The following is a 57671-nucleotide window of genomic DNA, read 5'->3' on the forward strand; positions in this document are numbered from 1 at the left end:
ATCCCTATCAAATTCAACTTTGACAAATGATAGCAACTGACGATGGTCTTTCAGCATTTCTTCATAACTATTTTTCATTGGCAGCCAAGACCCCTTGTGCAAATGGATTTTCGATGGTCGTATAGACGGATTGGGTTTCCAGTGAACCCACCAGCTCGTCCAAGTCATGAAAACGTGTCAGTAAATTCGCTTTACATGGTAGTTTTCGTTCTTGAAGCAGCCTGGAAACAACTCGATTCAACCCTTCATCATCACTCATGGCATTGATCGATTCCAATTGTTCCTGGACGATTTGCAGTAATGCCTGTTCCGAAGCCAGTCCCTCTGTACCGAAATTGTTGATCACTCCCAATATGTGATTGAAGAAAAAGTAGTATTGCAGCCTTTCTTCTGCAACTTCATCGGAACATATGGTAAAGCTTTTTTTGCTAAGCTCGGGAAGGATGCTATACAAGCGGTCCACCTTGGATTGGCAATAGTAATATCCTTGGTTATCACGGTAATGGAATATGGAAGGATACCCATTTTGAAGCTGGATGATGGAATTTTGCTGATGGGCCTCCAGAACGATTCCATACTTTTCAAATAACCAAAGCATTGGCTTCACTGTCATCGACAGATAGCTAGTGAACCAATCGATGCTCACATCTTCTGTCGTTCGGTTTTCATCAACGGACAATTGGCGGATGATCGCTGCCAGCCTGGAAGGTGCTCCAAAGGCATTATCCTGGCAAAGGCCGGCTATCAGACTGGTATGTTTATCGTCTTCAAAGAAAGGATTTTCCCTTATATCTACATCAAAGCCTGAGTCATGTTCTGTTGTTTTAATCGTTAAGTACGCAGGGTCCTTTATGACACGGAAGGCAGGATGGTGTTTTTTGAGGTCATCACCTAATTTCGAATCCAATAATCTCGCAATTTCCACACCGCGATCTAGTTCTTTTTGCAGATTCGCACGTAATGAATTCGTGATTTTGACCGGCACCGAAAACTTATACATATACCGGGATGAAGCACTATAGACCGTCCGGAATGAAGAAGTTGCCGTAAACTTTTTCCCTAGCGGACCTGCATGGATAAGCTGTCCTGACTCGATTAACCCCTTCACTTCATCTTTTTCGACAAGATCCTTTGCCTGAAGCGGATGTGCCGGAATAATGATATATTGGCTATCTTCATGGCAATACTTGTCACGGAATTCATTCGAAATTTCAGTGTCTGCCATTAATTCCGTTTTGATGATTTCACTTGCAGACAATGCTTCACTGGAGTCCTGGATGACGATTGCCGGCTCGGCCAAAAAGTAATGCAGCTGGAACTCGCCTTTTAATTCAGGTGAATAAATCGATTCATCCCGTTCCGAAATGCCTTGCTTACTTTTTGGAGTAGGATGGAGCAGATGACCAAGCAAGAGGGACTGTTCGGCCTCGATATATGTAAAGTCGCTGCTTTGAAGGGCGTCATAGTCTTCAAACCTGGCTTCAACATAGCGTTGGATATTTTGGCTGCTGAGGATGACGCGCAGCATCAGCTCCTCTTCGCTATCTGTTCTGCCATGCTCATTCAATAATTCCTTGGATATCGCGGAAACCATTGTCACGTAGTCCAATTCGCATACCTGCTTGGACGATGTTCGGTAATAGGCCGGGAAAGCGAAAATATGACGCCCTGTTTTCGACCAATACTTAAGTGGAACAAGCAAGGTAATATTTTGGGATGGGAGATTGCAAACGATTAAAGAATCCGGAACTGCCCCCTCCAATTCAGGCCAGTTCTTCGATTCTCCCAATCTGCCATTCCCGGTTTCCCTGAAATAACAATTCAGAAAGCTTTGCATCGTCGCCCTTTGGGCTATTTGCTTACTATTCATCTTCATTCCTCCATCATATTGAACATTTCACCTAGGATGCGAATCTCGTCTAGTATTTCTTTTATATCCTCAAGCGTTGTCATCGGATTCAGTAGGGTCATTTTTAAATAAACCTCTCCATTGAAACGGGTTTTCGCTAAAAATGCCCGTCCATTGTTCAATAGTTCCTGTTGGATCTGTTTATTTAACTGATCTGTTAACTGAGCACTTACTCCCTCTGGATCATAACGGAATACGACAGCATTCAATTCAGGATGCCTGTTCAATACACGGAATCCGGCCTCATCATCAATCATTGCCGCTGCGTCACGCGCAAGATGGCATGTATAGTCAATCATCTCACCAAAGGTATCCAGACCAACCACCTTTAATGACAGCCAAAGCTTCAAAGCGTCGAATCTTCTCGTCGTTTGAATCGATTTATTGACTAAGTGGACCATTCCTTCCGCTTCATCTTCCTCGGGATTCAAGTAATCGGCATGATGCTGGATATATTTAAAGTGGTCACGATCCGAGACAAGGAAGGCACCACAGCTTATTGGTTGATAGAATAGTTTATGAAAATCGACTGTAATGGAATCAGCTGCTTCCATTCCCTTTATCGATGCTTTGAAATCATGACTTAACATCATTGCGCCACCATATGCGGCATCCACATGCAGCCAGATCCCGTTCAACTTTGCAATTTCAGCCAATTCGGCCAATGGATCGATGGAACCGAAATCCGTTGTTCCGCACGTTGCAACAATGGCAAATGGAAGTAAATCCTGCTCCTTCAGCTTCTTCAGCTGATGGTTGATTTCATCGATGGATAGACGGTGTTTTGAATCCGTTTTAATCGTAATTACCGCCTGCTCACCAAGCCCCAGCTGTGCCGCCGATTTACGAACCGTAAAATGGGCGGCCTCCGAACATAAAATCCTTAGTTTTTTTGAATCGGCTGGCAGTCCTTGCTGTTGGACATCGACATTCCAGATACGCTTACAATAAGCGTCCCTGGCCAGCAACAGGCCCATATAATTGGATTGTGTACCTCCGCTTGTAAAAACCCCATCTGCTTGTTCCGGTAATCCTGCCTGATTGCACAGCCAATCGATTATTCGCTCTTCAACAAATGTTGCAGTCGAGCTTTGATCCCATGAATCCATCGATTGATTCAACGTACTGATGATCAACTCGGCAGCAACGGCAGGTATTAACGTCGGGCAATGCAGATGCCCGATACAGGTTGGGCTGTGTACATTCATGCTGTCATTGATCACAAATTCAGCTAGCTCGGCCGCGACCGACTCAAAGGTCTCCCCTTTTTGGGAAGTTATGGACAACTCATTTATCCTAGCTTCCAAATCGTGCGGTTTTTTACCAGAGTATGGTGAATTGTTCCCGTCTAAAAAGTGAATTAACGTGTTCTCCATGATTTTTAAAGACTGCGTGTAATTACGGATGCCTTCCTCGTTATTCAAGAAAAATGGAGCATAAGCAAAATCGGCTCTCTTTAATGTTTCAATCATCGCTTCAGCCCCTTGCTACCGCTGCATGGACAGCTTGTTCAAAGATTTCAGTAGCTTCTTGCAGCTGTTCTTCCGTCACGATCAATGGCGGTAAGAACCTCACTACACTTCCGTGTCTGCCTCCGACTTCTAAAATCAAACCTCTTTGGAAGCACTCCTGTTGAATCGCACTGGCAAGTTCGGAATTGGCTGGATGACTCCCATTTTGATTTTGCGCTTTTTGATGATCGACCATTTCAACACCAACCATTAGGCCGCGACCTCTGACATCGCCAATCTGTGGAAAATCCTTTTGCAAATCTTTGAGGATATCCTGTAACTTTTCACCCATCTTAGCTGCATGCTCAATAAGGTTGGCCTGTTTCATGAACTTTAAACTTGCAGTGCCTGCTGCCATAGCCAATTGGTTTCCGCGGAACGTACCAATATGTGCACCTGGAGTCCAGACATCCAAATCTTTATGATAGATCACGACAGATAACGGCAGGCTTCCGCCGATTGCTTTAGATAGGACAAGAACATCCGGTATGATCCCTGCATGTTCAAAGGCAAACATTTTGCCTGTGCGTCCTATACCTGATTGAACTTCATCAATGATAAGCGGGATGCCCTTCTCTTTTGTTATCCTTCTGATTTCCTTAAGCCAAGGGATCGGCGCAGGTATGGAACCTCCCTCCCCTTGCACGGCCTCTAAAATCATTCCCGCAGGAGCCAATAATCCGGATTCGGGATCATTCAGCAAATTTTCGATATATTGGCTGCTGATTTTATGACTATCCTCGCCGCCAATTCCGAAAGGACAGCGATATTGATATGGATATGGCAGGAATTGTACATCTGGCATCAACCCTTGCACCTTTTCCTTCGGTTTTGTATTTCCGCTGATTGACATCGTCGCGTGCGTTGCCCCGTGATAGGCACCTTGGAATGATAAAATGCCTCTGTTGCCTGTAGCGGTTTTAACTAACTTAAGTGCGGCCTCAATGGCATCGCCTCCAGTAGGGCCACAAAACTGGATTTTTGCATTTTTTCGGAATTCTTCAGGCAGCCATTCAAAAATTTCATCAATGAACTGCTCTTTTATCGGTGTAGTAAAGTCCAAAGTATGCAAGGGACTTTTATTTTTAAGAACTTTTTCCATTTCTTCAAGGACAGCCGGGTGATTGTGTCCAAGCGCTAATGTTCCGGCTCCGGCAAGAAAATCTATATATTTTTTCCCATCCATGTCTGTAAGGTAAATGCCTTCCGCTTTTTCGATGGCCATGGGTAATCTTCTAGGATATGAACGAGCGTTTGATTCCCTTGTGTTTTGCTGTTCCAGCAATTGATCATTTTTAGTAGTTGTGATAGTTGCCATAATGAGCCTCCTAGTATATTAACTGATAATAATTATCATTTTCAATTACACAATCTTCATTTTAATGACAATGATTATTATTCTCAATGAGTTAATTCACCCATTTTTCTTCTAATAAATACCAATAAAATTAAGAATAGGTTAAAAATGGGACATATTCTCCATGCATTTTTAAACATAAACACGCTCTTAAGGTTTTATTAAGATTGAGTTTATAAGCTGAAGGCTGACAATAATCATGAAAAAGGAGGAACGGCAATGAATGGTTTAAAGGGCAGGCGGGAGCTCAAACATGCAATCACCAAAGCGGATTGTCATTTATTAAGAAATAGCCTGCAAAACTTCATGACGCTCGATCCCCATGGGCAGGATGGGAGGTATTTAATTCGAAGTGTCTATTTCGATAACTTCGACAACAAAATCCTTCGGCAAAAAACAGAGGGATTCTATCATAGGGATAAGTTCAGGGCCAGGCTTTACGATCATAATACCGATTTCATCAATCTGGAAAAAAAGAGTAAACGGAATAACCTTACCTACAAACAGAAGTGCAGGCTTTCTGCCGCAGAATACGAACGGATCCGTTCAGGTGATATTGATTGGATGTCCAGCGATTCAAGATGTATCCTCAGGGACTTATACGTACAAATGACCCTCTTCCAAATCAAGCCTACAACCGTCGTTGACTATGAAAGGGAGGTTTTCATTTATGAGTACGGAAATGTGAGGGTCACCTTTGACAGTCACGTAAAAACGAGTTATCGGGATACGGACTTCCTCAATCCCGAATTAATCGTGGTCGATGCCATGGAACCGGATGTTATCATCCTGGAAATAAAGTTTGACGAATTTCTTCCGGATATCATCAAACAATTGTTATCCATCATCGATACTAGAAAAACAGCTTTTTCAAAATATCAGCTAAGCCGAAGATACGGCTGATAAGCAAAACATACGATTTGGAGGAACAGCAAATGGACACGACGACAACGAGCACCACGTTTAATGATATTTTCAAATCGAGCTTTTTGGACAAGACCGAGAGCTTTTCAATCATTGACTCCCTGATTGGATTACTGTTGGCATTTGCCATCGGATTGTTCATTTACGTCATATATAAAAAGACTTTTTCTGGTGTGATGTACTCACACAATTTCAACATTTCCCTCATCATCATGACAATGGCCACGGCTTTGATCATCATGGGCATATCAACTAATATCGTTATCTCCCTGGGCATGGTCGGTGCACTATCCATCGTGCGATTCAGAACACCGATCAAAGATCCCATGGACTTGGTCTTCTTATTCTGGGCAGCGGCCTCCGGTATTTTATGCGGCGCAGGATTAATTCCTCTCGTCATCATCGGTGCCATTTTGATAGGCATCGTCATGCTTATATTTGCCAATCGGATCACTATTGAAAATCCTTTTTTATTAATCGTTAAATATTCAGATGCTTCAATAGAAAAAAACTTGGAAGAAATGATATCCAGCAAGGTGAAAAAGCATTCGGTCAAATCGAAATCAGTCATGGCGGATAATAACCTCGAAGTGACATATGAAATCCGATTGAAAGATAATAATGCGGATTTCATTAATCAAGTAAAGGACATGAACAGCGTTCACTCTGCCATCATGTTGAGTTATGATGGCAACTTCACAGCTTGACGCATATGAAGGACGGCAGGAGGAAGGAGCCTAGGCATGTTAAAATCAAGATATGTTGCAGCGGCGATTGGATTATTGATCATGATTTTCATAGCAGTGATGTTCTTCCTTCCCCAACTTCAAGTTGAAAAAGCCACCAAAGGGAATACCTATACAGAATCTGTATTTGACCAAAGTAAGGTGACGAAGGTTGACATCACAGTAGCTGATGATGATTTGGATACCATCCTGGATAACCCATCTGAAAAGGAAATCGTTAACGCCGATGTAACGATAGATGGGGAGACGGTGAAAAATGTAGGTTTTCGCACCAAAGGAAATCTCTCCTTGAATTCCGTTGTTCAAATGGGCGATTCAGACCGTTATAGCTGGAAGATAGATTTCGATCATTATCAGGAAGATCAAGATTTACACGGCCTGAAAAAGTTGGCACTAAACAATAATTACAGCGATCCCACTTATATGAGAGAATACCTTTCCTATGAGTTAATGGAAAAGATGGGCATCGCGACACCAGGACATTCTTATATGTACGTGACCATCAACGGGAAGGAATGGGGCCTTTACTTAGGTGTGGAAGCAATAGAGGAAACCTTCCTAAATACCAACTTCGCTGATGGTACAGGCGATCTCTATTATCCTGATGGTACTGGAAGCGATTTAAAATGGATCAGCGAAGACATTGATGCTTACACAGGATTGAATCTGAAAACAAACGATCATTCGGACCAATCCGCCATGATCAACATGCTCGATGCCATCAATAATGAAGGCAATCTGGAGGAAGTACTGGATGTTGATGAAATGCTGCGCTACTTCGCAGCCAACACTGCCCTTGTCAATCTTGATCACTATCAAGGAGATAAAAAGCACAATTACTACCTATATGAAGAGAACGGGATCTTTTCGATACTGCCTTGGGACTATAATATGTCATTTGGCGGTTATTCCGGAGGCGGAGGGAGACAGGGAGGAGACACCAATCTAGAAAATCGAAATGAAGTGACTGCCAAGGACAATGATGCTGAGCAGGATGACACGAAGCTTCCTGAAGAAGCACCGAATATGAACGGTGGCAGAATGATGGATATGAGCTCCAATTTCATGAATGAGAATAACATCAACTTCAGCATCACAGAGCCTGTTTCAGGCACGTCCCTTGATGAACGCCCTTTATTGAAGGCCCTTCTTTCTAACGATGAATACCGTGAAAAATATTATGATTATCTAGACAGCATTGCCACAGATTTTTTCTCTAAAGAAAAAATGACAGCAATGACCTCCGAAATTACAACATTGATCACGCCATATGTGAAAAGTGATCCAACCAAGTTTTATACAATGAACGAGTTCATAGAAGCAACATCCGGTGAGGAAACCCTTGTTGAGTTCGCTTCTCAACGTGCTGAATCCATCTTGGCACAGCTTTCTGGAGACCTTGTTATCGAAGCTGAGGCAGAGAGCAGCATGGGCGTCAAGGCTCCTAATATGGGTGCTGAAGAACCTGGAGGCCTGCAAGCACCAAACATGGGCGGCGGCGGGGATATGCCCGCCATGCATCCCCCTGACATGAATCCCGGCGGGAATGGTTCACCACCTGATGTAAATGGGATGATGAACCAAAAGGGGCCGGGAAACAGCAGCTATTCCAAAGAAACGGTCATTCTATCTCTTGTGCTCCTAATCTTATTATTGGGCGCATTGGCTTTCGCCCAATTCTTTAGACGAAGGGGCAAAACTGGATAAGGACCACCCCCCCACATGAACAAGGCATCCCAAAGTATTCGGGATGCCTTGTTCATGTCGGCAAAATAGCTTCAACAAACGTTCATGACTTTGTAGATCGGAACGGAGGAGGCAAGAATCGCCCGCGGATAGGGAGTGCCTGCAGGGGTGACGGACGTAGTTCAAATCCTTCAAAACCACGGGCGCTAAATCAGCGGGACTCTTTTAATTTCTTAGTTTTATAAACAAGGAAAATTAATGCACATACAACATATATCCCAACATATACAGCAGGTGACTCTTCCGAAATTAACCAATAAGTACAAAAGGCAATTAATATAAGATACATTATTAAATCAACCATTTTAGATTTCACTGTTTTGCTCCTATTATAAAGTTTTTATTAACAAATTATAAAAAATATACAAATATATGTATTATAAAGGTCCTTATAAGTATATTCAATAGTATGTATAAAAAAACCATGGGCAATGATTACAAATGAAATCTCCTAATATCGGGAAGAAGGATAATACCTTCGATTTATGTCGCAACTCCTTGAATATTCGACAATTTTTTATATGAATGGCCGGCCATTAAAATATTTTTAACCGCCGCTCAATATAATTTACCCTTATTTGGTATAAAATAGTAAAATATAAAGACAAATGAACCTCCAGAGGATTATCTACTTGTTTACCATTTGAATATAAAGGGTAAAGATTTCCATTATTAGTTTATCCGATCGTTAAGTATTAATGCCAAAACGCGTCGGTGTCAGGGGGGGAACGGATGAAAAGAAATCATACGATGATGCAATTTTTCGAGTGGCATCTTGAGGCAGATGGTTCACATTGGGACAGATTGAAATATGCGGCCTCCAAGTTGAAGGATACAGGTATTGATTGTGTTTGGCTTCCGCCCGTTACCAAAGGGCAGTCCATTGGTGATAATGGTTATGGAATATATGACGGGTACGATTTAGGCGAGTTTGACCAAAAAGGAACGATCCGTACCAAATATGGGACAAAAGAAGAACTGCACCAAGCAATCGCCACCTGTCATAATTACGGACTTTGCGTCTACATCGATTTAGTCATGAATCACAAAGCTGGCGCTGATGGAACCGAGAAATTCGAAGTCATTGAGGTCAATCCGGAAAACCGCATGGAAGATATATCAGAGCCATTCGAAATCGAAGGCTGGACGACATTCGACTTTCCGGGACGTAATAACCAATACTCTGATTTCAAGTGGAACCATGAACATTTCAACGGGACTGACTATGATGCCGAAAACGACAAAATGGGTGTCTACCGGATAACAGGGGAAAACAAACACTGGAACAAGCACGTCATTGATGAATTCGGCAACTACGATTATTTAATGTTCGCGAATATCGATTACAGCCTGCCGGAAGTCCGCCAGGAAATGATTACTTGGGGAAAGTGGATGGTTGATACATTAAAATGTGATGGCTTCCGCTTGGATGCAGTGAAGCATATTGATTATGAATTCATTAATGACTTTTTACAAGAACTCATTCCTTATACAAACGAACATTTTTTCATGGTCGGCGAGTTTTGGAAGGCCGATGTTAAAGCTTGTCAAAATTATTTGGAGCAAACCAATCATGACCTCAATTTGTTCGATGTTTCCCTGCATTATAAATTTCACGAGGCCTCAAACGCAGGATCTGACTTCGATCTCTCAACCATCTTTGATGATACCCTCGTTAAAACCAATCCGGAACAGGCTGTCACCTTTGTCGACAACCATGACTCCCAGCCTCATGAATCACTGGAATCGTGGGTGAAGGATTGGTTTAAACCATCTGCATATGCCTTAATCCTGCTTAGGCTTTGCGGATATCCCTGTGTCTTCTATGGGGACTATTACGGAATTGGCGGCCCTTCTCCGGTCCCAGGCAAAAAGGATATATTGGATCGCCTTTTGCATGCCAGGTATGAAAAAGCGTATGGGGAACAGAAGGACTATTTTGATGACCCAAATACAGTAGGCTGGGTCCGTTTAGGGGTCGACGAGCTGCAAGGCTCGGGGTGTGCCATCATTGTCAGCAATGCAGATAACAACAGCGAAAAAAGAATGTTCGTGGGTGAACACCGTGCTGGCGAAATCTGGACTGATTTAACTTTTCACCGAGATGATCACATCACCATTGAAGAAGACGGCTACGCGACCTTTCCCGTACATGGAAAGAGCGTATCTGTTTGGGCCTTGAATGATACGCCGCTTGGAGCGGCACAAAGCTGACATTCCGATATAGACAAGAACAGCATGCCGGTACCTGCATGCTGTTTTCGTGCTGAAAAATCTAAATTTTCCCACGCTTCCCGCATCCAACTACTGTTAGCCACACAACCATCCGTGGTAAGATAAGGTAAAAAGGAGCTGATGGGCAAATGAAGAATGATATCATAGATAGATTTACTTCTTATGTGAAGGTGGATACACAATCCAATGAGGAAAATCCCTCATGCCCCTCTACACCTGGGCAACTGACCTTGGCAAATATCTTGGTGAAAGAACTGCAATCGATAGGTATGGAGGAAGTGACGATTGATGGTAATGGCTATGTGATGGCGACACTTCCATCCAATACGGATAAAAAGGTCCCAACGATTGGATTTTTGGCCCATATCGATACAGCAACGGATTTTACAGGGAAAAACGTGAAACCACAGCTCGTTGAAAATTACGATGGCCGCGATCTTACCTTACATGAAGAATTGGAAATCATCCTTTCTCCGAATGAATTCCCTTCACTTATGAATTATGAAGGGCATACGTTGATCACGACCGATGGGACAACCTTGCTGGGCGCAGATAATAAGGCCGGCATTGCAGAAATCATGACGGCCATGAATCATTTGATTCAGCATCAGGAAATCAAGCATGGGAAAATCCGTGTCGCCTTTACACCTGATGAGGAAATCGGCAGAGGTCCCCATAAGTTTGACGTCGACGCTTTTGGTGCCCAATTTGCCTATACGGTCGACGGGGGCCCTCTTGGCGAACTTGAATATGAAAGTTTCAATGCGGCATCGGCCAAAATCAAAATCAAAGGCACGAACATTCACCCTGGTACCGCCAAAGGGAAGATGGTCAATGCGGCCAAAATCGCCATGGAATTTCATAATTTGCTACCAGCGGCAGAAGCACCGGAACATACGGAGGGCTACGAAGGTTTTTACCATCTGCTATCCTTTCACGGTGATGTCGAAGAGACCAAGCTTTCCTACATCATCAGGGATTTCGAACGCCAAAAATTCAATGATCGCAAGGAATATATCACGCACCTCATCGAAGAGTTAAAAGAAAAGTATGGACAAAAAAGCATCGAGCTTGAATTGCAGGACCAATACTTCAATATGAAGGAAAAAATTGAGCCAGTCAAAGAAATCGTGGACATAGCCCATGAGGCAATGGAAAAACTCGGTATACAACCTAAAATCTCACCCATACGCGGTGGTACGGATGGTTCCCAATTATCATATATGGGCCTTCCGACACCCAATATATTTACCGGCGGCGAGAATTTTCATGGCAAATATGAATTCATTTCCGTCGATAATATGATGCTGGCGACAAAGGTGATCGTTGGAATTGCTTCCCTTTTTGAAGAAAAAGCGAAGTAGCTTGATGGAAATATAAGAAAACCCCAAACCTAAGCGGTCTGGGGTTCTTTCATCATGCCCGTATCCAGTGACGATGCTTGGCAATGGCTTCGATAAAGGCAGTGCCGCTCTTTTCATCTGCGATGGCCACAACGCCTGCATTGGGATCAAAGGAACCTATGCCTGCCTTCGTCAATATCTCGGCTCCTTCTTTTCCTGCACCGATTGCCTTGAAATGATTGTAGGCTTCATTCACAAAGAAAATGGAGTTCTTCGTTGCTTTTAGAGCATCAACACTTTCCTGACCTCCTGCTACATATACGGCATCGTACAGTACCGAGTCGGCTGTCAGGAATGTCTGGTCGACTTCAACTTGCTGTTCCGTTGCACTTGTAATCATGCCCCGATTAATACTGACGATTTCCGCGGTTATTCCTGCTGCCTTGAATGATTCCAATACTTGATTGACCTCAGTTCCATTGAAACCATCTGCTGCGAGGATTGCCACTTTTCTTGTTGCGGCGGTTTTCACTTTCATCAGTTCCTGGCTTAGCGCAGGAGAAGTCAACTCGGTCTCGACCTCATTTTTATTAGATGGAGGATTCGCTCCCACACCCTTGGCGATTGCTTCCGCCAGCTCAAGATCGACATTGCTGAACATCTCCACAACCTGCTGCTGAACGTCCTTACTTTTCACTTTCCCCACCTCAAAGTGGAAAGCGGCAATGATATGCTCCTTCTCCACTTCCGTCATGCTATTCCAGAATAATTTAGCTTGGCTGTAATGGTCCTTGAAGCTTTCACTGCGCTGGCGCACCTTCCTGCCATCGACCTTTTCCTGATAGTGTGCATAGCCGCCCTCCGCTTCTGAAGCAGGTACCGGTGAGTTGCCTGCAAGGGAATTCTTATGATAGCTGACCGGTCCTGGATTGATTGTCATCCGATGCATCCCGTCGCGCTGATTGTTATGAAAAGGGCAAACGGGCCTGTTAATCGGAAGCTCATGGAAATTCGGTCCGCCCAATCGGGAGAGCTGTGTATCGGTATACGAAAATAAACGTCCTTGAAGCAGCGGATCATTGGAAAAATCGATGCCCGGTACAACATGTCCCGGATGGAAAGCAATCTGTTCGGTTTCCGCAAAAAAGTTATCAGGATTCTGGTTCAAAACCATTTTCCCGATTATTTTCACTGGCACCTGTTCTTCAGGCCATAGTTTAGTGGGATCAAGAATATCAAAGTCGAAATTGAATTCGTCTTCCTCCTTGATCAATTGCACGCCAAATTCAAATTCAGGATAATTGTCTGTATCGATCGCTTCCCATAAATCTTGACGGTGAAAATCGGGATTCTTTCCGGCGATTTTCTGCGCTTCATCCCAGACGAGCGATTTAACGCCAAGGACAGGCTTCCAATGGAATTTAACGAAATGGGAAACGCCTTCTTCATTCACAAAACGGAATGTATGAACGCCGAACCCCTCCATCATCCTGAGGCTTCTCGGAATCGCCCTATCGGAAAGATGCCACATGATCATATGTGCCGTTTCCTCATTATTGGCGACAAAGTCCCAAAAAGTATCATGTGCAGAAGCTGCCTGTGGAATTTCATTATGAGGCTCAGGCTTTACAGCATGAATCAAATCCGGGAACTTAATTGCATCCTGGATAAAAAATACCGGAATATTATTCCCGACCAAATCATAGTTTCCTTCCTCGGTATAAAACTTGGTCGAAAATCCCCTGACATCCCGAACCGAGTCTGCCGATCCGCGCGAACCTGCTACTGTGGAGTACCGGACGAATACCGGAGTCTTGACCGAAGGATCTTGAAGGAACTTGGCCTTTGTAAATTCAGTCATCGGCTCATATACTTGAAAATATCCGTGTGCCCCTGATCCACGTGCATGCACGATTCGCTCAGGAATTCTCTCATGGTCGAAATGGGTCATCTTTTCACGAAAATGAAAATCCTCCATTAAAGTCGGACCGCGGGTTCCCGCTTTCAAAGAATGCTCATCCTCCGAAATGCGCAAGCCTTGGTTAGTCGTCATCTTTTTCCCGTTATCATCCGCTCGATATTGATCTAACTGCCGATTCTTACTATGCTCATTAATTTTTCCGCTCTCGTTTTCACTTACCATTGTTTCATTCCCCCTCCAAGTCAAAAAAATTAAGGTTGATTAGTGCCGTATATATTTTTATTATTGGAAATAATTGCGTTATCCTTCCTCATATACCACTCTATTTTGAGGGATAAACAGAATTCAAAAAAATTATCAGAGTGACGTCAGGTCAATTTGGCGCAGGTCGAATTAGTACCGGATTGGGTCGAATTATCTCCTGTTAGGACGATTTATCCCCGCATTGAGTCGATTTTTACCCTGTTAGGACGATTTAGCCTCGCATTGGGTCGATTTATCTCCTGTTAGGACGATTTAACCCACATTGGGTCGATTTATCTCCTGTTAGAACGATTTATCTCCGCATTGGGTCGATTTATCTCCTGTTAGGACGATTTAGCCTCGGATTGGGTCGATTTATCTCCTGTTAGGACGATTTAACCCACATTGGGTCGAATTATCTCCTGTTAGGACGATTTATCTCCGTATTGGGTCGAATTATCTCCTGTTAGGACGAGTTAGCCTCGGATTAGGTCGTTTTTTACCCAGATTGGGACGATTCTTCTCCCAGTTTGGTCAAATCTTGCCCGGATAGGTTGAACCCTAATCTTTTTATCACTAGGGATGTAAATAAAACATGAAAAAAGAAGCGGGAAGGCCAATTTTTTTAGCCTTCCCGCTTCTTTTCATTCAACAAATTTAGTTTTTGAAGGCTTCTGAAACCTTCAAGAGCTTGCCTTTAACTTTCGTGTTTTTCATCACTTTCAAGACGAGTGGACCCTTTTCGTTCAAGATTTCCACGTAAGAAACATTATCTTGTATTGTAATGATCCCGATATCCTCTGCGTTCACTCCATCAATCTTGGCAATGGTGCCGACGAAATCAACAGCCCTGATTTTCTTTTTCTTCCCACCATTGAAGTACAGCTTCATGATTTGTTTGTTCATTTTTTCACTTTTATCTTTTTTTATCTTTGGACGAGCTTCAAGCTTCGCCTCGAAGTCCGTTCTGTTGGCTGATACCTCTTCTTTTGAAGGCACCGCCCTCTTTTCGATTTCAAAGCCGATATACTCTTGGATCTCGGTCAGGAATTTGTCCTCATACGGTGTCACGAATGTGATGGCTTTGCCTTTTTGACCAGCACGGCCCGTTCTTCCCGTCCGATGCACATAGCTTTCCTTCTCCATTGGCAGGTCATAGTTAATGACATGGGTGATATTATCAATATCGATTCCGCGTGCGGCAACATCCGTAGCCACCAAGTAGCGGAATTCGCCCCTTCTGAATTCATTCATCACTGCAAGGCGATCCTCCTGAAGCATGCCGCCATGTATCATATCACAAGGATAATCAAGCTCTACCAGCTGTTCACATACTTGATCCACTCGGTCTTTCGTCCGGCAAAAAATGATGCAGCTATCTGGGTTTTCGGTTATTGTGATGTCTTTGAGCAGGGAGAACTTGTCATCCTCTTTCACTTCAATAAGCGCATGCTCGATCTTGTCCGTCGTTAAACCCTTCGCTTTGATTTCTATATCCAGGGGATCTTTCATATATTGCTTGCACAGCTTCTTTATACTCTCAGGCAACGTAGCTGAAAACAGCATCGTTACTCTCTCTTTCGGGAGCTCTTTAATGATGGCCTCCACTTGCTCGATGAAGCCCATATTAAGCATTTCATCCGCTTCATCAATAACCAAATGTGTAAGGCGCTCCAGGGCGAATGTACCTTTCTCGATATGATCTAGAACACGGCCCGGGGTTCCCACGACGACATGGCTTTTTTGCTTCAGCTCCGCTTTCTGCATGGCAAATGGATGTTTTCCATAAACTGCAGTTGCCTTGATCCGTTTAAACCTTCCAATATTGGTGATATCCTCTTTTACCTGCACAGCAAGCTCTCGTGTCGGCGTTAAAATGAGGGCCTGTGGCTTATTTTCCCCCCAATCGACCATTTCACATATCGGGATACCGAAAGAAGCGGTCTTGCCACTTCCCGTTTGCGATTTCACGACAAGATCCTGCCCTTTCAATGCGACTGGGATCACCTCACGCTGCACTTCTGTCGGACTTTGATATCCCAAGCTCTCCAATGCTCTTACGATTTCATCACTTAATGTATAATCAGAAAAACTCAATTCATTCATATGACAGCCTCATTTATTGTTTAGTATCATGCTTTATTGTTTCCATGATCGTAATTTCCTTATTCAAATTACTATTATACGCGATATGGAACGATAAACGGCGCAATAATCATTTTCCCTAGTCTTATTTCAAAATAACGAATCCTTCAAACTGGATGATATTGATGAACCAAAATGGACCGGCTGCTTTTTAACATGCTAAAATAAGTATGATATAAAAATGTAGCATAAAGACGGATATCCAAAAAGGAGAGCTGATTTATGGTAATCGTGACGAATAGAATCAGAGTCAAAAAAGGAATGGGAGCAGGTATGGCTCCAGGGTTCACTGCCCCAGGTCCACTTGATACGATGGAGGGTTTTGTGAAGATGGAAGTATTATTGACCCAGAATTTGACGGATCATGATGAACTGAGCGTCAATATGTATTGGGAAAATCTCGATAATTTTACTGCTTGGAGAAATAGTGATGCATTTAAAGCGGCACATAAACGGCCAGAACCAAGTTCCGATTCCGCTAAAAAAGAATCGCCGATCATAGGCAGCGAGCTTACTACGTATGAAGTTGCCTCGGTAAAGGAAATAGCAAGATGACATATGGTAAAGAGGCCGCTAATGAAGCAGCCTCTTTTTCTTCTATTGCTAAATAATCATTGCGCTTCGGCTTTCTTGATTTGCTTGCTCCGCAGCTGTCCGCAGGCTGCATCAATATCCGTCCCGTGCTCTTGGCGGATCTTACAGTTGACGCCCCTCTTTTTCAACGTATCATAGAACGCTAAAACGGACGCTTTTTCACTTCTTTGGTATTGGCTATGCTCATCCACAGGGTTATATGGAATCAGGTTGACATAAAGGCGGTGTTTTTTATCATCCAGAAGATTGGCAAGCTGCTCGGCTTCTTCTTTATGATCATTGACATCCTTCAAAAGGATATATTCGATGGTAATTCTCCGATTCGTTTTTTCCAAATAATAATCAAGTGATTTCATTAATTTTTCGATTGGGATCGCTCTGTTGATTTTCATGATTCGCGTCCTAAGTTCGTTATTAGGTGCATGCAGGGAGATTGCCAGATTCACCTGTAATTGCATATCGGTGAATTCATAAATCTTATTGGCAAGGCCGCTCGTCGAAACGGTAATGCGCCTGCCAGCGATGGCAAGACCCTTATGATCCATGAGCACCTTCAAAAAGTCACTCATGTTTTCAAAGTTATCAAACGGCTCGCCAATCCCCATCACCACTACATGGCTGACGAGATCCTTTTGCTCCAGTGTATCCAAATGCAGTTGAACGTTCATGATTTGCTCCACTATTTCCCCGCTGGATAAATCACGGCTTTTCGCCAATAGCCCACTGGCACAGAAACTGCACCCGATGTTGCAGCCAACCTGTGTGGTGACACACACGGATATCCCATATTTATGTCTCATCATAACGGTTTCGATAAGGTTCCCATCCTGCAATTTAAACAGGAATTTAATCGTGCCGTCAGCTGCCTCCTGCTTAACGTGAACAGTCAAGGTCTGGATCGAAAAATGCTCCTCCAGCAATTGGATACAGTCTTGATTAACATCCGTCATTTCAGAAAAACTCGTCACACGTGTCCGGTATAGCCACTCCCAGACCTGCTGTGCCCTGAATTTCCTATGTCCATGATCCAATAACCATGCTGTCAATTGTTCGAATGTTAAACCATAGATGGAATCTTTCTTCATTCGTTACCCTCTTTTCATTACATTAAGATTTAGTCGTTTAACTCCTTTAGACTTACAAGTCATTCCTTAAAACCACCCATTCATTTATGATAGGGTTCATTTCTATTTATCCGAAAGGCCCGATATATTTGCTCCAATAAAATCAATTTCATCAATTGATGCGGAAAGGTCATTTTAGAGAAGGAAAGTGCATAATCACTTCTTGAAGTCACCTCGGTGCTAAGCCCGAGCGACCCTCCAATGATAAAAACCAGCTTGCTTTTCCCATAGGTGGCCAACTGGTCAATATGAGCGGCAAGCTGCTCGGACGTAAGCTGCTTTCCATTGATCTCAAGCGTAATGACGTAGGTGTCAGGGCTGATTTTAGCCAGGATACGTTCACCCTCTTTTTGCTTTACGATCTCCATATCCGCTGCACTCAGGTTCTCGGGTGCTTTTTCATCAGGTACTTCAACAAGTTCTATAGTAGCATAGGCGCCTAACCTTTTTGCGTACTCGGCAATTCCTTGCTTTAAGTATTTTTCTTTTAGCTTACCTACCGTCATAATCGTTATTTTCATATATATCCTCTAACTTTCCTTATGTTTTAGTATCAGTTGTAGGATTTGCCTACCTATTATCATACCTTACAGATGCCTATAAGCAAAACAAGCAAATCACTTCCAATTACAAGGGTGTCCCCATCGCATCTGGCAGCATCAAAAAAACCGCTGACATAAAAGCGCAGCGGCAACCCTAATGTGCATTTTCCGAAGGTATTTCTGCGGATACTTGCACCTATTCTTATCCCCAGCCTTCATGAAATGAAGCCAGCATAAATGTTAAGAACAGGTTACAAACATGTTATCCACAAAAGTTATCCACATATCCACATTTTCTATCCACATCTTGTATGGGAATATTAGTTCCCTACTAGATATATTGCCACGTTTCGACAATATTCACAGGTTGTTGATAACTGTTTTTCCTCGGAAACTTGCGTTAAAACCGGATACGTTTCACACTCGTATACCACTTCATCCAACGCCATTTCCACGTGCTCCTGACAGCAATATAATTCCATCGATTCTTCACCTTTCCTTCCCATCCTACAAAAATCAATTATCCACAACATACGCGGCAGCTCTGACTTCGACATATATCCACAGGTAATCGTAACAAAAAATAAAAAAAGCGCAAGAGAATATAAAGAACAGGAAGCAATAGTGCCCCCTGTCCTCCTGCGTTTTAAATTTCGCTGTTTGAAAGTGTGACTTCAGTCGATTCTTTCTTTCCATCACGGTAATAAATGATTTTGACTTTATCGCCGATTTTCTTGTCATTATAAAGGTATTTTCTTAGTTCCACGACGTCATGGATTTCTTCCTTATCCATTCCGACGATGACGTCAAACTCCTTCAAGCCTGCCTTTGATGCTGGAGAATTGCTTTGAACCCCTGTTATCGCAACTCCTGAAGTAACTTTCTTCGGCAATTTTAACGTATTTTGCTGATGATATTGGGAAATTTCTTCTACGGATGCCAAATTCACACCCAGGAATGCGCGCTTCACTTCACCGAATTCCTCTATGTCATTGATAATTGGAATGACCGAATCGATCGGGATGGAAAGTCCGATCCCTTCGACTGCATTTTCTGCAATCTTCATCGAATTTATTCCGATTACCTGTCCTGACATATTTACGAGTGCCCCGCCGCTGTTGCCTGGGTTAATGGCCGCATCCGTCTGGATGACTTCCGCATTCCAATCCACTTGTCCGTCCTCATTGATATCGACCTCTATCGTACGCTCCAGGCCGGAGATGATTCCTTGTGTGATTGAACCTGAGAATTGGAGGCCTAGAGGGTTACCAATGGCAATCACTGGCTCACCTGGCTTCAATTTTTCGGATTTTCCGAACTCTGCAATTGTCTTGATTTTATTACCGTCCACGACTATGACCGCTAAATCTGTCCACGGGTCGCTTCCTTGCAGCTTTGCAGGCAATTTAGTACCGTCACTTAATGTCACTTCCAGCTCATTGGCGCCTTCAATAACATGATTATTCGTAACAATATAGGCCTTGCCGTCATCCTTTTTATAGACGACGCCTGAGCCTGTGCCAGCTTCAGCCGAACTGTCCTCAGCATTGCTCCCTTGGCCCCAGAAGTTCGTTTCCTGGATGTTGGTGATGCCGACCACTGCGTCACTTGCCTTATCGACGGCATTGGTGACGGCACTTGTTACATCGACAGCAAGGCTTTGCTGCGCTTGCTTCATCGGCTGATTACTTGTTGATTTCTGCGTTGTAGTTCCATCACTTCCGTTATTAAGTATGCCACCTCCCGGAAAAACCAATAAAATAAGTAAAGCACCAATGATGGCGCCTCCCAAGCCTGTTAGAAAATAGCTTGCATGGCCCTTTTTTCGTTTATTTCGGTTCTCATCATGATCATCATAATAACCCAAGACCGCATCATCCTCTCATTTTAGGAAATGAATAATAGCCATTCTATTGTTTGGTATCCTCCCTCAATTATACTCAATTACCGAATTTTTTCTAAAAAAATGCATCCAATATTTCAAGAGGGAGATTATTGGACTTAGGTCAGCCGTTTTTCCTATATGTATACAGTTGTAACCAAACGATACCCCAATTAAACCAATTAGTAACTTTCGGAAGGGGATTTTCAGCAATAAAAAAAGAATGGACAAGGTTTCCCTTATCCATCCCTTTTCTTTACAACGTAACGAGCTCCGTTGGTCTTTTCGGGTCAGTATCGTATAAGGAAAATTGCTCCCCAACGATTATCCCCTTTGTCTTCAAGGTCTGTTCCACCGACATTCTAGCTAAATCCTTCATATTGTTATCAAGGCTTAAGTGGGCCAGGTAAATACGTTTCGTCTTATCACCGGCCACTTCACTCATAGCAAGAGCGGCATCTTCATTGCAGACATGTCCAACATCACTCAAGATACGGCGCTTGATGCTCCATGGGTATTTACCCATCCTCAGCATCGAAACATCATGGTTGCTTTCAAAAACATAGGCATCGGCATTCGATATGATCCCTTTCATCCGATCGCTTACATAACCTGTATCAGTGATGACCACAAGCTTCTTGTCTCCATGATGAAAGACATAAAACATCGGCTCGGCAGCATCATGTGAAACACCAAATGACTCGATATCAAGACTGCCGAACGTTTTGACTTGCTCCATTTCAAATGTGAATTTTTGCTCGTTAGCAATTTCGCCGATCGAGCGTTCCATGGCATTCCATGTCTTTGCGTTCGCATATATCGGAAGCTTATGTTTTCTGGCGACCACGCCCAGTCCTTTAATGTGGTCGCTATGTTCGTGGGTAACAAGGATTCCGGATAATTTCGACATATCGCGGCCAATATCCTGGAATAATGCTTCCATGGCCTTGCCGCTTAATCCGGCATCGACAAGGAAGGATTGATCCTCCGTTTCCACGAAAAAGGCATTTCCTGTACTCCCGCTGGCGAGAACACTAAAATGCATAGTCATCTATACTCACTCCAGTATTTTTTCTTCAGTATTTAATTCAATGACCTCTCCATCAAAAGCGTTCACGAAGAGATCCGTTTCGTTATCAAGGACCACCCACCAAGTCGGCACTAGCAAATGGGACATCGATGTCGTCTGCAGCGAATTATAAAAACCCAGTTTAACATTCGTGACTTTGCTTTTTGGCACAATATCACGATTATCATATAAAGCTCTAATGGCTTTCATGGGAGTTACCAATTCCTTAGGTTTATTGAATTTTTCAATATCCTCTAAATACATCTGCTCATAGGACACGACTTCACCTTTTTTATTCAAATATAAAGTGACCTTCCCTTTACTATTATTAAAAAACATCTTACTATCTGCCACCTGATAGCAAATGATCGTCTGGGTGATCTTATCATAACTCCAAAAACGGTACTCACTGCCCTTTAATATATAATCCTTCAGGAATATATCCAGGTCTGCCTCATGAATGTCCGCCTTCATGCTCACTGGCGTCTTGAATGTGCCCACCAGCTTCTTATCATCTATGATCTTGGCTTTTTGATTTTTCAAGTACTGTATATCTTTCTTCTCGAACGTCTTGCTTTTCGCAGTCAGGAATTGGTCCTTCAGCTTTTGTTTCGGAAGAGGGACTTCTATCGAGATATCATCTTCCTTCAATAGCTCCTCCGTTGAGGACTCCGCGAAATTCTCATATTGGTAGTCATTGATTTTTTCAAGGAATTGATAAAGAAGAAAAATATTCAAAACGAAGAACACCATGATGAATATCGACTTTGTATTATTCCAATCCACTTTGATCGCCTCCCGTATCTCCTTCAAAAGGCACAATGAACCATTTATTGCCGATGCGATAATACCATGTCGGTTCAAGGGTAACCAAGGTGACAAGCTTGGAATCAAGGGATTTATCCAATCTATACCCGATAGAAATGTCCTCCACTTTCTTGAAATCGATATTATCTTTCGATTTCAACTGATCCAATACTTCCCTGCCGCTTGCTAACGTCTTAAGAGCACCTTCTGATGGGAGAACCGAAGCAAGTGAGAAGTATGGACGTTCATAGCTATAAATCTCTTCCTTACCCCAGATTTGTTCGATTTCAGTCATTCCATATTCATTGAAGGCAGGATACCCGTTTACGAACAACCGGAACACGACCCGTTGCTCACTCTCCGACATATAGGCGTAGCGATAGTTATTATCTTCCCAGCCAGCATGATCATTGATGAAATCTATGCTTTTTTGCAGAAGATCACTCGAACTTCCGAATGACTTGTCCTTTTGTCCCGGATTGATATAAGAAATCAGGTAATTTTCTTTATTAATCGTCATCAGCCTTGTTCCATCCGTATATTCATCGCCGACCGAAACCGATTCCTGGCGCACATACTTAGGAAAATTAAATAATGCATTCTTCAGTTTTCCTATATCCAAATTATCGATATAATACTGAAAGCTTTTAATCTCCACCGGGTTTTCTGGTACGAACAGCGTCTTTTTGCTGTTTATCACTTCTGCCGTGTATTCGGGGTGCTCATTGTAAGAACCCGTATAAAACTTATCCATGAAATCTTCTACTTTATTGGAATCGACCATACCCTGATAGATTTTCTCTTGACCATATGAAACAAAATAAACGGCGGAATCATTTTCACCGATTTCCCTTTGTTTTATGATAATCCGGTCAAAAGAAAAGGAAGGCACTTCCTTATCGGTGATATTCAATAACGTTTTATAGATGGATATAGGAACATCATCGGAAAATTGAATTTCAACCGATCCGTCTTCATGGACAAAATCATCGAATTTCCTTTGTAGCCTCTTTACCGAGATCTCTCTGATACCGCTAAAACTCCATTGCGAATATTCCTTCTCCATCCTGCCTATTTCAATTGGGTCTGAGGTCTGGAAATGCTGCCCATTACCGTGAAAAAGGATACTGACCGGTTTAATGACATCACTGACGATCTCCACATCGCTTTTTATCTTTATATAATCCGACGATTGACTCAATTGATCATATTCAGGCTCGTACGTCCAAATGCTCCAGGTCAAGAAAATGCTCGTCCCCACCAAAATAGTCAGTATAATGCTTTTTGCACGTTCTAAATTCATGACCAATCATCCTCTTCTTCCTGTTCGTAAGGAAGTGTAAAGAATACCGTAGTTCCTTTTCCATCCACACTTTCCGCCCAAATTTTCCCGCCATGCGCCACGACCATTTCTTTTGCAATCGCTAAACCAAGACCGGTTCCCCCTAAATTCCGCGCCCTCGCTTTATCGACACGGTAAAATCGGTCGAATATTTTATCAATGACGTTTTTCGGGATTCCCACGCCTTGATCTGTAATGCTTACAACGATGAAGCCATCGGTAGCCTTGGCACGGAAGGTCACTTGACCCCCTTCAGGCGAGTACTTCAACGAGTTCGAGATTACATTATAAAGAACCTGGGTAATCTTATCCTCATCGATATCGACGAAATAAGCCTCTTTAGGCAGATCACGCTTGAACGTGATATCATCATTTTTCGTCATTTCAAATCGATCGATGATGTGGTCATAGAATTTGTTGAAATTCACCCAGCCCGTTTTAAGCCTGTAATCCTTGCTGTCCATTTTCGATAGCTGCAGCAAATCATTGACGAGCCTGATCATTCGCTCCGTTTCATTTTGAGTAACACTTAAAAACGATGGAGCGATTTCCTCGTCCTTCCATGCCCCTTCAGCCAATGCCTCCAGGTAACTCCTCATGGTCGTAAGCGGGGTCCGCAGCTCATGAGAAACATTGGCCACGAATTCCCTGCGTTCACTCTCGATTTTTTCCTGCTCGGTTATGTCATGCAGAACCGTTATCAAACCATTCACGAATCCCGTTTCCTTTTGAATAACCGAAAAGTTCGCCCTCAAAATGAACGGGCGGTTCTTTTTGCTGTAATCAAGGATGACGGATTCACGTTCTTCCAGTAAATCATCAAATTTATATTCTTCTTCAAGACCCAATACCTCAATGATCGGCTGGTTCATGACGGTTTCACGCGAAATATTCAATAGCTGTGCCGCCGGTTCGTTGATCAAGTTCACCCGACCGCGCCTGTCCGTCGAAATCACGCCGTCCGTCATGTTGGAAAGGACGGATGAAAGCTTGCGCCGCTCCCCTTCCGTGCTCGATTGCGACTCTTGAAGCTTTTTAGTCAAATTATTAAAGGTGACGGCAAGCTGACCGATTTCGTCATCACCATATACCCTGACCTTTCTGGAAAAGTTCCCTTTCGCCATTACCAGGGCCTGTTTCCTCATATCAGACATGGGCCGGGTGATCGTTCGTGCGAGCAGGATCCCCAAGATGGCGGTAATGACCAAGGCAATGGCCGTACCCGTCATGAAGATGCTATTTATTTCATCCATCTGCTCGAACACATTTTCCATCTCCGCTATGACATAGACGGCTCCAATGACCTCGCCATTCGCTTCAATCGGAGTCGAAAGAACCCAGAGCCTTCTGCCTGTTTTAAGATCGCGGAAAACATCACTATCTTCTTTCCCATAAATGAGCGTATTCTTGATGAGGACCTCTGTTGTCTTTTTCCCGACAATATCCTTTTTGCTGGGGTCCGAGGTACCGATCACCCGTCTGCTTCGGGTATCGATAACACGTACTTCAGAAATATCATTGGATGAATTATCCCTGTCTCTCAATATCGTATCAATCGCTTCTTCGAGGGTCGGATCGTCCCCTCCCCTCTCTTGCTCCATTTCTTCACCTATGCTATAGGTAAGCAAGTTAACGTGACCCTTTATCGATTTCGTAAAGTTCCCAACAAGATTTTCTTCCAATTCCCCAACAAAATATACTCCGATTATTTGCATCGCCACGAAAATAAGCAACACATAAATCAGAACAAATTTAAAATGAATTGAGCGAAAAAAACCAACCTTTTTCATAAGGACTACTCCTGTTCAGGGTTACGCAGGTAATAACCGACCCCTCTTCTAGTTACAATCCAGCCAGGATGGCTTGGATTGTCTTCAATCTTCTCACGAAGACGTCTAACCGTTACATCGACGGTCCGTACATCGCCAAAGTAATCATAGCCCCAAACCGTTTGCAATAAGTGCTCCCTTGTCATGACCTGACCGATATGCTTGGCCAAATAATGAAGCAGCTCAAACTCACGGTGAGTTAACTCGATCGTATCGCCCCGTTTCGACACTACATAGGCATCCGGGTGGATCGTGAGCGTTCCTATCGTAATTTCCTTCGGTTCATTAGTATCTTGATCAGGGACAGGCACAGCTTGCTGACGTCTTAGATTCGCCTTGACGCGGGCGATTATTTCCCGGGTACTAAATGGTTTCGTCACATAGTCATCTGCACCAAGCTCCAAACCTAACACTTTATCAATCTCTGAATCCTTGGCAGTCAGCATGATGATCGGCGTTTCATACTTCTTCCTTACTTCCCTGCAAACCTCCATGCCATCGCGCTGAGGCAGCATGATATCAAGCAAGATCAAGTCAGGCTGACGTTCTTCCACCATTTTGAGGGCCTCGTTTCCATCATAAGCACAAAAAACTTCATAGCCTTCTTTTTTAAGATTGAATTGCAATATATCAGCGATTGGCTTTTCGTCGTCCACTACCAAAATTTTCTTATCCATGTGTTTATCTCCTTTTTCATAACTAACCTGAATCTATTAAAAACCGTGTCCTTATCCGGGACCTTTATTCACTTTTCCTTCTGTCTGCACCAATCTGGCATCCTGGATTAACAAAAGTCCTATATATATACCCACTATAAGGGCATGAACACCTGGTTGAAAGCAAATTGTATCTATTATACTTTATCATTTTATAGGCATTAAATCACCTTTTTCCTATTATTCTCATCTATGTAGGAAGCAGAAGAAGCCTTCGAATTTTTTTCGAAGACTTTCATCAATTACTGACTTATATAGCTCAACGGATTTACAAGCGTCCCATTTTTGTATACTTCAAAATGGAGATGGACGCCTGTTGAGTTCCCTGTTGAACCCATCATGCCGATTTTCGAGCCCTTTTCGATCTTTTGCCCTACTTTAACACCGATCGAATCGAGATGGGCATAGACTGTCTTGTATCCATTATTATGGTTGATCGTTATCTTATTTCCATACCCTCCGGCGTTTCCTGCGGACTCAATGATTCCATGATCAGCTGCCGTGATAGTTCTCGTGGAAGGACGCGCGATATCAATCCCCTTATGGAGTTTCCCCCATCGCTGCCCCTGCTTACTGGATATATAGCCCCCGTCCGCAGGCCATGCATATGTGCCGCTGCCCCGCGAAGGAATGACCTTCGTGCCTTTTTTGGTGATTTTCGTCTTCGCTTTTTCCGTTATTTCTTTTTCCACGATCGCCTCACTGATTTTTTTACCGTTCGTTTCGGAAATGTTATAGGTGAAGGCCTCGATTCCATCATTGCCCGCTTGTTCAGTGATGACCTCGCCCTTTGGCAATTCATCATCCTCCTGAACTTTCTTTTCAAAAGGAATGCGTTCCTCCTTATATACTTCCCTTTCTACCATTACGTTCACATAAGGCATAAGTTCCGTCACAAAGAGACGTTCGCCCTCCTTAAGGTCCTCTCCTTCATGCTGACTAGGGTTCAGCTCCAACAGTCGGTCAGCGTCCATATCATGACTTGCAGCAATCGATTCCAGGTCATCATCTTTTTTAGTCTCATAGACGACCTTTTTCTCCTTGCCTTCCTCGAGCATGGCAATGGTTTTATCTGCCGTCTTGATCTCCTCTGGATCGACCATTGACTCTTTAATCGTAACCGGAAGCGAAAATTCGATGTCGAGGATTCTGCTTCCTGGTTCCTTTAATGGTTCCCCGGCCTTGTCTCCTCCATTTTTAGCTGATTCATAATCTTCGTATTCAGCTTCATCAACATATAGTAGGGTGAGCTTTTTCAACACTTCCTCGGCATCATCCTTTGATGCCAAATAAGCGACCGCTTGATGATCTATACCGATTTCATACGCTTTAGCCTTCACTTCCAATCGATCGGAAATACCCTCTACTGCCTGATCCTCTTTCACTTCATCTTCAAATACCTCTTCAGGGACAAACGTCAGCTGCGACTCCTTATCGAATGTATAATCAGGATAATCTTGCTGTGCTTCCTCCACCTTATCCGCCATGATCTTCTCGACCTTATCTTCATCGGTCACACTCCCGACGAACTCGTCATCAAGATATACATGGTGGATGGTTGTAGTATCCGAGAGCCCTGCAGCCGTCACCCGATTTCCAGCCAGCAGTAAAACGATGGATACTAACAGCAGGGTGATTCCCTTCCCTTTTAAGCTAAACATATATGGTCCTCCTTAACGGCTCAGTCACCAATTAAGAAACTAATCAAATGTATATTAAGATTTATTAGTCCAATTCAAATACACGTGCCTATGACTGATTTCATAATATTTTTCCACTCATAACTCTACCATAAGCAGAAAAAAAACAAGAAATAACTTCATAATGTAATATAACTGTATAAATGATGACAACAAGTACCAATGAATATCGCGGCAAAGTAGGTGGAATGATTTGCATAAGCCATGGTGGAGGCAAGCCCAGCAAGGGGGCAGTAGGTCAGAACATGAATTGGTTCAAATTGGTATGTTACAAATCGTTAACAAACCAATAACAAGAATTCATTTAAAATACAGAATGATACAGCAAAAAAACGCCCTTAAGATAAGGGCGTTTTTCAATAGAGATGGCTCAGGACGGAATCGAACCGCCGACACAAGGATTTTCAGTCCTTTGCTCTACCGACTGAGCTACTGAGCCAAATATTCCATTTTCAAAGAAAAAAATGGCGGTCCCGACGGGAATCGAACCCGCGATCTCCTGCGTGACAGGCAGGCATGTTAACCGCTACACCACGGGACCAGTAAAGATATAAAATAAAGAAGTGACCCATACGGGATTCGAACCCGTGTTACCGCCGTGAAAGGGCGGTGTCTTAACCGCTTGACCAATGGGCCGAAAAAAAATGGTGAGCCATGAAGGATTCGAACCTTCGACCCTCTGATTAAAAGTCAGATGCTCTACCAACTGAGCTAATGGCTCGTACTTTAGAGATGTTTCTGTGCTTCTCTTCATCATGTTATTGTGACGACGCTTATGATAATATCACGAATAATATGGTTTAGGCAATAGTTTTCTTGAAATAAATTTATATTTTTTATTTCCCTCTTTTTTCCCTTCCATTTCCACAGCCTGTAATCATGAAGAAGAGCCGGCCAAAAAGCCAGCTCCCTTTTCAAGAAAAATTACGCTAGACGCCAAGGGCTTCTCACGATATTTGTTTGGTTGCGGTCAGGACCTACAGAGAAAGTCGTCAAAGGAATGCCCACTAATTGTGATACGCGCTCAACATAGTGACGAGCATTATCTGGAAGCTCGTCCAATGATTTGCATCCTGTGATGTCCTCTGACCAGCCTGGAAGCTCTTCATAAACTGGCTTGCATTCGCCGGTCGCTTTCAGCGTCGCTGGCACCTCGTGAATGACTTCGCCTCTGTATTCATAAGCTACACAGATTTTGACCGTATCAAGACCTGATAGCACGTCAATCGAGTTCAATGATAGGTCGGTGATTCCGCTGACACGGCGTGCATGGCGAACGACAACAGCGTCAAACCAGCCCACGCGGCGCGGTCTGCCAGTAGTTGTGCCGTATTCGCGGCCTACTTCACGGATTTGATTACCGATTTCATCATGCAATTCTGTCGGGAAAGGACCATCGCCCACACGGCTTGTATATGCTTTACATACACCAACAACATGGTTGATTTTAGTAGGACCTACGCCAGAACCGATCGTAACGCCGCCTGCAACCGGATTGGATGACGTGACGAATGGATATGTTCCTTGATCGATATCAAGCATGACTCCTTGTGCGCCTTCGAATAATACCCGTTTTCCTTCATCAAGTGCATCGTTCAATACAACGGATGTATCGCAAACATATTTTTGCACTTGTTGACCATACTCATAGTATTCTTCCAAGATTTCTTCGATTTTGAAACCTTCCGTCTCATAAAAACGTTCGAACATACGATTTTTTTCGACAAGGTTATGAGATAGCTTTTCCTCGAAAATTTCACGGTCCAAAAGGTCCGCCATCCGGATTCCGTTACGGGCAGCCTTGTCCATATACGCAGGGCCGATTCCTTTTTTGGTCGTTCCAATTTTATTGGCGCCTTTACGATCTTCTTCGACTTCATCCAATTTGATATGATAAGGAAGAATGACGTGGGCACGGTTCGAAATGCGAAGATTATCCGTGCTCACTCCGTGGCTATGCAAATATGCAAGCTCCTCTACAAGAGCTTTCGGATCGACCACCATACCATTTCCAATGACACAAATTTTATCACTATAAAAAATCCCTGACGGAATTAAATGCAGTTTATAAGTAACACCATTAAATTTTATTGTATGCCCTGCGTTGTTACCACCTTGGTAACGAGCGATGGCTTCCGCATTCTGGGATAGAAAATCTGTTATTTTGCCTTTACCTTCGTCTCCCCATTGTGTACCGACTACTACAACTGATGACATCTGAATAAAGCACCTCCAAAGGTTCCGTAATACCGATCAATAACCGGTTCTTATCAAACAAAACTATTTTATCAATAATCCAAAGCGGAAGTCAATAAAAAATCCGAACATTACACATTTTAATAAATAATTTGTTCGTAAAAATAAGGTTAGCGTATTCATTCCCGGATTCCCTGCCTGATTGTTTTTGTTCGTCTCCACATTATTCCCTTCAGATTCTTTTATTATTATTCGAGGGCACCCCTTTTTTGAGAATAAAAAAACCCACCATGTTTTTATGGCGGGCTGTTCCCTATGCCCCGGGCGACATCGAATCATCATCGAATCGCCGTTCGAGGTTAACGAATTTATTGTACTCTTTTACGAAGGCAAGCGAAACCGTCCCTACTGGTCCGTTACGCTGTTTCGCGATGATGATTTCGATGATGTTTTTATTCTCGGATTCTTTATCATAATAATCATCACGATACAAGAATGCCACAATATCAGCATCCTGCTCAATACTTCCTGATTCCCTAATGTCGGACATCATCGGGCGCTTATCCTGGCGCTGCTCCACTCCCCGGGATAGCTGGGAAAGAGCGATGACCGGCACTTTAAGTTCACGAGCGAGTGCTTTGAGTGAACGTGAAATCTCGGATACCTCTTGCTGGCGGTTGTCGCCTGAACGGCCATCACCTTGAATTAACTGCAAGTAATCGATCAAGATCATGCCAAGGCCATGCTCCTGCTTTAAACGGCGGCATTTTGAACGAATTTCACCTATCCTAACACCTGGCGTATCATCGATATATATTCCGGCATTCGACAAGCTTCCCATCGCCATCGTCAGCTTCCGCCAATCTTCATCGGTCAAGGAACCTGTCCGTAAGTTCTGGGCGTTAATGTTTCCTTCGGCACAGAGCATACGCATCACGAGCTGCTCCGCACCCATCTCAAGACTGAAAATCGCTACGTTCTCTTCCGTTTTGGTCGCAACGTTTTGAGCGATATTCAAGGCAAATGCCGTTTTACCTACAGAGGGACGAGCACCCACTATAATGAGGTCATTGCGTTGGAATCCTGCTGTCATTCGATCCAGTTCAGCAAACCCTGTCGGTATTCCCGTGACATCCCCTTTACGGTTAGTCAAAATTTCTATATTATCGTACGTCGCAACCAATACATCTTTAATATTTTGGAAAGACCCGGAATTTTTACGCTGGGCCACTTCCATGATCGTTTTTTCTGCTTCCCCAAGCAGCTCCTCGACCTCGTCCTCGCGACTGTAGCCCTCCTGGGCGATGTTGGTCGCTGTCCTGATCAACCGGCGAAGCAATGACTTCTCTTCGACGATGCGGGCATAATATTCAACGTTGGCAGCGGTAGGCACCGACCCAGCCAGTTCACTTAAATATGATACACCGCCAACTTCTTCGAGGTTCTTAGTTGCAGCCAGTTCCTCCGTCACCGTAATCAAATCGACAGCTTTACCTTCGTCATTCAATTTAATCATCACATTGAAGATTTTCTGATGCGAGCTTCTATAGAAATCCTCTGGAATCAAAACTTCCGATGTAACGGTCAGGGATGACGGCTCAAGAAAAATCGCACCTAGTACAGCTTGTTCCGCTTCCACATTCTGAGGGGGAATCCTATCTTGAAATTGTTCTATCATATCTTAAAACCTCCCATTCTAAGAGGATACCTTCTTTTTGGTGATTTATAGGTTTCTAGTCAAAAAGAAAAAAGTGAAAGGACTACATGCCCTATCACATTTTTCGTCTAACTCTATTTTATCAATTTTTCACAGATATGAAACAGCTAAAATTAGTTAATTTCCTTAACATGCACAGTCAACGTCGCCGTGACTTCAGGATGAAGCCTGACAGGCAGCTTGGTATGACCTAAAGAACGGATGCCATCAGCAAGCTCCATTTTACGTTTATCAAGCTTGATGCCATGTTTTTTCTGAAGCTCTGCGGCGATTTGTTTAGTCGTGATGGAACCGAATAGACGCCCGCCCTCACCAGCTTTAGCCGATAGTTCCACTGTTAATTTCTCCAATTGCACTTTTAAATCTTCGGCCTGCTGAAGCTCTTCGGCAGCGAGTGATTGTTCTTTATTCTTCTGCGCTTCCAGCGTTTTTACATTTGTATTATTTGCTTCAACCGCCAATCCTTGTTTAATCAGGAAATTATGTGCATATCCATCTGCAACATTTTTAACTTCCCCTTTTTTCCCTTTACCTTTAACGTCTTTTAAAAATATGACTTTCATTCTTTTTGTCCCCCTTCTAAATATTCATCTATCGCCGCTTTTAACCGACCTTCAGCTTCTTCAATCGAGCATGCCTGCTGAGTGGCGGCATTCGTTAAGTGTCCGCCCCCATTCAGCATTTCCATGATCACCTGGACATTGATGTCCCCAAGGGAACGTGCACTGATGCCGACTTTATCATCAACTCGCTTAGCCATGACGAAGGAAGCGACGACACCATCCATCGTCAAAAGGGTGTCGGCAGCCTGGGCAATGAGCACCTGATTGTGGACCTGGTCGGATTTTGCCGAAGCGATGGCAATTCCCTTTTTATAAAAGATCACTTCTTCTATGAGCTTCGACCGTTTAATGTAAGTATCGACGTCTTCCTTCAGGAATTTCTGGACGAGTACCGTATCGGCTCCATGTGCCCTTAAATAAGAAGCAGCATCAAAGGTACGGGACCCGGTTCTCAATGTGAAGCTTTTCGTATCGACAATGATGCCGGCAAGAAGCGAGGTCGCTTCCAGCATGTCTATCTTCGAGCGCTTCGGCTGATATTCAAGCAGCTCCGTCACAAGCTCAGCTGTTGAAGACGCATATGGCTCCATATAGACGAGCAATGAATTCTTGATGAACTCTTCACCCCGGCGATGATGGTCAATGACGACAACCTTATCGATCCTATTCAATAACCGCTCTTCAATCACCATCGAAGGTTTATGCGTATCGACCACGACAAGCAACGTCTCATCCGTAATCATTTCAAATGCTTCATCAGGAGTTATGAACCGGGCATACAGGTCTTCTTTATTTTTGATTTCTTCCATTAAACGAAGGACACTGCTATCGAGCTGTTGGGTGTTAATGACAATATAGCCTTCACGTTCATTCATCTGGGCGACCTTCAAGATGCCGATTGCTGAACCGATTGCGTCCATATCCGGGTTTTTATGGCCCATGACAATGACCTTATCACTATCAAGGACGATATCCTTCAATGCGTGGGAAATCACGCGTGCACGAACCCTTGTGCGTTTTTCCATCGGGTTCGTCTTCCCGCCATAGAATTTCACTTTTCCATTCGACTGCTTGATTGCAACCTGGTCACCGCCCCGTCCGAGGGCCAGATCCAAGCTGGACTGCGCGAGCGAACCTAGTTCAGGTAAGGATGATACGGCAGAGCCGACACCTATGCTCAAGGTCAGTGGTACGTTTTGCTTGGCTGTCGTTTCCCTGATTTCATCCAGAATGGAAAATTTACCCTTTTCCAATTGCTGCAGGATATGTTCATTAAAGACAGCGATGAATCGTTCCGAGGATACCCTTTTGAAAAAAACGCCATTATCCCTTGCCCATTTATCAAGTAGTGAAGTGACCAAGCTATTGATGCTGCTTTTTCGCTGATCATCCATACCCTGTGTCAAATCATCATAATTATCAAGGAGGATGATCGCTATTGCCGTCCGCTCATCTTCATATAACTTCTCTATTTCCACTTGCTCCGTCACATCAAAAAAGTAAAGGAGTCTTTCCTCACGCTTATGGACCACCTTGAATTTTCGATCATGGAGCGTAAGTGTCTCTGTCTCGATTTCTTGCTTGATTAATGGGACGATCGAATCTGCGACATCATATAGTGACCTCCCTGCCAATGAATCCTCGCTAAAACAGGACGCCAGGAATGGATTGGTCCATTCGATGTAATAATCTTCATTAAAGAGCATGATTCCAATTGGCATTTCCAATAACGCTTCCTCGCCGACCTTTTTTAATCGGTAAGATAAAGTCGTTATATACTCTTCCGTCTTACGTTGCTTTTTTTCGACCATTGTTAACGTTAAATAAAATAAACCCGCAAGGACCAATAGCCCCAAAAGGGCAATAACCCAATTATAATAAGCCAGTACGCCCAAAAGTAACACGCCTGCGGCAAGAATCCCATACAAAGGGGACTTAATCGAGTATTCTTTCAAATAAGATGACATAGTTTCAGCTCCTAAAAGCATCTGTTTTACTTAAAAGACTAACCCTTTTTCCTGAATGTCTCCCTAAAGGGAAAGCCTAAATCTATTATACCTAAAAAACGGATGACCGTCGTAATAATCGGAAGCGGTAACAGCACGGTCACAACCACGATCATAACGGGGATGGCCTTGGCCCATGACTTCACATGAGCCATATAAAAAATCAGGGAGTATCCTTGCACTAATATGAAAAACTGCAGGATGAAAAATAAGTTCGTTATGGCCATGTATACAAAGCCGTTCTTGTCCGTATTCGTAAAAAGGGCTAGAAGCATCGTAATTAAATAATACCATAAAAGACTTTTCGGGAGTCGCAGATCTCGAAAATGAGGCCATTTTATCGTTTTTCCGCTGAATCGCTTCAGTATGGGATGTGCTGCAAGGAAAATCACCAATACCATCAAAACGGACATCAAGACGAATAGACTTGGCATCAATGTATAAAACATATCGATCGCATCATACATCCTCGTTTTGATTTCTTCCGTCTGTGCCTGCCCAAGAGACCCCATGAGGCCAATCGGATTTTCAACCGATTCCTTAACCATGCTCAACGCTTTTTCTATGTAATTCACATTCGTTATTAACACGGAACCTGCATATATTAGGATTGTGCCTCCCAGGAACACAAGGACTGCAATTATGAACGCGGTTACCATCGATTTATCTTTCTTCAAGCAATACCCGATCGTAATTCCCGTTACACCCATAAGCAAGGTCAATGGTACGGATAGTATCGTTCCGATGAGGAGCGTCAATAGCGAAGCGATGAATAAGTAACCTAGGCTCCACGAAAGCTTTTGCTTGATTGCGAACAAAATGAATGGAGTTGGTAAAAAGAAAAGCGTGATGATGCCCATTAACGGAACATGGATGGTGATGAACAGTAAAATGCAATATAGTGCCAAAAGGGCACCGCCCTCCGCAATTCGTCTCCCGCTATTCATCTAATTATTCACCCCCCTGTTTTATTGTCTTACGCTCATCTTTATATTGTATCCGTTCCGGCCAGGATATTTCAAACATGACAGTCTTTTTTCAGGATATGAATATTATTTCCTTGGAAAACCATATTTTCAACCGTTGCTAATATGGTTTTGAAAATAAAAAAACCGCAATTTCAGCGGATTTTTAGAAAAGGAAATGATTTATAAAAAAAAGGCGCATTAAGGATGAATCCTCAATGCGCCGATTTCATTATTCACCAGATACGTATGGAAGTAATGCCATAGTACGTGAGCGTTTAATAGCAATCGTTAATTTACGTTGATATTTAGCGCTTGTGCCAGTTACACGACGTGGTAAGATTTTACCGCGTTCTGAGACGAATTTTTTAAGAAGATCTGTATCTTTGTAATCAATTTTAGTGATACCGTTTGATGTGAAATAACAAACCTTTTTACGCTTACCGCGTCCTTTACGTCCACCCATTGCCATAATAAATTTCCCTCCCTACATTTTGAATTTTCATTTTAAACGGCTGTTTAAAACGGAAGATCGTCATCTGAAATGTCGATGGTCTTACCGTCATTTGCAAATGGATCATCATCTACACGAGTGTAGTTGTTATTGCTCCGTTGATTCTGATTAGGATTTTGTCCATACGAATTATTGTCATTTCCGTTATTATTGTTGCCATAACTTCTTTGACCCCCACCGTAAGAACCGCCTTCATTTCTTTCACCCGCTGAACTGCTTCGTGGTTCAAGGAACTGAACGCTCTCAGCCAGAATCTCCGTCACATATACGCGTTTGCCGTCTTGTCCTTCATAATTACGTGTTTGGACACGTCCATCCACGCCAGCCAAACTGCCTTTTTTCAAGAAGTTAGCTACATTTTCTGCCGGTTTACGCCAAACTACACAATTAATGAAATCTGCTTCACGTTCACCTGACTGATTCGTAAAACTACGGTTCACAGCTAAAGTAAAGGTGGCTACAGGTACTCCATTAGGTGTATATCGTAATTCAGGATCTTTAGTTAAGCGTCCTACCAAAACTACGCGATTCATCATCAGAATCAACCCCTAGGTTTCAAGCTTGTTTCATGTGAAACAAGGTTTGAATTTATATTAAATCGAATTAAACTTCTTCTCTAGTAGCCATATGGCGAATGATGTCTTCACTGATTTTAGCAAGACGATCGAATTCTTGGATCGCAGCACTTTCAGCGTTAACTTTAAGAAGCATGTAGTAACCATCACGGAAATCATTGATTTCATATGCAAGACGGCGTTTACCCCATTCTTTTGCTTCTACTTCCGCACCATTATCAGTAAGGATTGTGTTGAAACGTTCAACTAAAGCTTTTTTAGCTTCTTCCTCAATGTTTGGACGGATGATATACATAATTTCGTATTTTCTCATCACTGTCACCTCCTTTTGGTCTAAGCGGCCCTATTGGGCAAGGAGCAATTATTTATAATTACTCACAAGATGAAATTATAGCATAGTTATAGAGTCTTTGCAACGAAGGTCTCGACTTATTACAATTAATTGAAAACGATTGATGGAAGCCCCTGCAAATTGTGCTGCAGGGGCTTTCTTTCTTATACGTTAAAACGGAAATGGATGACATCGCCATCGTTAACGATGTATTCTTTTCCTTCCAATCGCACTTTTCCCGCTTCTTTTGCAGCGCCATGACTGCCAGCTTCAAGCAAATCGGTATAGGAAACGATTTCTGCACGGATGAAACCGCGTTCGAAATCGGTGTGGATGACACCCGCACATTGAGGGGCCTTCATGCCTTTACGGAACGTCCAAGCACGAACTTCCTGGACACCGGCGGTAAAGTAGGTTGCCAATCCAAGCAAGTTATATGAAGCACGAATCAATTGGTCAAGCCCCGACTCCTCGATGCCAAGCTCGGATAAGAACATTTCCTTTTCTTCACCTTCAAGTTCGGCAATTTCTTCTTCGATTTTGGCACAAATGACGATTACTTCCGCATTTTCGTTCGCAGCATATTCACGCACTTGCTGTACATATTCATTATCATCGGCGTTGGCCACTTCATCTTCACTTACATTCGCAACATATAGCGTCGGCTTTGCAGTGAGCAAATGCATGCCCTTGACGATTTTCAGCTGTTCTTCAGTAAATTCGACGGAACGGGCAGGCTTTTCTTCTTCCAATGCCGCTTTCAGGGCGACAAGGATTTCATGTTCAGCCACTGCACCTTTATCTTTTTGCTTAGCCATTTTACCGACACGGTCGATGCGTTTATCAACGGATTCCAAGTCAGCAAGGATCAGTTCAAGATTGATGACTTCGATATCATCGATCGGATTCACTTTTCCGGAAACATGGGTAATATTATCGTCTGCGAAACAACGGACAACCTGACAGATTGCATCAACTTGGCGAATGTGAGAAAGAAATTTATTCCCAAGGCCTTCACCCTTGCTCGCTCCTTTTACAATCCCGGCGATATCCGTAAATTCAAAGGCTGTCGGAACCGTTTTTTTCGGTTGAACCAATTCGGTCAATTTTTGCAAGCGATGATCTGGCACTTCCACAATCCCGACGTTTGGGTCGATCGTACAAAAAGGGTAGTTCGCAGATTCAGCACCTGCCTGTGTAATTGCATTAAATAAAGTGGATTTCCCTACGTTAGGCAATCCGACAATACCAGCTGTTAAAGCCATTTATATTTCACTCCTTCAAGATAGTTCGTACATATGGAAAAAAGATTGGTCTTCAGGACCCATCCAATTACCTAAACCTTTCCCAATTATAGATTTCGCTCCCTAAAAAGACAAGTAAATCATTGAGAGGGCGGGACTACTTTCTTACAAAGAAAAAAGCATGATCACTTCTCATGCTTTTCCAGGACTTTTTTCATTTTCTTTGCAAATTCACGTCGTGCCAGCATTACGCTATGACCGCAGCCTTCACATTTTATCCGGATATCCATACCAAGGCGAATGATTTTCCACTTATTCACACCGCATGGATGTGGTTTTTTCATTTCCACGACATCGTTCAGCGCAAATTCTTTTTCCTCCATGACCTTTGAGCCCCCTAATTCTACGACTCGCTGCCACTGTAGGTAGATTTAACACCGATTAAATCAAGGGCAGCACTTATTTCTTTTCTCAAAATCCTGCTGAATTCGACATTTTGCATCGGCTTAGTTTCCGCTGTTACCCGAAGGACGACATCATCAGGATTTATTGTTTCAATCCCCAAAAATTCAGGAGCTTTAACCAAGGCATCGTACTTGCCTTCCATACTGTTTAAAAGCTCGATCAGAACCCTTTCAGCACGCTCGATCGATCCGTCATTGGCGATGGTCACATCCACTACAGCCTTACTGTTCAAAATGGAATAATTGGTAACTTGAATGATGCTGCCGTTAGGGATGAAGTGCAATTCCCCTGCATTACTTTTGATTTTCGTTGTCCGAAGCCCAATTTCAATGACTTCTCCCTCATAAGTATTGATTTTAATATAATCGCCAACTGAAAACTGATCTTCAAAAATGACGAAAAATCCTGTAATGATATCCTTGACCAAACTTTGGGCACCAAACCCGATGGCCAAACCGATTACCCCTGCACCAGCGAGCAATGGCATCACATGCAGACCGAAAATTTCCAGGATCATCATCAAGGCGATGAAATTGATCACATAGGTAATGATATTTTCGAGCAGCTTTATGAGTGTCGCTTCCCTGCGCTCCGTAACCCGGAGGGGACTTCTTAAACGTGCTTTGAAGAATTTATTTAAAAGGGTCTTTCCTATTGTAATAATAATACGCGATAACAATAGAACAAGGAAGATTTTAATAATGCCCTCGCCTATCAAAAACCATATCTTTTCATCCAATAATTCATTTGTAACGTTATCATACATGCGGTTCATTTTATCCTCCTACCTATTGCAAATGCTGCAAAGCTTTTTCTCTTCTCTATGACTTTCTTATACGGACGTATTCCCTCTACCCATCTTGCAGGAAACTAACCTTGATTACGAGAAGTTTTCTCCATTTTAACAAGAAATAAGGGTTTCTGTACAAAAAAAATATGGGTATAGAGGTAAAAGAATTAGACGTTTTTTCCCAGATGATTAAGTACAAGAACATATAGAAAGCAATTGGTAGAAAGGAAGAAAACCTTTATCCATCTCCCCTTCGACTGTTTGCACGCACTCAAAAAATCCCCTCACCGATTACATTCGCCGTATATTTTTCCCTTTTTATCCGTATACTGTACTACCGAATGAAATAAAGGAGCTGAGTCGATGAATCTGAATTCTAGTCTATTTCATACTAATAAAAATAGATTGAGTCGCATCCTTCATGAAGATACGGATGCATCTAAACAAATTTCCCAAGAATTGATCAACCTTCTGCCAACAGGAAAGCTTCAGCCCATCATCATCGTCTGCATCGGCACGGACCGTTCTACAGGCGATTCACTCGGACCACTCGTCGGCACATTGCTAAGCGAGAAAACGGAAAACGACTCTTCTCCTTTCCATGTCTATGGTACTCTGGAAGACCCTATACATGCGATGAATTTACAGGAAAAATTGAACGAAATAAATAAGGTTCATGCCAATCCCTTTATAGTGGGCATCGATGCCTGCTTAGGGAAGTTGAAAAGCGTTGGCATCGTTCAAATCGGGCAAGGCCCCGTGAAACCCGGTGCTGGAGTCAATAAAGACCTTCCGTCCGTTGGCAATGCCCATATTACGGGAATCGTGAATGTCAGTGGATTCATGGAATTCATGGTCCTGCAAAACACCCGACTCAGCCTCGTGCTAAAAATGGCCAAAACCATAGCCGAAGGGATTGATGAGGCGAAAAACCTTTATCAGGCAAAACCTTCCGTCACTCCGTTCACTTGGACATTGAAGCAAGAAAAAACCCTATAAAGTACATTGACCAACTCAAGATTATCTCCTTATAATATTGTAAGCAGCTAAAGTGATTGCAGCAGTTACCCTAAAACACGAAAACCGAGCTTATCCATAATTGAAAAGAAGGAAGGGAAATTCCCTTCCTTCTTTTTTTATACATAATACATGATCGTAACGAGAATTGCTGTAACCAGGATACCAGGAAGCAGGTTGGCGACCCTGATTTTGGTGATGCCAATGATGTTAAGGCCTATCGCCAAAATCATGACTCCCCCAGTTGCGGTCATTTCCAGTATGAAGGAATCCATTAACGCAGTCGGTATAAACGTGTTGATCTGCCTTGAAAAGATGGCAATGAAGCCTTCATAAATAATGATCGGAAATGCTGAAAAGAGGACACCGATCCCTAGCGTACTGGCGAGGACCAGTGCAGTAAACCCATCTATGATCGCTTTCGTTATCAAAACATCATGATTATTCCGGATTCCGCTATCAAGGGCACCGATAATCGCCATCGCCCCGATTCCAAAAATGAGCGTAGCCGTTACAAACCCCTGCGATATCGAAGTTCCTTCCTTCGCCTTCATCCTCCGCTCGATCCAATTGCCCAAAGAATTCAGTCTGCCCTCAAGATCGATCCACTCGCCAAGCGCGGCCCCTCCAACAATGCTTAAAATGACAAGAATGAATTGCTCACTTTTCAATCCCATCTGCAAGCCTAAAACCATGATGGCTAACCCGATTCCACTCATGACCGTTTCTTTGACCTTTTCGGGTATATGCTGTAAATACCTTCCCAAGACCGAACCGATTAATATGCACGCACCATTCACCAAAGTTCCTAATAATACCATCTCATTCACCTATTTTTCGACAGAAAAATATAAATCGACATGCTAGTTTTCCAAATTAAGAGGAGAGATTCTCTTGATCAAGCAAGTCCAATATTCTCTCTAAATCTTCTTTTGAAAAAAATTCGATTTCAATTTTCCCTTTTTTCTTGCTTTGCTTTATCGTTACACTGGTTCCAAGTCTTTCACGCAGGCTTGTTTCCCGTTGCTTTATGAAAAGATCTTTTTTATCTTGTTTCTTTGGTGCCGTTTCACGTGAAACGGAATCGTTCAATTGATGTATGTATTGCTCCAGCTGCCTTACATTCATTCCTTCTATGAGGATTTTATCCACTACGGGTTTCAGCATCTCCTTATTCTTGATGCCTAGCAGAGCTCGACCATGCCCCATCGACAGCTTCCCTGCTGAAATATGGCTCCTTATCCCTTCCGGCAAGGAAAGCAAACGTACATGATTGGCAATATGGGGCCGGCTTTTCCCCAGCCGATTGGCCAACTGCTCCTGGGTGAATGCCAGTTTTTCAAGCAGCGTTTGATAGGCAGCTGCCTCTTCGATTGGGTTTAGATCTTCCCGTTGCAGGTTTTCCAAAATGGCCAGCTCCATCATCTGCTGTTCATCCAGCTCCCTCACAACTACGGGAACTGTCTTTAAACCTGCTTCCTTCGCTGCACGATAGCGTCTCTCCCCAGCCACTATTTCATAACCCTTGATACTTTTCCGGGCAATAATCGGCTGCAGTATCCCATGCTCCTCTATCGATTGCTTTAATTCTTCTATTGCTTCAAGCCTGAAGTCCTTTCGGGGCTGATAAGGATTTGGCCTTAATTCCCTTAATTTCACTTCGCGCACGATTTCATCCTTACTTATTTCGCCATTATTGAAAAGTGCGTTAAGTCCTTTGCCAAGCCCTTTAGCCATTTGATACCACTTCCTTTGCCAATTCTAAATAGACCTCCGCTCCACGTGACTTCGGATCATAAATGATGATAGGTTCACCATGGCTCGGCGCCTCGCTCAAACGCACATTGCGTGGTATGATCGTTTGATAAACTTTATCCTGAAAGTACTTTTTGACTTCTTCAATGACCTGGAGACCTAAATTCGTTCTTGCATCCAGCATCGTCAATAACACACCTTCAATTTTCAAATCATGATTCAAATGCTTTTGGACGAGTCGAACCGTATTCAAGAGTTGACTTAAACCTTCCAAAGCATAATATTCGCATTGCACGGGGATCAAAACGGCATCAGCCGCCGTCAAGGCATTAAGTGTGAGCAAGCCCAATGATGGAGGACAGTCAATCACAATGTAATCGTATTGGCTTTGCACCTCTTCCAATGCTCTTTTTAAACGAACTTCCCTCGATATCGTTGGAACCAGTTCAATTTCAGCACCTGCAAGTTGAATTGTCGCAGGTATGGCATATAAGTTTTCCACCTTTGTTTCCAGTATGACGGTACTGGCTTCGACATCATCCACCAATACATCATAAATACACTGCTCTACATCTGCTTTATCAATACCTGCGCCGCTTGTTGCATTTCCCTGCGGATCGATATCGACCATTAAGACTTTCTGCCCTATGTAAGCAAGGCAAGCACTTAGACTGACAGATGTTGTCGTTTTTCCAACACCGCCTTTTTGATTGGCAATGGCAAGAATCTTACCCACGGATTCACCTGCTTTCAACTGTCTTCAACACGCCATATTCACTCTTTCATACCGTAAATCCATTTATTTCTTTCTATTTTATCACGAATATTACTGGAAGAAATCGTTTTCTTAAATTCCTCATCAAAATTGAAAAATGTCTAAAGGACACTAAAAACCGGGGAAAAGTGCATCACTTTGCCTGCGATAAGACTTAAAAAAAGCTTGGTAATCGGAGATTACCAAGCTGGGCCAAGAATGGGGTCAAGATTTCTTCTTCGGTATTTTTATCGTGAACTGATAATATTCCTCGAATTCTTCTTCCTCTGCATCCAGGTTAATTCCATTGTCTGTAACCATGCTGAGTGATTGGCGGATCGTATTGACGGCAATCCTCATGTCCTTACTGAACGCCTTCCGCTTAGGTTTCGGCTTTTGCACCGTACCCGTCAGAAGCTTGACGACCTGCTCTTCCGTCTGCTTGACGTTCAACCCTTTTTCGATGATTTCCAAAAGCAGTTTGATCTGCTTTTCCGGACTTTTCAATGGTATCAACGAGCGGGCATGGCGCTCCGTAATTTGCTTTTGAAGAAGGGCATCTTGAACCTCCTGGGGCAGCTTAAGCAGCCGCAGCTTATTCGCAACGGTCGATTGCCCTATTCCCAATCTTTGTGCCAATGCTTCCTGGGTCAAACTGTGAAGCTCCAATAGTTTACCGTAAGCCAATGCTTCTTCAATCGGCGTCAGCTCCTCACGCTGCAGGTTCTCTATCAGCGCAACGGAAGCCGTTTCTGTATCGGTGAAATCCTTGATGATTGCAGGTGCCAATTCCCAGCCCAGCTTTTGCATGGCCCGAAAACGACGCTCACCTGCTATGATTTCATATTTACCCTGTCCATAAGCCCTTACTACGATTGGTTGAATGATCCCGTGAGTATGAATCGTTTGAGCCAGTTCAGCAATTTTATCGTCATTAAAAACGGTCCTTGGTTGAAATCGATTAGGCACAATATCAGAAATGGATATTTTTCTTATTTCTTCATTATTATTGCTAGGTGTCTCCATCTCTAGTTGCTGTTCTTCTTTTTCGCCAAACCCAAAGAACCGCGAAAAAGGATGCTTCATCTTCCTACACCACCTTTTAAAACTCCCAAATAACATATTCTCTATTTAAAGGACAAGTCCTGCATACATTTCCCGACATGGTTATACATATGGTCCTTCACTGTAAAAAACATGTCGACTGGCGTCATCAAGGCAATATGAGGAGTGGACGACCAGTAATTTTCTATCTTTGTCGGCTTGCCCCGGATTATTTCCCTGAAAATCAAAATGGAAATATCGCCGACTTTCCAGTCCTGCTTGGAAAATTTGGCGCAGAGTCGATAGTGTGCCAAATTCTGCCTTCGTGTTGGCTTATATATTATTTAATGAATGAAATGATACCTTTATAGTAAAAGAAAACATGGACAAGTGCCAGCTCAATATGGGATTTTTCTTTATGAAAGATTATTCAATGGGCTGTTTATTCGGTGTCCCCGGTTTTCTTGGATATTTTTTAGGTGTTTTCTTCACTTTATTGACCGTAATGATGTTTCTTTCACTATTTTCCTCTGGCAATGTGAAGTGATGAATTTCGGCAATTTCCCCGCCTAACGTAAAAATGGCCTTCTTCCCTGTGTCCATTTCATCCTGTGCACTAGCGGCTTTCATGGCGATGAACGTACCCTCCGGTTTAACTAGCGGCAAGCATAATTCACTTAAAACGGACATCCTCGCCACCGCTCTTGCCATGACTATATCATAGGCTTCACGATGCTCCGGTTTTTGGGCAAAGGTTTCCGCCCGGTCATGATGGAAGGAAACACCCTTTAATTGTAGGGAATCCGCAAGATGATTCAAAAAAGAAATCCGCTTATTCAAAGAATCAACAATGGATACGTGAATATTTGGGAAACAAATCTTCAATGGAATGCTGGGAAATCCTGCTCCAGCCCCAACATCGCAAATTCGATAAGGCTTGTTGAAATCGAAATAGAAGGCAGCACTGATTGAATCGTAAAAATGCTTTAGATAAACCTCTTCTTTATCAGTGATGGCCGTTAAGTTCATCTTTTCGTTCCATTCAACCAATAAACGGTAATATGTGTCAAACTGATCAAGCTGATGAGGAGAAAGCTCGATCCCTTTCTCCTGCAGTGCTTGTTGGAACTGTTCTATATTCATGTTTTCTTCAATCCTTTTCGGGTATTTCCATTACTGAGATACTCTGGCAATCTTTCCTTGTTCCAAATAAATGAGCAAAATCGAAACATCGGCGGGATTCACACCGGAAATTCTGGAAGCTTGCGCTACCGATAGCGGGGTGACCTGCTTTAATTTTTGACGGGCTTCCGTTGCGAGACCGGAAATAGCATCATAATCGATATTCTCTGGAATCTTTTTATTCTCCATTTTTTTCAGACGATCGACCTGCTGCAATGATTTTTCTATATATCCTTCATATTTAATCTGGATTTCGACCTGTTCCGTCACTTCATCGCTCAATTCGACATCACTTGGAGCCAAACTTTGAATATGGGAATAGTTCATTTCAGGGCGTTTCAATAAGTCGGAAGCACGGATTCCATCCTTCAGCTCACTCCCGCCGCTGGCAGTGATGACCGCTTGTACCTCTTTGGTCGGCTTGATGAAATGGGATTTCAGTCGTTCTTTTTCCAATTCGACCGCTGCTTTTTTCAAAAGGAAACGATTGTAGCGTTCTTCTTTAATCATCCCGATATTGAATCCAATTTCCGTTAAGCGTAAATCGGCATTATCATGACGTAATAACAACCGATATTCCGCACGTGAAGTCAACAAACGGTAAGGTTCATTGGTGCCTTTCGTTACAAGGTCGTCAATCAGCACCCCAATATAAGCATCGGAACGGCTTAAAATCAGTTCTTCTTTGCCTATTGCATTCAACCCGGCATTAATACCAGCCATCAGACCTTGGCCAGCTGCCTCCTCATAACCTGACGTACCGTTAATTTGCCCAGCCGTATACAAGTTCTTAACCTTTTTCGTTTCCAAGGTTGGCCAGAGCTGAGTAGGCACGATCGCATCATACTCAATTGCATATCCCGCACGCATCATTTCCGCCTTCTCGAGTCCAGGGATCGTTTGAAGGATCTTCACTTGCACATCTTCAGGCAGACTGGTGGATAACCCTTGCACATAAACTTCCTTTGTATTGCGTCCCTCAGGTTCAAGGAAGATTTGATGACGAGGCTTATCATTAAAACGAACGACCTTATCTTCTATCGATGGACAATAACGAGGGCCCGTTCCTTTTATCATTCCGGAATACATAGGGGAACGGTGCAAATTCTCATCAATCAGCTGATGCGTCCCCTCATTGGTATACGTCAGCCAGCATGGCAATTGATCGGTGATGAATTTTGTCGTTTCATATGAAAAGGCACGAGGCACTTCATCGCCAGGTTGGATTTCCGTTTTGCTGTAATCGATGGAAGAGCTATTGACCCGCGGCGGTGTTCCCGTTTTAAAACGGACCAAATCAAACCCCAATTGCTCCAAATGTTCAGAAAGCCTGATGGATGGCTGCTGATTATTGGGACCGCTTGAATATTTCAGTTCGCCTAAGATGATTTCGCCACGCAAATAAGTACCTGTCGTGATCACGACCGTTTTCGCACGATATACCGCTCCTGTTTTCGTGATAACACCCGTACAAATGTCGTTTTCAATAATTAGTTCCTCTACCATCCCTTGAATCAATGTCAGATTCTCTTGATCTTCTATCGTCTTTTTCATTTCTTGTTGATAGAGAAATTTGTCCGCCTGAGCACGCAATGCACGAACAGCCGGACCTTTTGCCGTATTCAGCATCCTCATTTGGATATGGGTCTTATCGATGTTTTTCCCCATTTCCCCGCCTAAAGCGTCAATTTCCCTAACGACGATCCCTTTTGCCGGTCCACCAACGGAGGGATTGCATGGCATGAAGGCAACCATATCCAAGTTAATGGTGATCATCAACGTTTTAGCCCCTACCCTTGCAGCGGCTAGGCCAGCTTCACTACCAGCATGTCCAGCACCAATCACTATGACATCATAGCTACCTGCTTCGTATTGCATGTCCTTTTCCTCCTTTTTCCGATTATTTTCCTAAACAAAATTGTGAAAACAATTGGTTGATTAAATTATCCTGGACGCTTTCACCAATGATTTCACCAAGAAGCTCCCATGCTTTCGTAAAGTCAATCTGAACCAAATCTATTGGCGTACCCATTTCTATCGCTTCGATTGCATCTGAAATTGACTGCAGTGCCTGTCCGAGCAAGGCGATATGCCTGGCATTGGACACATAGGTCAGGTCTCCCGTTTCCAAAGCTCCCTCAAAGAATAATGAAGCGATGGCTTCCTCCAATTCGTCGACCCCTTGATCTTCAAGTAAGGAAGTGGAAACAATCTTATGGGAGGCTGCATATGCCTTAACCTTCGCCATATCGATTTTTTGCGGAAGGTCGGTCTTATTGATGATGACGATAACATCCATTCCTTCTACTGCCTGAAATAGCTTCTCGTCTTCAGGTGTAAACTCATCTGAATAGTTCAATACGAGCAGAATTAAATCAGCCTCTTTCAAAACTGCACGAGACCTTTCCACTCCAATCCTTTCAACGATATCTTCCGTTTCCCTAATTCCTGCCGTATCGACAAGTTTAAGCGGAACACCGCGTACATTGACATATTCCTCGATTACATCGCGGGTTGTCCCTGGGATATCAGTGACAATCGCTTTGTTTTCATGAACCAAGCTGTTCAGCAAGGAGGATTTCCCAACATTGGGACGTCCGATAATGACAGTCGCAAGGCCATCGCGGAGGATCTTTCCTTGCTGGGCTGTATGAAGCAGCTTCTCGATCTCAGTCTTCACAAAACTGCCTTTTTCCAAAAATAAACGATGTGTCATTTCTTCGACATCATCATATTCTGGATAATCTATATTTACCTCGACTTGGGCGAGGGTCTGTAAAATTTCTTGACGAAGGCTTTGAATTAATTTTGAAAGCCTTCCTTCCATTTGACCTAAAGCAACATTCATCGCTTTATCCGTTTTAGCACGAATTAAATCCATGACGGCCTCAGCCTGGGAAAGGTCGATTCTCCCATTCAAAAAGGCACGTTTCGTAAATTCACCTGGTTCCGCAAGACGAGCCCCTTGAGAGAGAATGAGCTGCAATACCCGATTGACCGAAACGATTCCGCCATGACAGTTTATTTCCACTACATCTTCCCTTGTAAACGTCTTTGGCCCCTTCATGACGGAAACCATGACTTCCTCTATGATTTCACCCGTTTTAGGCTGGATAAGATGCCCATAATGGATCGTATGCGAATTTACCTCAAGCAAACCTTTTCCGCCTGGTCCTTTAAATATCCCATCGGCTATTTCTATGGCCTCATCACCGCTGATTCTAACGATGGCAATTGCCCCTTCCCCTAAGGGCGTAGAGATAGCGGTGATTGTATCGAATTCCATGTTTTCACCTCTTATATATTGATGTTTCTATATTATTTCTGAATTAAAATCGTCGAATCCCTAAATTACTACAATACCACAGTATATTCATGAAAAAAAGTAGATACTCATCCCTTTCAAGAGTTATCCACATGCAGGGCAACCATATTCTGTAACATTCATTTTAACTTATCCACATGTGAATAACAAATGTGGCCGTCCTTCATATATTTCAACGATATATGACCATTTACATGAAAGCTGTCGGTTATTGCCGAAGCGACCTTTTTAATGCATACCGTTCGACAAAAAAAGAACCCCTGCTTATAAGCAGAAGGTTCATTTATGCGGCGTGATGACCAAATGACGATATGGTTCCGTACCGTTTGAAGTTGTTTTGATTTTTGGATATTGCAGCAGAGCATGATGAATGACCTTACGTTCATAGCTTGGCATCGGCTCCAGTGAAATGGCCTTACCCGTTTTCAGCGCTTTGTTGGCCATTCTTTCAGCCAATTGAATTAACGTCTCATTGCGTCGATTTCGATAATCTTCAGCATCTACCGTAATATTCAAAAACTGCCTCGAGTGGCGATTCGCAACAAGCTGCGTTAAATATTGCAGGGAATTTAGCGTTTGGCCCCTTTTTCCAATCAATAATGCAATTTTTTCACCTGATAATTGGAATGTTACGTTCTTCCCTTTCCTGTGGACATCGATTTTGGCATCGACTCCCATCCCAAGGGTGACATTCTTCAAATATTCAAGTGTTTCCTCGATGGGGTCAGGAGGCAACGTCACATGGACAATGGCCTTCCTTGCCCCGAATAAACCGAAAAACCCTTTTTTACCTTCTTCTTCAATTTCAATCTCGACGCGATCCTTCGTGCTGTTCAGTTGAGCTAAAGCTAAATTTACTGCTTCTTCGACAGATTGTCCTGTAGCAGTCACTTTTTTCACTTTTTCTTTGCCCCTCCCGCGTTTTCCGCAGCTGCTTTTCTAAGATCCGGACCTTTAATGAAATATGTTTGAACGATACCAAAAAGGTTACCTACTACCCAGTAAAGTGAAAGAGCAGCGGGGAAATTAATAGCAAAAACAACGATCATGATCGGCATGATATAAAGCATCATCGTCATTTGTGCAGCCATCGTTGGATTGGAGTTCATCCCGGCCATCGACATTTTCTGTTGGATGAAAGTCGTGATACCTGCAACTACCGGTAAAATATAATAAGGATCCGGTGAGCCTAAATCAAACCAAAGAAAACTATGTAAGGCGATTTCTTCCGTACGGCTGATGGCATGGTAAAATCCAATCAGGATTGGCATCTGCACAACTATCGGCAAACATCCCGCCAATGGATTGACATTATATTTTGAAAATAGAGCCATCGTTTCTTGCTGTAGTTTTTGTTGTGTGGCAGCATCTTTTGAGCTGTATTTTGCTTGAAGTTCTTTCATCTCAGGCTGGATGGCCTGCATTGCTTTCGAGCTTTTCACCTGTTTGATCATAAGTGGAAGTAATGCTAAGCGAATGATTAACGTGACACCGATGATACCTAAACCATAGTTCTCGCCAAATGTTTCGGAAAGCCAAATGATCAGGGCTGATAATGGATAGACGATGTATGAATTCCAAAAACCTTCACTATCCGCAGTAATCGGTTCTTTGATTTCCGTACACCCAGCTAACAGCATCATTATCGAGGCTAGTCCAATAATGAGTAATATTCGTTTTTTCAACCGTATTTTCCTCCTAACTGCAATCAATCTTTTTTGAAACGATTGTGAACTGCCCAGTAGCGTAAATCAAGCCGCTATCTTCACAGTTCCCATTGAAATGATCTATGTTATCTTTCTCAAATGGCTTACATCCGCGAATAATGCCATGCCTTTCGCCAAATTAAGTAGATTTCATTGTTTTTTCTTTGAAAAGTTTAATGATTTAGAACGTTTCAGGACATGGATCAAGCTGCTTTTCACCTCGAAAAAGTCCATCTCCGCCGCTGGTTTGCGAGCAATCACAATATAATCCTTACCAGCTCCTATATCTTCTTTCAGTTCCAAAAACGCTTGCCGTATGTATCTTTTGATTTGGTTCCTTACAACGGCGTTGCCGATTTTTTTACTGACTGAAAGGCCTATCCGGAAATAATCCTGATCCGGCTTCTCAAGGACATAGACAACGAATTGCCGATTAGCGGAAGATTCACCTTTTTTAAATACAAGCTGAAATTCATCCTCTTTCTTAATCCTTAACTTTTTTTTCATTTTTACACCTTCATTACATGAATTGAGTCCCAGTAGATCCCTTATTTTGCGAAAAAAGACCACTGAGACTTTTCAGTGGTCTATGCAGATAATACTTTTCTGCCCTTGCGGCGACGTGCAGCGATTACTCTACGTCCGTTTTTCGTGCTCATACGTGCACGGAAACCGTGAACTTTACTATGTTTACGTTTATTCGGTTGATAAGTTCTTTTCATTATATGACACCTCCCTGAGGAATAACAGTTAAAGACAGTCTTTACAATTATATAGATGGAGGTTTGTACTTGTCAACCTCATCCTTTAAAAAATATGTTTTTATTGCTCAATGTCCAGTAGGCCTTTTTTTACTACCTAGACTATTGTAAATGATTTTGCTCCGAACTGATATAGAAATTTTTGGTGAGAAGGAAATTTCCCACCTTTTATCCATGAATCGCATGGACGAATTTCCACTGGTTTCTTTTTTGAATCGTTATGATCCGACAAAGAGTGATAAAACAAAAAAAAACCTTTTCGAACACAGGAGGATTTTTTGCACTAACAGTTTTCGGGCGGGAATCATTGCTCGAACGCTTCTCAATCAATTAAGCCATTCGGGCGCGCCACCATGGTCTGTGGATAAAATTCGACATGTTTTTTTCTGTCCACAACCCATTCCGAATACTTTTGCACATAACAATAGCCTGTGGAAAAGTTTTTCCCACAGCCTCGGTAACTTGTGGATAAAGTTTTCTAACCCATTGCAAGACGCCTGATTTTCTGATATTATATTTGTGTTTTCACTCTGAATAACTTTATTAACAAGTAACGGTTATCCACAGACTGTGTATAACATGTGGATAGCTTATTCGACCTGTGTATATTATTTTGTCCACAGACGGTGGATATTGTCGAAAACCCTTTTTTCTTCTTTATTATATATTTCCCAAAATACCTGTTGATGAATAAACATCCAAATCTGCATCAGCATTCAAGATGTAGTCTGTACAAAGGTTGTACAGTGCAACATATAGTGATAGGGACAGAACGGTCTACAACATCACATCCCTTATACAGCTCACCGAAACCTTGCTGTTCAAATTTGTATACAGACAGCACTCGATGAGTTTATTTGTGCCTATACAATATAGATGCCATTCATAAAAATATTTTGCAAAGGAGGGATAAGTTTGGACAACATCGATAGCCTCTGGAACCAGGCGCTCGGAAAAATCGAAAAAAAAATCAGTAAACCAAGCTTTGAAACTTGGCTAAAATCAACCAAGGCTTATTTACTTCAAGGTGATACATTAACGGTCACCGCTCCCAATGAATTTGCCAGGGATTGGCTCGAAGAACGCTATTCCCATCTTATTTCTGATGTATTGTTTGAACTTACAGGTGAGGAGTTGGAAGCGAAATTCATCATTCCCCCCAATCAAGAAGACGATGACTTTAACGTCCCTGTTCAGCCTAAAAAGATCAAAAAACAAGATAAAGAGCATGCTGCATTCCCACAGCATATGCTGAATGCGAAAAATACCTTTGATACGTTTGTCATCGGCTCCGGCAATCGTTTTGCCCATGCCGCGTCTCTCGCTGTTGCAGAAGCTCCAGCCAAAGCCTATAATCCTTTATTCATATATGGGGGCGTCGGACTCGGAAAAACCCATTTGATGCATGCCATCGGCCATTATGTACTTGAGCATAATCCGAATGCAAAGGTCGTCTATTTATCGTCCGAAAAATTCACGAATGAATTCATCAATTCCATCCGGGATAATAAAGCCGGGGAATTCCGTGACCGATACCGAACTGTGGATGTTTTACTAATTGATGATATTCAATTCCTAGCGGGAAAAGAACAAACGCAAGAAGAGTTTTTCCATACATTCAATGCCCTGCATGAGGAAAGTAAGCAAATCGTCATCTCGAGTGACCGTCCTCCCAAGGAGATTCCTACACTCGAGGATCGCCTCCGTTCAAGGTTCGAATGGGGTCTGATCACAGATATCACGCCACCTGATTTGGAAACGAGAATTGCCATCTTACGCAAGAAGGCAAAAGCTGAGGGGCTCGATATCCCGAATGAGGTGATGCTCTATATCGCCAATCAAATCGATTCCAATATTCGTGAGCTTGAAGGGGCACTCATTCGCGTCGTAGCTTATTCATCTTTAATCAATAAAGACATCAATGCAGATTTGGCAGCAGAAGCATTAAAGGATATCATCCCAAGCTCTAAACCTAAAATCATCACCATCCTGGAGATCCAAAAGACGGTTGGTGAGCATTATAGTGTCAAGCTGGAGGATTTCAAGGCAAAAAAACGGACAAAATCGGTGGCATTCCCAAGACAGATTGCCATGTACCTTTCAAGGGAGCTGACGGACTCATCATTACCAAAGATAGGTGATGAATTTGGAGGCCGCGATCATACGACCGTAATCCATGCTCATGAAAAAATCTCTAAGCTCATGCAGACTGATACCCAGCTTCAACGCCAGGTAAAAGAAATACAAGATCAGTTAAGGGTATAATCCATTCTGGATAATGTGCATAACCGGCGACTACTTACACACAGTCTGTCCACAAGTGGATAGACTGTTTTTCCTTAGGTTAATTCGACTTATCCACATATCAACAGGCCCTACTACTATTACTACTATCTTTTTTTATAAAAATTATTAATAAATATGCCTAGTTGGCTATAAAAAAATTGGAGGATGAAACATGAGATTTATTATCCAAAGAGATCGATTAGTTCATAGTGTCCAGGAAGTAATGAAAGCAGTCACATCAAGGACAACCATTCCGATCCTGACGGGAATTAAGATAACCGTTACGAGTGAGGGTGTAACGTTAACAGGAAGTGATTCTGATATTTCCATCCAATCATTCATTCCAGCCGAAGTCGATGGAGATGAAATCGTTGAAGTGAAAAATAGTGGCGGCATTGTTCTGAATGCCCGCTTCTTCAGTGAAATCGTCAAAAAACTGCCAATGGATACAGTCGAGATCGAAGTTGAAAATAACTTTCAAACGATTATCCGCTCAGGAAAAGCTGAATTTAATTTGAATGGATTGGATCCAGAGGAATATCCGCATCTTCCAATCATAGAAGAAGAAAACATTTTCAAATTGCCGACAGATCTTTTGAAGACACTTATCCGTCAAACAGGATTTGCTGTGTCCACGTCAGAAACACGCCCGATCTTGACAGGTGTAAACCTGAAGGTCCAGGATGACGAATTGACCTGTATTGCAACAGATAGCCATAGGCTGGCGATGAGAACGGCAAAAATAGAAAATAAAATCAATGGGACCTATAGCGTTGTCATTCCAGGTAAAAGCCTGAGTGAATTAAGTAAAATCCTTGATGATACAAACGAACTGATCGAAATCGTCATCACCGAAAACCAAGTCTTATTCAAGGCTGAAAATTTATTATTCTTCTCCCGTTTGTTGGAAGGGAATTATCCCGATACATCCCGCTTGATCCCTTCGGATAGTAAAACGGATGTGACCGTCCATACGAAAGACTTTCTCCAAGCAATCGACAGGGCTTCTTTATTGGCCAGGGAAGGAAGAAACAATGTCGTTAAATTGACAACCCTAGAGGGTCGCATTATCGAAGTATCTTCCAATACCCCCGAAATTGGAAAAGTAATTGAAGAGGTCCAGGCTGAAGCCATTGAAGGTGAAGATCTGAAAATCTCCTTCAGTGCCAAATTTGTCATGGATGCTTTAAAGGCTTTGGAAGGAACCGATATAAAAATAAACTTCACTGGTGCGATGCGTCCATTTGTCATCCGTCCGCTACATGATGACTCGATGCTGCAATTGATTTTGCCAGTTAGAACTTATTAGGCGAAAATAATATTCTGGAATAATTAAAGGCTTGTTAAACAAGCCTTTAATTTTTTTTATATTTAAACAGGGGCCCGCATTCAGTTCTGCCGCGAATCCATGAAAATCCAAAAACTGGCGCTGGAAAAGCTATGCTTTGTCTTAATGGTTTTTTTTTAGTAAAATAAAGTATTAAAGACTACTTGAGCAGGAGTGAGACAGGAAATGGATTCCATAAAAATCAGCACGGAATATATAACACTTGGACAATTTTTGAAATTAGCCGATTTAATTCAGAGCGGCGGCATGGCAAAATGGTTTTTGAGCGAATACGAGGTTTTCATAAATGGTGAATTAGATGTGAGAAGAGGCAGGAAATTAAGATCAGGAGATAAAGTAGAGATTCCTGGATTTGGCACCTTCACGATAATAAGCTAAAACATAAGGGAAGAGCGGAATATGTATATTGAAAATATAAGTTTGAGAAATTACCGCAACTATACCGAATTGAATCTGGCTTTTGAGAATAAAGTCAATGTCATCCTTGGTGAAAATGCCCAAGGAAAGACAAATGTCATGGAATCCATATTCGTTTTAGCGATGGCAAAATCCCATCGGACTTCAAATGATAAAGAACTTATTCGCTGGGATGAAGAGTATGCTAAAATAGAAGGCAGAGTTAGAAAGAGAAATACCTCAATACCACTTGAGCTGACCATTTCAAAAAAAGGGAAAAAGGCGAAGTGCAACCATATTGAACAAAGAAAATTAAGTCAATATGTCGGAAATATGAACGTGGTCATGTTTGCGCCTGAGGATTTAAACCTTGTCAAGGGAAGTCCTATAGTCAGACGCCGTTTTATAGATATGGAAATTGGCCAGGTTTCTCCCGTATACCTTCATGATATGAGCCAATATCATAAAATACTTCAACAAAGAAATCATTACTTAAAGCTTTTGCAGACCCGGAAACAAACGGATACGACGATGCTGGATGTGTTAACGGATCAATTCATCCAGTATGCAGCGAAAATTGTCGAAAGAAGATACGAGTTTCTTTCCAAGCTCCAGCAGTGGGCCGAGCCGATCCATTCTGGGATCTCCAGAAATCTGGAAGTATTGAAAATCCAATATAAACCGTCGCTTGATGTATCAGAATCTATGGATTTGACGAAAATGATAGAAGTATACACAGAAAAATTTGATAAAATAAAAACAAGGGAAATTGAACGGGGTGTAACTTTGGTCGGTCCTCATCGAGACGACCTGGTTTTTTTTGTGAATGACCGCGATGTCCAGACATATGGCTCGCAAGGCCAGCAGCGTACAACCGCACTTTCCTTGAAGCTTGCCGAAATCGAGCTGATTCATGAGGAAATTGGCGAATATCCCATTTTATTATTGGATGATGTGTTATCGGAGCTTGACGATTTTCGCCAATCCCATTTGTTGAATACGATACAGGGGAAAGTGCAAACATTCGTGACGACGCCCTCCGTTGATGGAATCGATCATCAAACCTTAAGAGAAGCGTCCACCTTTTATGTTAGTCAAGGTAGTATAAAAAAGGTTAAATGATGAGGTGAATGTATGTATCTCCATATTGGTGAAGACATTCTAGTGAAAACCGACGATGTCATAGCCATTTTAGATAAGAAGCTGCTTCAGGCCTCCCCGATCATGAATGAGTTTTTGGAGAAAAAGTCTGATGTAACGTCCCATTTAACAAAAAACTCGGTCAAATCGATTGTAGTGACGGCTAAGCAGGTCTATTATTCACCGCTTGCTTCAGCCACTTTGAAAAAGCGTTCACTGCAGCCATCTTTATTGATCGATGAAATAGATGTTCTAGGAATATAAGCGACTAAATGATAATGCCAAAAGAAAAGTGTAGGTGATACGAATGACAATGGAACAAAAAGAAGTACAAGCTCAGGCATACGATGAGAATCAGATACAGGTTTTGGAAGGCTTAGAAGCAGTTCGTAAACGTCCGGGTATGTATATCGGCACTACCTCTGCAAAAGGACTTCACCATCTTGTTTGGGAAATTGTCGATAACAGTATTGATGAGGCACTAGCTGGTTTCTGTACCGAAATCAAAGTGACGATCGAAAAAGACAATAGCATAACCGTAGTCGATAATGGACGGGGGATACCAGTCGGGATCCATGAAAAAATGGGACGTCCGGCATTGGAAGTAATCATGACGGTCCTACATGCGGGCGGAAAGTTTGGCGGCGGGGGATATAAGGTCTCCGGCGGACTGCATGGTGTAGGTGCATCTGTCGTTAATGCCCTATCGACGGTATTGGAAGTGTATGTCCACCGTGAAGGAAAAATCCATTATCAGCAGTTCAACCGCGGAGTTCCTAAGGAAGATTTGAAAATCATCGGGGAAACCGATCATACCGGAACGACGACACACTTCATTCCTGATGGTGAAATCTTCACGGAAACCTTGGAATATGATTTCGATACGTTAGCCACGCGTATCCGTGAGCTTGCTTTCCTGAATAAAGGGCTGAAACTCATCATTGAGGATAAACGCGGAGAAGAAGAGAAAATCAGGGAATATCATTATGAGGGCGGCATTAAATCGTATGTCGAGCATTTAAACCGCTCGAAAGAGGTCCTGCATGAGGAACCGATTTTCATGGAAGGCGAGAAAGATGGGATTTCTGTCGAATTGGCTTTGCAATATAATGACAGCTATATCAGCAATGTCTTTTCTTTTGCCAATAATATTCACACCTATGAAGGCGGTACGCATGAATCAGGCTTCAAGACGGCCCTGACTAGGGTCATCAATGATTATGCACGGAAGAATGGTCTTTTAAAAGAAGCCGATTCCAATTTCTCCGGTGAAGATGTCCGGGAAGGTCTGACGGCAATCATTTCGATCAAGCATCCCGAGCCACAATTCGAAGGTCAAACGAAAACCAAACTTGGAAACTCGGAAGTAAGAACGGTGACGGATTCCATCCTTTCGGAGCGGCTTGAATCCTTCTTATATGAAAACCCGGCCGTGGCCCGGAAAATCGTCGATAAAGGGCAAATGGCAGCAAGAGCACGTATGGCAGCCAAGAAAGCCCGTGAATTGACCCGAAGGAAGAGTGCGCTGGAAGTATCCAATCTTCCTGGAAAATTGGCGGATTGTTCATCCAAGGATCCGGGCATCAGCGAATTATACATCGTTGAAGGAAACTCGGCGGGAGGCTCGGCCAAACAAGGGCGGGACCGTCATTTCCAAGCTATCTTGCCGCTAAGGGGTAAAATCCTGAACGTTGAAAAAGCGAGGTTGGATAGGATCCTTCATAACGAAGAAATAGGCACGATCATCACCGCACTGGGAACGGGTATTGGTGATGAATTCAATATTGAAAAAGCCAGATATCATAAAATCGTCATCATGACCGATGCCGATGTTGATGGAGCCCATATCAGAACGCTGATGTTGACATTCTTTTACAGATATATGCGCAAAATCATCGAATATGGT

51 protein-coding genes and 4 tRNA genes (2 of these 55 running past the window's edge) are annotated in these 57671 nt (G+C 42.8%); 13 read left to right on the forward strand and 42 right to left on the reverse strand.

Annotation, left to right across the window (positions count from 1 at the left end):
- The 4 genes in view from ABE28_RS23570 to ABE28_RS23585 are tightly spaced (at most 4 nt apart) and all read right to left on the reverse strand, a layout consistent with a single transcriptional unit that may run on beyond the window.
- On the reverse strand, nt 1-78 hold the 5' end (the start) of the coding sequence (locus tag ABE28_RS23570; RefSeq protein WP_064466988.1) for a GNAT family N-acetyltransferase. 507 nt of this gene lie to the left of the window's left edge; only the first 78 of its 585 coding nucleotides appear in the window; it begins with the start codon at nt 76-78; its stop codon lies off the left edge, out of view.
- Nucleotides 68-1870 (reverse strand): IucA/IucC family protein, encoded by a 1803-nt coding sequence (locus ABE28_RS23575; protein WP_064466987.1) that lies wholly within the window; start codon nt 1868-1870, stop codon nt 68-70. Before ABE28_RS23575 ends, ABE28_RS23570 begins: the two co-directional genes overlap by 11 nt.
- Before the next feature lie 2 nt (nt 1871-1872).
- A complete protein-coding gene (locus ABE28_RS23580; RefSeq protein WP_064466986.1) occupies nt 1873-3381 on the reverse strand; it encodes a pyridoxal phosphate-dependent decarboxylase family protein in 1509 nt (502 codons plus the stop codon).
- 4 nt (nt 3382-3385) lie between these two features.
- Nucleotides 3386-4738 (reverse strand): aspartate aminotransferase family protein, encoded by a 1353-nt coding sequence (locus ABE28_RS23585; protein WP_064466985.1) that lies wholly within the window; start codon nt 4736-4738, stop codon nt 3386-3388.
- Between the two features lie 258 nt (nt 4739-4996).
- Here ABE28_RS23585 and ABE28_RS23590 point away from each other — a divergent pair, with 258 nt between their 5' ends.
- The 5 genes from ABE28_RS23590 (at nt 4997) to pepT (ending at nt 11792) form a co-directional block, all read left to right on the forward strand.
- The gene (locus tag ABE28_RS23590) at nt 4997-5680 is read left to right on the forward strand and encodes a polyphosphate polymerase domain-containing protein (RefSeq protein WP_064466984.1); all 684 of its coding nucleotides are present in this window, start codon (nt 4997-4999) and stop codon (nt 5678-5680) included.
- Between the two features lie 32 nt (nt 5681-5712).
- Entirely contained in the window at nt 5713-6408 is a 696-nt protein-coding gene (locus ABE28_RS23595; protein WP_064466983.1) for a DUF4956 domain-containing protein, read from the forward strand.
- Between the two features lie 36 nt (nt 6409-6444).
- Nucleotides 6445-8154 (forward strand): CotH kinase family protein, encoded by a 1710-nt coding sequence (locus ABE28_RS23600; RefSeq protein ID WP_064466982.1) that lies wholly within the window; start codon nt 6445-6447, stop codon nt 8152-8154.
- Between the two features lie 771 nt (nt 8155-8925).
- Nucleotides 8926-10407, forward strand: a complete 1482-nt coding sequence (locus ABE28_RS23605) for an alpha-amylase (RefSeq protein ID WP_064466981.1) — start codon at nt 8926-8928, stop codon at nt 10405-10407.
- A 149-nt stretch (nt 10408-10556) separates the two neighbouring features.
- The gene (gene pepT / locus ABE28_RS23610) at nt 10557-11792 is read left to right on the forward strand and encodes a peptidase T (protein WP_064466980.1); all 1236 of its coding nucleotides are present in this window, start codon (nt 10557-10559) and stop codon (nt 11790-11792) included.
- A 52-nt stretch (nt 11793-11844) separates the two neighbouring features.
- Here the strand turns inward: pepT and ABE28_RS23615 are convergent, their stop codons facing one another.
- Both ABE28_RS23615 and ABE28_RS23620 read right to left on the reverse strand, forming a co-directional pair.
- Nucleotides 11845-13914, reverse strand: coding sequence for a catalase (locus ABE28_RS23615; protein WP_064466979.1), 2070 nt, complete (start codon nt 13912-13914; stop codon nt 11845-11847).
- A 678-nt stretch (nt 13915-14592) separates the two neighbouring features.
- A complete protein-coding gene (locus ABE28_RS23620) occupies nt 14593-16041 on the reverse strand; it encodes a DEAD/DEAH box helicase (protein ID WP_064466978.1) in 1449 nt (482 codons plus the stop codon).
- A 261-nt stretch (nt 16042-16302) separates the two neighbouring features.
- On the opposite strand from ABE28_RS23620, the gene ABE28_RS23625 reads away from it, so the two are divergent.
- On the forward strand, nt 16303-16635 hold the full coding sequence (locus ABE28_RS23625) for a heme oxygenase (protein WP_064466977.1): 333 nt from the start codon (nt 16303-16305) through the stop codon (nt 16633-16635).
- Nucleotides 16636-16691: 56 nt separating this feature from the next.
- Here the strand turns inward: ABE28_RS23625 and rlmN are convergent, their stop codons facing one another.
- The 25 genes from rlmN to ABE28_RS23745 all read right to left on the reverse strand — a co-directional run bounded on the left by rlmN (nt 16692) and on the right by ABE28_RS23745 (nt 39036).
- A complete protein-coding gene (gene rlmN, locus ABE28_RS23630) occupies nt 16692-17759 on the reverse strand; it encodes a dual-specificity RNA methyltransferase RlmN (protein ID WP_064466976.1) in 1068 nt (355 codons plus the stop codon).
- 80 nt (nt 17760-17839) lie between these two features.
- Nucleotides 17840-18319, reverse strand: a complete 480-nt coding sequence (rlmH, locus tag ABE28_RS23635; RefSeq protein ID WP_064466975.1) for a 23S rRNA (pseudouridine(1915)-N(3))-methyltransferase RlmH — start codon at nt 18317-18319, stop codon at nt 17840-17842.
- A gap of 341 nt (nt 18320-18660) precedes the next feature.
- Nucleotides 18661-18897 (reverse strand): CxxH/CxxC protein, encoded by a 237-nt coding sequence (locus tag ABE28_RS24755; protein WP_306807319.1) that lies wholly within the window; start codon nt 18895-18897, stop codon nt 18661-18663.
- An 89-nt stretch (nt 18898-18986) separates the two neighbouring features.
- Nucleotides 18987-20207 (reverse strand): S1C family serine protease, encoded by a 1221-nt coding sequence (locus tag ABE28_RS23640; RefSeq protein WP_064466974.1) that lies wholly within the window; start codon nt 20205-20207, stop codon nt 18987-18989.
- Between the two features lie 271 nt (nt 20208-20478).
- A complete protein-coding gene (locus tag ABE28_RS23645; RefSeq protein ID WP_064466973.1) occupies nt 20479-21273 on the reverse strand; it encodes an MBL fold metallo-hydrolase in 795 nt (264 codons plus the stop codon).
- 6 nt (nt 21274-21279) lie between these two features.
- The gene (locus ABE28_RS23650; RefSeq protein ID WP_064466972.1) at nt 21280-22077 is read right to left on the reverse strand and encodes a two-component system regulatory protein YycI; all 798 of its coding nucleotides are present in this window, start codon (nt 22075-22077) and stop codon (nt 21280-21282) included.
- Nucleotides 22064-23401, reverse strand: a complete 1338-nt coding sequence (locus tag ABE28_RS23655; RefSeq protein WP_064466971.1) for a YycH family regulatory protein — start codon at nt 23399-23401, stop codon at nt 22064-22066. The genes ABE28_RS23650 and ABE28_RS23655 overlap by 14 nt, the downstream gene beginning before the upstream one ends.
- A complete protein-coding gene (gene walK / locus ABE28_RS23660) occupies nt 23398-25230 on the reverse strand; it encodes a cell wall metabolism sensor histidine kinase WalK (RefSeq protein WP_064466970.1) in 1833 nt (610 codons plus the stop codon). The genes ABE28_RS23655 and walK overlap by 4 nt, the downstream gene beginning before the upstream one ends.
- Nucleotides 25231-25235: 5 nt before the next feature.
- A complete protein-coding gene (gene yycF / locus ABE28_RS23665; RefSeq protein WP_064466969.1) occupies nt 25236-25946 on the reverse strand; it encodes a response regulator YycF in 711 nt (236 codons plus the stop codon).
- A 281-nt stretch (nt 25947-26227) separates the two neighbouring features.
- On the reverse strand, nt 26228-27646 hold the full coding sequence (locus tag ABE28_RS23670) for a peptidoglycan DD-metalloendopeptidase family protein (protein WP_064466968.1): 1419 nt from the start codon (nt 27644-27646) through the stop codon (nt 26228-26230).
- Between the two features lie 405 nt (nt 27647-28051).
- Nucleotides 28052-28124: transfer RNA gene (locus ABE28_RS23675), tRNA-Phe, on the reverse strand.
- 26 nt (nt 28125-28150) lie between these two features.
- A tRNA-Asp gene (locus ABE28_RS23680) sits at nt 28151-28226 on the reverse strand.
- Nucleotides 28227-28249: 23 nt separating this feature from the next.
- Nucleotides 28250-28321: transfer RNA gene (locus ABE28_RS23685), tRNA-Glu, on the reverse strand.
- A gap of 9 nt (nt 28322-28330) precedes the next feature.
- Nucleotides 28331-28406: transfer RNA gene (locus ABE28_RS23690), tRNA-Lys, on the reverse strand.
- 203 nt (nt 28407-28609) lie between these two features.
- Entirely contained in the window at nt 28610-29902 is a 1293-nt protein-coding gene (locus ABE28_RS23695; RefSeq protein WP_064466967.1) for an adenylosuccinate synthase, read from the reverse strand.
- Nucleotides 29903-30194: 292 nt separating this feature from the next.
- The gene (gene dnaB, locus ABE28_RS23700) at nt 30195-31559 is read right to left on the reverse strand and encodes a replicative DNA helicase (RefSeq protein ID WP_064466966.1); all 1365 of its coding nucleotides are present in this window, start codon (nt 31557-31559) and stop codon (nt 30195-30197) included.
- Nucleotides 31560-31711: 152 nt separating this feature from the next.
- Complete coding sequence (gene rplI / locus ABE28_RS23705; RefSeq protein WP_064466965.1) at nt 31712-32161, reverse strand: 50S ribosomal protein L9; 450 nt, start codon at nt 32159-32161, stop codon at nt 31712-31714.
- Entirely contained in the window at nt 32158-34128 is a 1971-nt protein-coding gene (locus tag ABE28_RS23710) for a DHH family phosphoesterase (protein ID WP_064466964.1), read from the reverse strand. Before ABE28_RS23710 ends, rplI begins: the two co-directional genes overlap by 4 nt.
- 38 nt (nt 34129-34166) lie before the next feature.
- Nucleotides 34167-35114, reverse strand: a complete 948-nt coding sequence (locus ABE28_RS23715; RefSeq protein WP_064466963.1) for a YybS family protein — start codon at nt 35112-35114, stop codon at nt 34167-34169.
- Nucleotides 35115-35364: 250 nt separating this feature from the next.
- On the reverse strand, nt 35365-35604 hold the full coding sequence (gene rpsR / locus ABE28_RS23720; protein WP_053348323.1) for a 30S ribosomal protein S18: 240 nt from the start codon (nt 35602-35604) through the stop codon (nt 35365-35367).
- A 47-nt stretch (nt 35605-35651) separates the two neighbouring features.
- A complete protein-coding gene (gene ssb, locus ABE28_RS23725; protein WP_061141436.1) occupies nt 35652-36182 on the reverse strand; it encodes a single-stranded DNA-binding protein in 531 nt (176 codons plus the stop codon).
- Nucleotides 36183-36249: 67 nt separating this feature from the next.
- Nucleotides 36250-36534 carry a 30S ribosomal protein S6 gene (rpsF, locus tag ABE28_RS23730; RefSeq protein ID WP_061141437.1) on the reverse strand — a complete coding sequence of 95 codons (285 nt, stop codon included), beginning with the start codon at nt 36532-36534 and terminating at the stop codon, nt 36250-36252.
- A 182-nt stretch (nt 36535-36716) separates the two neighbouring features.
- On the reverse strand, nt 36717-37817 hold the full coding sequence (gene ychF / locus ABE28_RS23735) for a redox-regulated ATPase YchF (RefSeq protein ID WP_064466962.1): 1101 nt from the start codon (nt 37815-37817) through the stop codon (nt 36717-36719).
- Nucleotides 37818-37981: 164 nt separating this feature from the next.
- Nucleotides 37982-38179, reverse strand: a complete 198-nt coding sequence (locus tag ABE28_RS23740) for a DUF951 domain-containing protein (protein ID WP_064466961.1) — start codon at nt 38177-38179, stop codon at nt 37982-37984.
- Between the two features lie 20 nt (nt 38180-38199).
- Nucleotides 38200-39036 (reverse strand): mechanosensitive ion channel family protein, encoded by an 837-nt coding sequence (locus tag ABE28_RS23745; protein WP_064466960.1) that lies wholly within the window; start codon nt 39034-39036, stop codon nt 38200-38202.
- Nucleotides 39037-39414: 378 nt separating this feature from the next.
- On the opposite strand from ABE28_RS23745, the gene yyaC reads away from it, so the two are divergent.
- Complete coding sequence (gene yyaC / locus ABE28_RS23750; protein WP_064466959.1) at nt 39415-40050, forward strand: spore protease YyaC; 636 nt, start codon at nt 39415-39417, stop codon at nt 40048-40050.
- A 137-nt stretch (nt 40051-40187) separates the two neighbouring features.
- On the opposite strand, the gene ABE28_RS23755 is transcribed toward yyaC, so the two are convergent.
- From ABE28_RS23755 to rpmH, 11 genes are all read right to left on the reverse strand, one after another.
- Complete coding sequence (locus ABE28_RS23755) at nt 40188-40889, reverse strand: DUF554 domain-containing protein (protein WP_064466958.1); 702 nt, start codon at nt 40887-40889, stop codon at nt 40188-40190.
- A gap of 55 nt (nt 40890-40944) precedes the next feature.
- Nucleotides 40945-41805 (reverse strand): ParB/RepB/Spo0J family partition protein, encoded by an 861-nt coding sequence (locus ABE28_RS23760; RefSeq protein ID WP_064466957.1) that lies wholly within the window; start codon nt 41803-41805, stop codon nt 40945-40947.
- Nucleotides 41798-42559, reverse strand: a complete 762-nt coding sequence (locus ABE28_RS23765) for a ParA family protein (RefSeq protein WP_057914136.1) — start codon at nt 42557-42559, stop codon at nt 41798-41800. The genes ABE28_RS23760 and ABE28_RS23765 overlap by 8 nt, the downstream gene beginning before the upstream one ends.
- 243 nt (nt 42560-42802) lie before the next feature.
- The gene (gene noc / locus ABE28_RS23770) at nt 42803-43663 is read right to left on the reverse strand and encodes a nucleoid occlusion protein (RefSeq protein WP_061143185.1); all 861 of its coding nucleotides are present in this window, start codon (nt 43661-43663) and stop codon (nt 42803-42805) included.
- Nucleotides 43664-44047: 384 nt separating this feature from the next.
- Nucleotides 44048-44764, reverse strand: a complete 717-nt coding sequence (rsmG, locus tag ABE28_RS23775) for a 16S rRNA (guanine(527)-N(7))-methyltransferase RsmG (RefSeq protein ID WP_064466956.1) — start codon at nt 44762-44764, stop codon at nt 44048-44050.
- 30 nt (nt 44765-44794) lie between these two features.
- Nucleotides 44795-46681 carry a tRNA uridine-5-carboxymethylaminomethyl(34) synthesis enzyme MnmG gene (gene mnmG, locus ABE28_RS23780; protein WP_064466955.1) on the reverse strand — a complete coding sequence of 629 codons (1887 nt, stop codon included), beginning with the start codon at nt 46679-46681 and terminating at the stop codon, nt 44795-44797.
- A 22-nt stretch (nt 46682-46703) separates the two neighbouring features.
- The gene (mnmE, locus tag ABE28_RS23785) at nt 46704-48089 is read right to left on the reverse strand and encodes a tRNA uridine-5-carboxymethylaminomethyl(34) synthesis GTPase MnmE (RefSeq protein WP_064466954.1); all 1386 of its coding nucleotides are present in this window, start codon (nt 48087-48089) and stop codon (nt 46704-46706) included.
- 318 nt (nt 48090-48407) lie between these two features.
- Complete coding sequence (gene jag, locus ABE28_RS23790; protein ID WP_064466953.1) at nt 48408-49028, reverse strand: RNA-binding cell elongation regulator Jag/EloR; 621 nt, start codon at nt 49026-49028, stop codon at nt 48408-48410.
- Nucleotides 49025-49813, reverse strand: coding sequence for a YidC family membrane integrase SpoIIIJ (gene spoIIIJ / locus ABE28_RS23795; protein ID WP_057914142.1), 789 nt, complete (start codon nt 49811-49813; stop codon nt 49025-49027). Before spoIIIJ ends, jag begins: the two co-directional genes overlap by 4 nt.
- Before the next feature lie 171 nt (nt 49814-49984).
- Nucleotides 49985-50341 (reverse strand): ribonuclease P protein component, encoded by a 357-nt coding sequence (gene rnpA / locus ABE28_RS23800; protein WP_064466952.1) that lies wholly within the window; start codon nt 50339-50341, stop codon nt 49985-49987.
- An 80-nt stretch (nt 50342-50421) separates the two neighbouring features.
- The gene (gene rpmH, locus ABE28_RS24760) at nt 50422-50556 is read right to left on the reverse strand and encodes a 50S ribosomal protein L34 (protein WP_081092489.1); all 135 of its coding nucleotides are present in this window, start codon (nt 50554-50556) and stop codon (nt 50422-50424) included.
- 954 nt (nt 50557-51510) lie between these two features.
- Here rpmH and dnaA point away from each other — a divergent pair.
- The 6 genes from dnaA to gyrB form a co-directional block, all read left to right on the forward strand.
- Nucleotides 51511-52860: a chromosomal replication initiator protein DnaA gene (dnaA, locus tag ABE28_RS23805; protein ID WP_064466951.1), complete on the forward strand. Its 1350-nt coding sequence runs from the start codon at nt 51511-51513 to the stop codon at nt 52858-52860.
- A 193-nt stretch (nt 52861-53053) separates the two neighbouring features.
- Nucleotides 53054-54190, forward strand: coding sequence for a DNA polymerase III subunit beta (gene dnaN, locus ABE28_RS23810; RefSeq protein ID WP_064466950.1), 1137 nt, complete (start codon nt 53054-53056; stop codon nt 54188-54190).
- A 204-nt stretch (nt 54191-54394) separates the two neighbouring features.
- Complete coding sequence (yaaA, locus tag ABE28_RS23815; RefSeq protein ID WP_064466949.1) at nt 54395-54607, forward strand: S4 domain-containing protein YaaA; 213 nt, start codon at nt 54395-54397, stop codon at nt 54605-54607.
- Nucleotides 54608-54628: 21 nt separating this feature from the next.
- The gene (gene recF, locus ABE28_RS23820) at nt 54629-55747 is read left to right on the forward strand and encodes a DNA replication/repair protein RecF (protein ID WP_064466948.1); all 1119 of its coding nucleotides are present in this window, start codon (nt 54629-54631) and stop codon (nt 55745-55747) included.
- Nucleotides 55748-55759: 12 nt separating this feature from the next.
- Nucleotides 55760-56029: an extracellular matrix regulator RemB gene (gene remB, locus ABE28_RS23825; RefSeq protein WP_064466947.1), complete on the forward strand. Its 270-nt coding sequence runs from the start codon at nt 55760-55762 to the stop codon at nt 56027-56029.
- A gap of 49 nt (nt 56030-56078) precedes the next feature.
- Nucleotides 56079-57671 carry the 5' portion of a DNA topoisomerase (ATP-hydrolyzing) subunit B gene (gene gyrB / locus ABE28_RS23830; protein WP_064467294.1) on the forward strand. It continues 333 nt past the right edge of the window, so the window shows 1593 of its 1926 coding nt (coding positions 1-1593); its start codon is at nt 56079-56081; the stop codon falls past the right edge of the window.

Origin of the sequence: Peribacillus muralis (assembly GCF_001645685.2) — a bacterium.
In the GTDB taxonomy this organism is placed as follows: Bacteria; Bacillota; Bacilli; order Bacillales; family DSM-1321; genus Peribacillus; species Peribacillus muralis_A.

What these genes read in the sequence shown, in the direction of transcription:
- ABE28_RS23575 (WP_064466987.1), bottom strand. Translation starts at nt 1,870, where the DNA reads ATGAATAGTAAGCAAATAGCCCAAAGGGCGACGATGCAAAGCTTTCTG.
- ABE28_RS23580 (WP_064466986.1), bottom strand. Translation starts at nt 3,381, where the DNA reads ATGATTGAAACATTAAAGAGAGCCGATTTTGCTTATGCTCCATTTTTC.
- ABE28_RS23585 (WP_064466985.1), bottom strand. Translation starts at nt 4,738, where the DNA reads ATGGCAACTATCACAACTACTAAAAATGATCAATTGCTGGAACAGCAA.
- ABE28_RS23590 (WP_064466984.1), top strand. Translation starts at nt 4,997, where the DNA reads ATGAATGGTTTAAAGGGCAGGCGGGAGCTCAAACATGCAATCACCAAA.
- ABE28_RS23595 (WP_064466983.1), top strand. Translation starts at nt 5,713, where the DNA reads ATGGACACGACGACAACGAGCACCACGTTTAATGATATTTTCAAATCG.
- ABE28_RS23600 (WP_064466982.1), top strand. Translation starts at nt 6,445, where the DNA reads ATGTTAAAATCAAGATATGTTGCAGCGGCGATTGGATTATTGATCATG.
- ABE28_RS23605 (WP_064466981.1), top strand. Translation starts at nt 8,926, where the DNA reads ATGAAAAGAAATCATACGATGATGCAATTTTTCGAGTGGCATCTTGAG.
- pepT (WP_064466980.1), top strand. Translation starts at nt 10,557, where the DNA reads ATGAAGAATGATATCATAGATAGATTTACTTCTTATGTGAAGGTGGAT.
- ABE28_RS23615 (WP_064466979.1), bottom strand. Translation starts at nt 13,914, where the DNA reads ATGGTAAGTGAAAACGAGAGCGGAAAAATTAATGAGCATAGTAAGAAT.
- ABE28_RS23620 (WP_064466978.1), bottom strand. Translation starts at nt 16,041, where the DNA reads ATGAATGAATTGAGTTTTTCTGATTATACATTAAGTGATGAAATCGTA.
- ABE28_RS23625 (WP_064466977.1), top strand. Translation starts at nt 16,303, where the DNA reads ATGGTAATCGTGACGAATAGAATCAGAGTCAAAAAAGGAATGGGAGCA.
- rlmN (WP_064466976.1), bottom strand. Translation starts at nt 17,759, where the DNA reads ATGAAGAAAGATTCCATCTATGGTTTAACATTCGAACAATTGACAGCA.
- rlmH (WP_064466975.1), bottom strand. Translation starts at nt 18,319, where the DNA reads ATGAAAATAACGATTATGACGGTAGGTAAGCTAAAAGAAAAATACTTA.
- ABE28_RS24755 (WP_306807319.1), bottom strand. Translation starts at nt 18,897, where the DNA reads ATGTCGAAGTCAGAGCTGCCGCGTATGTTGTGGATAATTGATTTTTGT.
- ABE28_RS23645 (WP_064466973.1), bottom strand. Translation starts at nt 21,273, where the DNA reads ATGACTATGCATTTTAGTGTTCTCGCCAGCGGGAGTACAGGAAATGCC.
- ABE28_RS23655 (WP_064466971.1), bottom strand. Translation starts at nt 23,401, where the DNA reads ATGAATTTAGAACGTGCAAAAAGCATTATACTGACTATTTTGGTGGGG.
- walK (WP_064466970.1), bottom strand. Translation starts at nt 25,230, where the DNA reads ATGAAAAAGGTTGGTTTTTTTCGCTCAATTCATTTTAAATTTGTTCTG.
- yycF (WP_064466969.1), bottom strand. Translation starts at nt 25,946, where the DNA reads ATGGATAAGAAAATTTTGGTAGTGGACGACGAAAAGCCAATCGCTGAT.
- ABE28_RS23670 (WP_064466968.1), bottom strand. Translation starts at nt 27,646, where the DNA reads ATGTTTAGCTTAAAAGGGAAGGGAATCACCCTGCTGTTAGTATCCATC.
- ABE28_RS23695 (WP_064466967.1), bottom strand. Translation starts at nt 29,902, where the DNA reads ATGTCATCAGTTGTAGTAGTCGGTACACAATGGGGAGACGAAGGTAAA.
- dnaB (WP_064466966.1), bottom strand. Translation starts at nt 31,559, where the DNA reads ATGATAGAACAATTTCAAGATAGGATTCCCCCTCAGAATGTGGAAGCG.
- rplI (WP_064466965.1), bottom strand. Translation starts at nt 32,161, where the DNA reads ATGAAAGTCATATTTTTAAAAGACGTTAAAGGTAAAGGGAAAAAAGGG.
- ABE28_RS23710 (WP_064466964.1), bottom strand. Translation starts at nt 34,128, where the DNA reads ATGTCATCTTATTTGAAAGAATACTCGATTAAGTCCCCTTTGTATGGG.
- ABE28_RS23715 (WP_064466963.1), bottom strand. Translation starts at nt 35,114, where the DNA reads ATGAATAGCGGGAGACGAATTGCGGAGGGCGGTGCCCTTTTGGCACTA.
- rpsR (WP_053348323.1), bottom strand. Translation starts at nt 35,604, where the DNA reads ATGGCAATGGGTGGACGTAAAGGACGCGGTAAGCGTAAAAAGGTTTGT.
- ssb (WP_061141436.1), bottom strand. Translation starts at nt 36,182, where the DNA reads ATGATGAATCGCGTAGTTTTGGTAGGACGCTTAACTAAAGATCCTGAA.
- rpsF (WP_061141437.1), bottom strand. Translation starts at nt 36,534, where the DNA reads ATGAGAAAATACGAAATTATGTATATCATCCGTCCAAACATTGAGGAA.
- ychF (WP_064466962.1), bottom strand. Translation starts at nt 37,817, where the DNA reads ATGGCTTTAACAGCTGGTATTGTCGGATTGCCTAACGTAGGGAAATCC.
- ABE28_RS23740 (WP_064466961.1), bottom strand. Translation starts at nt 38,179, where the DNA reads ATGGAGGAAAAAGAATTTGCGCTGAACGATGTCGTGGAAATGAAAAAA.
- ABE28_RS23745 (WP_064466960.1), bottom strand. Translation starts at nt 39,036, where the DNA reads ATGAACCGCATGTATGATAACGTTACAAATGAATTATTGGATGAAAAG.
- yyaC (WP_064466959.1), top strand. Translation starts at nt 39,415, where the DNA reads ATGAATCTGAATTCTAGTCTATTTCATACTAATAAAAATAGATTGAGT.
- ABE28_RS23755 (WP_064466958.1), bottom strand. Translation starts at nt 40,889, where the DNA reads ATGGTATTATTAGGAACTTTGGTGAATGGTGCGTGCATATTAATCGGT.
- ABE28_RS23760 (WP_064466957.1), bottom strand. Translation starts at nt 41,805, where the DNA reads ATGGCTAAAGGGCTTGGCAAAGGACTTAACGCACTTTTCAATAATGGC.
- noc (WP_061143185.1), bottom strand. Translation starts at nt 43,663, where the DNA reads ATGAAGCATCCTTTTTCGCGGTTCTTTGGGTTTGGCGAAAAAGAAGAA.
- rsmG (WP_064466956.1), bottom strand. Translation starts at nt 44,764, where the DNA reads ATGAATATAGAACAGTTCCAACAAGCACTGCAGGAGAAAGGGATCGAG.
- mnmG (WP_064466955.1), bottom strand. Translation starts at nt 46,681, where the DNA reads ATGCAATACGAAGCAGGTAGCTATGATGTCATAGTGATTGGTGCTGGA.
- mnmE (WP_064466954.1), bottom strand. Translation starts at nt 48,089, where the DNA reads ATGGAATTCGATACAATCACCGCTATCTCTACGCCCTTAGGGGAAGGG.
- rnpA (WP_064466952.1), bottom strand. Translation starts at nt 50,341, where the DNA reads ATGAAAAAAAAGTTAAGGATTAAGAAAGAGGATGAATTTCAGCTTGTA.
- rpmH (WP_081092489.1), bottom strand. Translation starts at nt 50,556, where the DNA reads ATGAAAAGAACTTATCAACCGAATAAACGTAAACATAGTAAAGTTCAC.
- dnaN (WP_064466950.1), top strand. Translation starts at nt 53,054, where the DNA reads ATGAGATTTATTATCCAAAGAGATCGATTAGTTCATAGTGTCCAGGAA.
- yaaA (WP_064466949.1), top strand. Translation starts at nt 54,395, where the DNA reads ATGGATTCCATAAAAATCAGCACGGAATATATAACACTTGGACAATTT.
- recF (WP_064466948.1), top strand. Translation starts at nt 54,629, where the DNA reads ATGTATATTGAAAATATAAGTTTGAGAAATTACCGCAACTATACCGAA.
- remB (WP_064466947.1), top strand. Translation starts at nt 55,760, where the DNA reads ATGTATCTCCATATTGGTGAAGACATTCTAGTGAAAACCGACGATGTC.